The 57,671-nt window shown below is 33.9% G+C and carries 59 protein-coding genes (2 of these 59 only partly in view); 2 read left to right on the plus strand and 57 right to left on the minus strand.

Features of this window, described 5'->3' with window-relative positions:
• The 45 genes from F7O84_RS08785 to mtaB all read right to left on the minus strand — a co-directional run.
• Positions 1-1,613, minus strand: partial view of a chemotaxis protein CheA gene (locus F7O84_RS08785; RefSeq protein WP_151144222.1) — the 5' portion only. The gene continues 508 nt to the left of window position 1, outside the view; 1,613 of the gene's 2,121 nt are visible here — the first part of the coding sequence; its start codon is at positions 1,611-1,613; its stop codon lies beyond the left edge, outside the window.
• Between the two features lies 1 nt (position 1,614).
• Positions 1,615-2,712: a protein-glutamate methylesterase/protein-glutamine glutaminase gene (locus F7O84_RS08790; RefSeq protein WP_151144223.1), complete on the minus strand. Its 1,098-nt coding sequence runs from the start codon at positions 2,710-2,712 to the stop codon at positions 1,615-1,617.
• 5 nt (positions 2,713-2,717) lie between these two features.
• A complete protein-coding gene (locus tag F7O84_RS08795; RefSeq protein ID WP_151144224.1) occupies positions 2,718-3,446 on the minus strand; it encodes a flagellar brake protein in 729 nt (242 codons plus the stop codon).
• Positions 3,447-3,458: 12 nt separating this feature from the next.
• On the minus strand, positions 3,459-4,340 hold the full coding sequence (locus tag F7O84_RS08800; RefSeq protein ID WP_151144225.1) for a MinD/ParA family protein: 882 nt from the start codon (positions 4,338-4,340) through the stop codon (positions 3,459-3,461).
• A gap of 3 nt (positions 4,341-4,343) precedes the next feature.
• Positions 4,344-5,564, minus strand: coding sequence for a flagellar biosynthesis GTPase FlhF (flhF, locus tag F7O84_RS08805; RefSeq protein ID WP_151144226.1), 1,221 nt, complete (start codon positions 5,562-5,564; stop codon positions 4,344-4,346).
• Positions 5,564-7,432: an FHIPEP family type III secretion protein gene (locus F7O84_RS08810; protein WP_151144227.1), complete on the minus strand. Its 1,869-nt coding sequence runs from the start codon at positions 7,430-7,432 to the stop codon at positions 5,564-5,566. The genes flhF and F7O84_RS08810 overlap by 1 nt, the downstream gene beginning before the upstream one ends.
• A 1-nt stretch (position 7,433) precedes the next feature.
• Positions 7,434-8,213, minus strand: coding sequence for a flagellar biosynthetic protein FliR (fliR, locus tag F7O84_RS08815; RefSeq protein WP_151144228.1), 780 nt, complete (start codon positions 8,211-8,213; stop codon positions 7,434-7,436).
• Between the two features lie 4 nt (positions 8,214-8,217).
• On the minus strand, positions 8,218-8,487 hold the full coding sequence (fliQ, locus tag F7O84_RS08820; protein WP_151146606.1) for a flagellar biosynthesis protein FliQ: 270 nt from the start codon (positions 8,485-8,487) through the stop codon (positions 8,218-8,220).
• Positions 8,488-8,510: 23 nt separating this feature from the next.
• Complete coding sequence (fliP, locus tag F7O84_RS08825) at positions 8,511-9,365, minus strand: flagellar type III secretion system pore protein FliP (protein WP_151144229.1); 855 nt, start codon at positions 9,363-9,365, stop codon at positions 8,511-8,513.
• A gap of 13 nt (positions 9,366-9,378) precedes the next feature.
• A complete protein-coding gene (locus F7O84_RS08830) occupies positions 9,379-9,747 on the minus strand; it encodes a flagellar biosynthetic protein FliO (RefSeq protein ID WP_151144230.1) in 369 nt (122 codons plus the stop codon).
• A gap of 83 nt (positions 9,748-9,830) precedes the next feature.
• Positions 9,831-10,193, minus strand: coding sequence for a response regulator (locus F7O84_RS08835; protein WP_099468866.1), 363 nt, complete (start codon positions 10,191-10,193; stop codon positions 9,831-9,833).
• Between the two features lie 58 nt (positions 10,194-10,251).
• Complete coding sequence (gene fliY / locus F7O84_RS08840; protein ID WP_151144231.1) at positions 10,252-11,421, minus strand: flagellar motor switch phosphatase FliY; 1,170 nt, start codon at positions 11,419-11,421, stop codon at positions 10,252-10,254.
• A 4-nt stretch (positions 11,422-11,425) separates the two neighbouring features.
• Positions 11,426-12,406 (minus strand): flagellar motor switch protein FliM, encoded by a 981-nt coding sequence (gene fliM / locus F7O84_RS08845; protein WP_151144232.1) that lies wholly within the window; start codon positions 12,404-12,406, stop codon positions 11,426-11,428.
• A 39-nt stretch (positions 12,407-12,445) separates the two neighbouring features.
• On the minus strand, positions 12,446-12,961 hold the full coding sequence (locus F7O84_RS08850; protein ID WP_151144233.1) for a flagellar basal body-associated FliL family protein: 516 nt from the start codon (positions 12,959-12,961) through the stop codon (positions 12,446-12,448).
• A 12-nt stretch (positions 12,962-12,973) separates the two neighbouring features.
• The gene (locus F7O84_RS08855) at positions 12,974-13,768 is read right to left on the minus strand and encodes an OmpA/MotB family protein (protein ID WP_151144234.1); all 795 of its coding nucleotides are present in this window, start codon (positions 13,766-13,768) and stop codon (positions 12,974-12,976) included.
• Positions 13,768-14,589, minus strand: coding sequence for a motility protein A (locus F7O84_RS08860; RefSeq protein ID WP_151144235.1), 822 nt, complete (start codon positions 14,587-14,589; stop codon positions 13,768-13,770). The genes F7O84_RS08855 and F7O84_RS08860 overlap by 1 nt, the downstream gene beginning before the upstream one ends.
• A 40-nt stretch (positions 14,590-14,629) precedes the next feature.
• Positions 14,630-14,827 carry a flagellar FlbD family protein gene (locus F7O84_RS08865; protein WP_151144236.1) on the minus strand — a complete coding sequence of 66 codons (198 nt, stop codon included), beginning with the start codon at positions 14,825-14,827 and terminating at the stop codon, positions 14,630-14,632.
• Between the two features lie 186 nt (positions 14,828-15,013).
• Complete coding sequence (locus F7O84_RS08870) at positions 15,014-16,420, minus strand: flagellar hook protein FlgE (RefSeq protein WP_151144237.1); 1,407 nt, start codon at positions 16,418-16,420, stop codon at positions 15,014-15,016.
• Positions 16,421-16,508: 88 nt separating this feature from the next.
• On the minus strand, positions 16,509-16,916 hold the full coding sequence (locus F7O84_RS08875) for a TIGR02530 family flagellar biosynthesis protein (RefSeq protein WP_151144238.1): 408 nt from the start codon (positions 16,914-16,916) through the stop codon (positions 16,509-16,511).
• 32 nt (positions 16,917-16,948) lie between these two features.
• Positions 16,949-17,503: a flagellar hook assembly protein FlgD gene (locus tag F7O84_RS08880; RefSeq protein WP_151144239.1), complete on the minus strand. Its 555-nt coding sequence runs from the start codon at positions 17,501-17,503 to the stop codon at positions 16,949-16,951.
• A gap of 14 nt (positions 17,504-17,517) precedes the next feature.
• Positions 17,518-18,987 carry a flagellar hook-length control protein FliK gene (locus tag F7O84_RS08885; RefSeq protein WP_192451703.1) on the minus strand — a complete coding sequence of 490 codons (1,470 nt, stop codon included), beginning with the start codon at positions 18,985-18,987 and terminating at the stop codon, positions 17,518-17,520.
• 45 nt (positions 18,988-19,032) lie between these two features.
• Entirely contained in the window at positions 19,033-19,845 is an 813-nt protein-coding gene (locus F7O84_RS08890) for a MotE family protein (RefSeq protein WP_151144241.1), read from the minus strand.
• Positions 19,846-19,863: 18 nt separating this feature from the next.
• A complete protein-coding gene (fliJ, locus tag F7O84_RS08895) occupies positions 19,864-20,307 on the minus strand; it encodes a flagellar export protein FliJ (RefSeq protein ID WP_151144242.1) in 444 nt (147 codons plus the stop codon).
• Between the two features lie 10 nt (positions 20,308-20,317).
• Positions 20,318-21,622, minus strand: coding sequence for a flagellar protein export ATPase FliI (gene fliI, locus F7O84_RS08900; protein ID WP_334296151.1), 1,305 nt, complete (start codon positions 21,620-21,622; stop codon positions 20,318-20,320).
• A 25-nt stretch (positions 21,623-21,647) separates the two neighbouring features.
• Positions 21,648-22,448 carry a FliH/SctL family protein gene (locus F7O84_RS08905; protein WP_192451704.1) on the minus strand — a complete coding sequence of 267 codons (801 nt, stop codon included), beginning with the start codon at positions 22,446-22,448 and terminating at the stop codon, positions 21,648-21,650.
• A complete protein-coding gene (fliG, locus tag F7O84_RS08910) occupies positions 22,441-23,451 on the minus strand; it encodes a flagellar motor switch protein FliG (protein WP_151144245.1) in 1,011 nt (336 codons plus the stop codon). Before fliG ends, F7O84_RS08905 begins: the two co-directional genes overlap by 8 nt.
• 7 nt (positions 23,452-23,458) lie before the next feature.
• Complete coding sequence (locus tag F7O84_RS08915; protein ID WP_151144246.1) at positions 23,459-25,057, minus strand: flagellar M-ring protein FliF C-terminal domain-containing protein; 1,599 nt, start codon at positions 25,055-25,057, stop codon at positions 23,459-23,461.
• Positions 25,058-25,120: 63 nt separating this feature from the next.
• Positions 25,121-25,435, minus strand: coding sequence for a flagellar hook-basal body complex protein FliE (gene fliE, locus F7O84_RS08920; protein ID WP_151144247.1), 315 nt, complete (start codon positions 25,433-25,435; stop codon positions 25,121-25,123).
• 12 nt (positions 25,436-25,447) lie between these two features.
• Positions 25,448-25,888, minus strand: a complete 441-nt coding sequence (gene flgC, locus F7O84_RS08925; protein WP_151144248.1) for a flagellar basal body rod protein FlgC — start codon at positions 25,886-25,888, stop codon at positions 25,448-25,450.
• A gap of 15 nt (positions 25,889-25,903) precedes the next feature.
• A complete protein-coding gene (gene flgB / locus F7O84_RS08930) occupies positions 25,904-26,293 on the minus strand; it encodes a flagellar basal body rod protein FlgB (RefSeq protein WP_151144249.1) in 390 nt (129 codons plus the stop codon).
• Between the two features lie 400 nt (positions 26,294-26,693).
• Positions 26,694-27,482 (minus strand): GTP-sensing pleiotropic transcriptional regulator CodY, encoded by a 789-nt coding sequence (codY, locus tag F7O84_RS08935; protein ID WP_151144250.1) that lies wholly within the window; start codon positions 27,480-27,482, stop codon positions 26,694-26,696.
• Between the two features lie 141 nt (positions 27,483-27,623).
• Positions 27,624-29,696 carry a type I DNA topoisomerase gene (gene topA / locus F7O84_RS08940; protein WP_151144251.1) on the minus strand — a complete coding sequence of 691 codons (2,073 nt, stop codon included), beginning with the start codon at positions 29,694-29,696 and terminating at the stop codon, positions 27,624-27,626.
• 20 nt (positions 29,697-29,716) lie between these two features.
• A complete protein-coding gene (gene dprA, locus F7O84_RS08945) occupies positions 29,717-30,817 on the minus strand; it encodes a DNA-processing protein DprA (RefSeq protein ID WP_151144252.1) in 1,101 nt (366 codons plus the stop codon).
• 60 nt (positions 30,818-30,877) lie between these two features.
• Positions 30,878-32,398, minus strand: coding sequence for a YifB family Mg chelatase-like AAA ATPase (locus F7O84_RS08950; protein ID WP_243140848.1), 1,521 nt, complete (start codon positions 32,396-32,398; stop codon positions 30,878-30,880).
• 112 nt (positions 32,399-32,510) lie between these two features.
• Complete coding sequence (sigK, locus tag F7O84_RS08955) at positions 32,511-33,149, minus strand: RNA polymerase sporulation sigma factor SigK (protein ID WP_151144254.1); 639 nt, start codon at positions 33,147-33,149, stop codon at positions 32,511-32,513.
• 154 nt (positions 33,150-33,303) lie between these two features.
• The gene (locus tag F7O84_RS08960; RefSeq protein ID WP_151144255.1) at positions 33,304-34,530 is read right to left on the minus strand and encodes a peptidase U32 family protein; all 1,227 of its coding nucleotides are present in this window, start codon (positions 34,528-34,530) and stop codon (positions 33,304-33,306) included.
• A gap of 12 nt (positions 34,531-34,542) precedes the next feature.
• Positions 34,543-35,190, minus strand: a complete 648-nt coding sequence (locus F7O84_RS08965; protein WP_151144256.1) for an O-methyltransferase — start codon at positions 35,188-35,190, stop codon at positions 34,543-34,545.
• Between the two features lie 4 nt (positions 35,191-35,194).
• Complete coding sequence (locus F7O84_RS08970) at positions 35,195-35,581, minus strand: endolytic transglycosylase MltG (protein WP_151144257.1); 387 nt, start codon at positions 35,579-35,581, stop codon at positions 35,195-35,197.
• A gap of 21 nt (positions 35,582-35,602) precedes the next feature.
• Positions 35,603-36,001 carry a YlbF/YmcA family competence regulator gene (locus tag F7O84_RS08975; protein WP_151144258.1) on the minus strand — a complete coding sequence of 133 codons (399 nt, stop codon included), beginning with the start codon at positions 35,999-36,001 and terminating at the stop codon, positions 35,603-35,605.
• Positions 35,947-37,611: a ribonuclease J gene (locus F7O84_RS08980; RefSeq protein WP_151144259.1), complete on the minus strand. Its 1,665-nt coding sequence runs from the start codon at positions 37,609-37,611 to the stop codon at positions 35,947-35,949. The genes F7O84_RS08975 and F7O84_RS08980 overlap by 55 nt, the downstream gene beginning before the upstream one ends.
• 41 nt (positions 37,612-37,652) lie before the next feature.
• Entirely contained in the window at positions 37,653-38,111 is a 459-nt protein-coding gene (locus F7O84_RS08985) for a Fur family transcriptional regulator (protein WP_151144260.1), read from the minus strand.
• 62 nt (positions 38,112-38,173) lie between these two features.
• A complete protein-coding gene (locus F7O84_RS08990; protein ID WP_151144261.1) occupies positions 38,174-38,428 on the minus strand; it encodes a DUF1292 domain-containing protein in 255 nt (84 codons plus the stop codon).
• Between the two features lie 40 nt (positions 38,429-38,468).
• Positions 38,469-38,900, minus strand: coding sequence for a Holliday junction resolvase RuvX (gene ruvX, locus F7O84_RS08995; RefSeq protein ID WP_151144262.1), 432 nt, complete (start codon positions 38,898-38,900; stop codon positions 38,469-38,471).
• Positions 38,901-38,907: 7 nt separating this feature from the next.
• Positions 38,908-39,171 carry an IreB family regulatory phosphoprotein gene (locus F7O84_RS09000; protein WP_151144263.1) on the minus strand — a complete coding sequence of 88 codons (264 nt, stop codon included), beginning with the start codon at positions 39,169-39,171 and terminating at the stop codon, positions 38,908-38,910.
• A gap of 69 nt (positions 39,172-39,240) precedes the next feature.
• Positions 39,241-40,548 carry a tRNA (N(6)-L-threonylcarbamoyladenosine(37)-C(2))-methylthiotransferase MtaB gene (gene mtaB, locus F7O84_RS09005; protein WP_151144264.1) on the minus strand — a complete coding sequence of 436 codons (1,308 nt, stop codon included), beginning with the start codon at positions 40,546-40,548 and terminating at the stop codon, positions 39,241-39,243.
• Between the two features lie 254 nt (positions 40,549-40,802).
• Between mtaB and F7O84_RS09010 the strand changes: the two genes are divergently transcribed.
• Positions 40,803-41,033, plus strand: a complete 231-nt coding sequence (locus F7O84_RS09010; protein ID WP_151144265.1) for an HPr family phosphocarrier protein — start codon at positions 40,803-40,805, stop codon at positions 41,031-41,033.
• A 148-nt stretch (positions 41,034-41,181) separates the two neighbouring features.
• On the opposite strand, the gene thiI is transcribed toward F7O84_RS09010, so the two are convergent.
• The 10 genes from thiI to hrcA form a co-directional block, all read right to left on the minus strand.
• Positions 41,182-42,360: a tRNA uracil 4-sulfurtransferase ThiI gene (gene thiI / locus F7O84_RS09015; RefSeq protein ID WP_151144266.1), complete on the minus strand. Its 1,179-nt coding sequence runs from the start codon at positions 42,358-42,360 to the stop codon at positions 41,182-41,184.
• 14 nt (positions 42,361-42,374) lie between these two features.
• On the minus strand, positions 42,375-43,529 hold the full coding sequence (locus tag F7O84_RS09020) for a cysteine desulfurase family protein (protein ID WP_151144267.1): 1,155 nt from the start codon (positions 43,527-43,529) through the stop codon (positions 42,375-42,377).
• A 14-nt stretch (positions 43,530-43,543) separates the two neighbouring features.
• Positions 43,544-44,296: a 16S rRNA (uracil(1498)-N(3))-methyltransferase gene (locus F7O84_RS09025; protein WP_151144268.1), complete on the minus strand. Its 753-nt coding sequence runs from the start codon at positions 44,294-44,296 to the stop codon at positions 43,544-43,546.
• A gap of 8 nt (positions 44,297-44,304) precedes the next feature.
• Positions 44,305-45,258, minus strand: coding sequence for a 50S ribosomal protein L11 methyltransferase (gene prmA, locus F7O84_RS09030; protein WP_151144269.1), 954 nt, complete (start codon positions 45,256-45,258; stop codon positions 44,305-44,307).
• A gap of 34 nt (positions 45,259-45,292) precedes the next feature.
• A complete protein-coding gene (locus tag F7O84_RS09035) occupies positions 45,293-47,602 on the minus strand; it encodes a cyclic nucleotide-binding domain-containing protein (protein ID WP_151144270.1) in 2,310 nt (769 codons plus the stop codon).
• A 227-nt stretch (positions 47,603-47,829) separates the two neighbouring features.
• Positions 47,830-49,995, minus strand: a complete 2,166-nt coding sequence (gene gnpA, locus F7O84_RS09040; protein ID WP_151144271.1) for a 1,3-beta-galactosyl-N-acetylhexosamine phosphorylase — start codon at positions 49,993-49,995, stop codon at positions 47,830-47,832.
• 268 nt (positions 49,996-50,263) lie between these two features.
• Complete coding sequence (gene dnaJ, locus F7O84_RS09045; protein ID WP_151144272.1) at positions 50,264-51,442, minus strand: molecular chaperone DnaJ; 1,179 nt, start codon at positions 51,440-51,442, stop codon at positions 50,264-50,266.
• A gap of 121 nt (positions 51,443-51,563) precedes the next feature.
• Positions 51,564-53,423, minus strand: a complete 1,860-nt coding sequence (gene dnaK, locus F7O84_RS09050) for a molecular chaperone DnaK (RefSeq protein ID WP_151144273.1) — start codon at positions 53,421-53,423, stop codon at positions 51,564-51,566.
• Between the two features lie 13 nt (positions 53,424-53,436).
• Complete coding sequence (grpE, locus tag F7O84_RS09055) at positions 53,437-54,015, minus strand: nucleotide exchange factor GrpE (RefSeq protein ID WP_420886645.1); 579 nt, start codon at positions 54,013-54,015, stop codon at positions 53,437-53,439.
• 98 nt (positions 54,016-54,113) lie between these two features.
• A complete protein-coding gene (gene hrcA, locus F7O84_RS09060; protein WP_151144274.1) occupies positions 54,114-55,178 on the minus strand; it encodes a heat-inducible transcriptional repressor HrcA in 1,065 nt (354 codons plus the stop codon).
• Positions 55,179-55,502: 324 nt separating this feature from the next.
• Here hrcA and F7O84_RS09065 point away from each other — a divergent pair, with 324 nt between their 5' ends.
• Entirely contained in the window at positions 55,503-56,816 is a 1,314-nt protein-coding gene (locus tag F7O84_RS09065) for an HlyC/CorC family transporter (protein WP_151144275.1), read from the plus strand.
• Positions 56,817-56,863: 47 nt separating this feature from the next.
• Here the strand turns inward: F7O84_RS09065 and F7O84_RS09070 are convergent, their stop codons facing one another.
• Positions 56,864-57,073, minus strand: a complete 210-nt coding sequence (locus F7O84_RS09070) for a hypothetical protein (RefSeq protein WP_151144276.1) — start codon at positions 57,071-57,073, stop codon at positions 56,864-56,866.
• Between the two features lie 46 nt (positions 57,074-57,119).
• Positions 57,120-57,671: the 3' portion of a sigma factor gene (locus F7O84_RS09075; RefSeq protein ID WP_151144277.1), read on the minus strand. The gene runs 270 nt beyond the window's last position; 552 of the gene's 822 nt are visible here — the last part of the coding sequence; the start codon falls outside the window, past its right edge; it ends in the stop codon at positions 57,120-57,122.

Consider the following 57,671-nt stretch of genomic DNA (forward strand, 5'->3'; position numbering starts at 1 on the left):
CCACGTCCTGAAACATCGGAAACTGTTTTTGCAGTAGAAAAACTTGGTAAGAATAGTAAATCAATAATATCTTTATCACTCATAGATTCTGCTTGATCAGCAGTAATCGTGCCTCTTTCAATCGCTTTATTTCTAACCGCGTTTACATCGATACCATTACCATCATCACGTACTTCAATAATAACATTATTACCTTCTTGATAAGCATCAAGGAATATGGAACCTACTTCTGGCTTTCCTCTTTGGATTCTTGCTTCAGTTGGCTCTAGACCATGATCCGCAGAATTACGAAGTAAATGCATTAGTGGATCGCCAATCTCATCGATTACAGTTCGATCAAGTTCGGTATCTTCACCTGTCATATATAGTTCCATCTTCTTATTAAGCTTTTTATTCAAATCACGAATCATACGTGGAAAACGATTTACAACACTTTCAATTGGTACCATTCTCGTCTTCATAACAGACTCATGTAGATTCGTTGTTACTCTCTCTAAATATTCAATCTGTTCATGGAAGCCTTGTGTATTCTCACCTGTTTCGCTTGAACTAACAGATACCAATCCATTCTTTGCAATAATAAGCTCACTTACAAGATTCATCAATACATCAAGTTTTTCAATATCAACTCTTACGGTACGATTTACAACTGGTTTTTGTGCCCCTGCTTTCGCATTATTATTGGTTTGCGCCTTTTGAGATGACTGAGGCGTTTTCATATTTTCAGCTGAAACATTTGACTCTTTCTCACTTGTTTCATATGCTTCTTGTGTCTGCTCACTTGTTTCTGATTGCTTTTTATTCAAATTTTGAATCGATTCATATGTAAACTCTTCTCCTACTACCGCTTCAATTTCTGACACATTTTGAATCACAGACAATACGGTTTTGTAAGATTCTTTTGAAATAATGTACATGCTAAAGTGAAAGTCAAATCTTTCATCTTCAATATCTTGAACACTAGGCATTGATTTAATGGTTTCACCAACATCTTCAATTCCTTTAAATACTAAAAATGCCCTAGCAGCTTTTAAAATACATGTTTCTTGTATATAGACTGTAAATGCAAATACATTCAATCCTTTTTCAAACGCTTCACTAATTACATGTTTTTCTTGTGGCTCTAACGTCAAATCTCGATACAGCGGTTTAAACTTTGAGTTATCTTGTACTTGACTAGGAGCATTATCTTGTTTTACTTCCTCTGCTTTTAACGTTTGAGCACCTGTCCCTGCATTTAATATCGCATTTAGCTGAGTAATAATCGGCTCATTATCGTTAGTTCCTTCTCCCGCTGTTTCTTGAATGGTCTCTAAATAACCTTCTAACGCATCCAAACACTGGAATAGAACATCCACTAGTCCTGCACTTACTTTCATCTTCGCATTACGAATTTCCGAAAATACATTTTCCATATCATGTGTTAAACGTTGCATTCTTTTATAGCCCATGGTACCAGCCATTCCTTTTAAATAATGTGCTGCTCTAAAAATTTCATTAATCGTATTATCATTTTCAGGCTCTTTTTCAAGAATCAATAACTGTTCATTTAAACTTTGCAAATGTTCTTTTGTTTCATCGATAAAAATCTCTAAATATTGACTAACATCCATATTATCGTACTCCTACATTCTTAGTTATGGTCTGAGAAACCTGATCAAGTGGAACCACCTCATCCACTAATCCTGCTTCTGCAATGGTCTTTGGCATTCCATAGACCACACATGTTTTTTCATCTTGTGCAATTACATAGACCGGTTTACTGTTACTTAGTTTTTTAATACCATTTGTTCCATCTGCCCCCATGCCCGTTAATACTACACATACAATCTCGTCATAAGAAGATTCTGTTAACGATTCATAAAGTATGTTCGCACATGGTCTAAGTCCGCCTATCGGTTCTTCCTTTGTAAGCTTTATTTTATGATTGGCACCTTCTTTTACCACTCTCATGTGAAATCCACCAGGTGCAATATATACGCAACCTATAGTAACCACTTCACCCTCCGTGGCTTCTTTTACCTTTACTTTGCTCATTTCATCCAATCTCTGCGCTAAAGAATTTGTAAATCCTGCTGGCATATGTTGTACAATTAATACCGCAGAATTTAAATCCTTCGGAAGTAATGGTATAACAGACTGTAAAGATTTTGGCCCTCCCGTGGAGCATGCTAATGCAACAATTTTATTGGAAGCAGTATTTATTCTTGTTAATGATTTCTTTACATTGCTTTGAACTTGCGTAGTTGGTTCACTTGATTTTAAAGAGCGAAATGATGGTCGAATCACTTCATTCAATTTTTTATCAATGGTGAACATCGCCGCAACTTCCAGCGTATTCATTAACCTTTGTTTAAAGTCATTACCTTTTGCTTCAATAAAATTCTCAGGCTTTGTTACAAAATCAAAAGCACCTAATTCTAATGCAAGAATCGTTTCTTTTGCTCCTTCTTTTGCTAAAGTACTTACCATGATAACCTTGGCTTTGATTCTGTACTTTTGCAATCGTTCTAGTAACTCTAATCCTGTCATTTTAGGCATATTAATATCACATATCACCACGTCGTATTTATGATCCAATAATAACTCAAAAGCCTCTGCTCCATTTTTGGCTATGTCAGCGACTTTAAATCTATTATCTGTATTTATTATATCACATATAATCCTTCTCATAAGTGCAGAGTCATCAACAACCAAAATATTTTTAACCATTTTTATCAACTCTTTCTATTTTTCCGTGATTTTCGTTCCTCTTCAAAAATATATCGTACGATTTCTTCTACTTCATCTTTCCTTAAGCTTATATATTTCCCTCTGTTTTCATATTGTCCACTTCTATTTAATATTTTCTCAGAAGATATAATTTTAATAACTGTTGAATATTGTTTCATTCTATGATTGATCATTAGGTTAAAATTGATAATTATGTAAGAACTTTTTGCAAATTCATCATTTGTTGTAAATCTTAGTCCTCCGCCACTAATGTCAACTATAAATCCTTCCTTCCATTTGATTTTTTCACCCCTTGCTTCTTCAATCACCTCTGGTAAAATCATCTTGCTTTCGGATTCTGTTATTATTGTATATTTCATATCAATGATACAATTAAAACGATAAAATTCTCTTCTCTGATTTTTCTTAATCGGCTGTGTCATTTCGAATATAAAAACAAAAAGATTATTTTCCTTTAATCTTTCTATTACTTTACCTTTTGACTGATATAATCCATTATTGGTATAGAAAAAAATATCAAAAACTCCTTCTAAAGGAAGCAATACGATATTCCCTCCTTCAATAGGCATAGCCAATTTTATTGTATTGTCATTGACTACATCTACGACTTTACTTTTGTAGGTCCTATAATCTTTTTCGATATTATTTTCTACATGTGATCGTTTTATAATTCTTAAATCAACTTTATCGCCTATACTTATAATGTTGGACATATCTAACCACTCCTATCTGCGTATTCTAGATGTCAAAATTTCGTTAAACATACCGGCAATTCCTTTTTTATTGGGATACTCTTTTATATCGTTTGCCAACCTTTTTGAAATCTCTTCATAAGCTTTTGAAGCCTTTGAATTAGGATATAACAAAGAAACTGGCTTTTGTCTTATAATTGCCTTTGAAACGTTATCATCATTCGGCACGACTCCTAACAAATGAATGTTCATATTTAAGAATCTTTTTGCAACTGTATCTAATTTTTGATAACAATTCATACCTTCTTGGTAGGAATTTGCGCGATTAGAAATGACTCTTATCATACAATCATTGGATTGGAAGTTGTGACTACGGTTCAGCACTTTTATCAGAGAATAGGCATCTGTCAGAGAGGTTGGTTCTGGTGTAATAACCAATAATATTTCTTTGCTTATCATTACAAATTCTAATACAGCATCAGAAATACCAGCACCTGTATCAATAATAATATAATCTGCCAGTTCATCTAGTTCAGATAAATTTCGAATGAGTAGTTCAATTTGATTCCTGTTTAAATTAGACAATTCAGTAATTCCTGAACCGCCTGATACAAAACCAATGTCCTCTGGACCAAAAGCAATTATTTCTTTTATGTTCTTACCCTTATAAATTAAATCTCGTAAATTATACTTAGGGACGGTTCCAAACATGATTTCCACATTGGCTACCCCAAAATCTGCATCAAATATAATTACCCGTTTCCCCATTTTTTTTAAATAAATTGCTAGGTTTACAGCAGAGCTACTCTTTCCAACTCCACCTTTACCACTTGTCACAGTTATAACTTTTGATGCATTTTTTCCCCTTTGACTTGACAATTTAACAATATTTCTCAATTGTTGGGCTTGATCCATTGGTTATTGACCTCCCAATAATTGCTTTACCAAACTTTGTGCATCGAATACTTCGATATCATCTGGAACATTTTGCCCAGATGTGATATAAGATAAATCCTTTTGTGAATACATTTTAATATTCAATATATTACCAAGACTAGTTGTCTCATCTAGTTTTGTAAATATTATATTGTAGTCGGTAATTTCATTGTACGTGTCAACTATCTTTATTAAATCTTTATATTTAGTTGCTGCACTGACTACCAAATATACTTCTTTTTCAGCTTTCGAATCAAGACAATGAATGAATTCTGAAATATCATTTGTTTGTTCTTGGTTCTTATGGGAATGTCCCGCTGTATCAACTAAAATAAAATCATAAGTTCGATATTGCTCTACACATTCCTCTAATTCTTGTGAAGAATAGATTACTTGAAATGGTACACCCAGTATGTTAGCATAGGTTCTTAATTGCTCAGCTGCCGCAATTCGATAGGTATCGGCTGTAAGCATCACAACCTTTTTATTTCCATCAACATGAAATTTGGAAGCAATCTTTGCAATGGTAGTTGTCTTTCCCACACCAGTTGGTCCAATAAAAAATACAACTTTTGGCTTCTTTTTTGTTTCACTGATAATTTTTGCCTGGCCAAGTTTTAATATCATTCTTTGATAGATATTCCCTAAAATATGATCGATTGTTAAATCCTTATTCTTAATTAGTTCAATCTCACGAATAAATTGATTGATATATTTTTCATCTACTTCCATATCAAGTAACGTTTTATAGATTAACTGTGCAAATACAGCAGTCTCACTTTTTTCACTTTCAGGATTGTTCACCACCTCTTGTTCCATAGATGGTTTTGAATCTATTTGCTTTTCTAATAAATTTTGTAAATTGGAAAGTTTTTTTTCAATTTCCGATGTATGTTCCAAATCTTTTTTTTCAACTTTTTCTTTCGTATTCAATTCAGAAATATTAATTTTTTCATCTACAATAGAATTAAAACTGCCTTTTAACTCAGCAGCTTTTATTCCTTGTTCCTCTATTTTTTTATTTTCAACTTTTGTTTCTTCTAATGCAACCGTAACCTCCACAGATGTTGGTTTAAATAGCTTAAAAAGACCTTTTTGCTTAATTGTTTTTACGTTTAAAACAACCGCATCTTTACCAAGTTCTTCTTTTGCTTGAAGTACTGCCTCCATTTCAGTTGCACCTTGGAATTTTTTTATAATCACTAAATTGTCACCATCCCTACTGACTGCAATTCTATATTAGACTCTATTTCATTATATGATACTACAACCAAATCCTTAAAGTAATCTTGTGTAAGTTTTTTAAAATACATTCTGACAATAGGAGAGGTTATAATAATAGCACTCTTTCCAAGATTTTGTAGCTTATTTACTTCTTCTTCAACGGAAGCAATAATTGTCTTCGTTTTTTCTGGGTCTAGTGTTAAAAAAGCACCTTGTTCCGTCTGCTTTACCGCTCCCATAATATCCTGTTCTATTTTAGGGTCCAATGTAATAACACTTGTTGCCTCTCCCTGTTCAAAATACTTAGCAGAGATAGATCTCTTTAAGCTTTGGCGCGCATATTCTGTTAGTATATCTGGATCTCTCGTTGTTGCTGCATAATCTGCTAGCGTTTCACAAATCGTAAGCAAATCACGAATTGAAATTCCTTCTCTTAATAAATTTTGCAATACTTTTTGAATTTCACCAATTCCTAACTGTTTTGGAACCAGTTCGTCAATAAGAGTTGTGTTATTCTCTTTAATATTGTTAATAAGATTTGAAACATCTTGTCTTGTAAGAAGCTCATCTATATGATTACGTATTACTTCTGTCAAATGTGTTGCTATAATGGAAGGCGGATCAACAACCGTATATCCCATACTCTCAGCACGTTCTCTTTGATTTTCTGTAATCCATATAGCAGGTAAATGAAAAGATGGTTCAAAGGTTGGAATACCTGTGATTTCTTCCTCTACATATCCTGGATTCATAGCCATATAATGATCAAAAAGGATTTCTCCTTCGCTTACCTGTACACCTTTTATTTTAATGATATACTGATTCGGATTTAATTGAATATTATCTCTAAGACGAATTATTGGCACCACGGTACCAAGCTCTAATGCAATTTGTCTACGTATCATAACAACACGGTCTAACAAATCTCCCCCTTGGTTGACATCTGCTAAAGGAATAATTCCATATCCAAATTCTAACTCAATTGGATCTACATGCAATAAGGATACCACATTTTCAGGTCTTCTAATCTCATCTGCAACTGATTCTCCTGAATCAACTTCTTCTTCGATTGCTTCGATTGCAATACTTTTTGACATAGTAAATCCTGAAAGAATAAAAATCAAACCAAGCGCTGCAAACAGTAGTGTATTTAATGGTGTTACAACACCTAAAAAAATCATTGTTGCACCAACCATTATATAAAGTGCACTTATTTTAATACCTAAATTTAATATAATATCTCCAATATAGGTAAGTGCCAAATTAAGCGGTATATCGTATAACCGGAGAATAATCTCCTGTTTTGATTTCAAAGTCGAATAAGAAACATAACATATTAATATTATTTTAAGAAAACTTTTCACTAATTCAAATAGAGACCTAGCCGAAATAATTTTCTTCATACCACTGATTGGATCAAATTTATTTAATTTGGGCTGTAACGGCTTAGATGTTGGTTTCCACTTTACTTGAACCAAATCGCCTCCCAAACTAATTATAAATCCAACAACAAAAATAGGCGCTAATATTTTCCCCATAATCAAAGCAGTATGATTTAGAATTTGTACAAAAACCTTTATATCTAACGAATTTTCACTGTAATTTATTAATTCAGGTATAGAATTATAAAATGTATGAAACGATCCAAGAAACTGTGATCCGATACTTCCCATCGCTATTTTTAATAATACAAAGAAACCAAGCAAGGAGAAAGCGCTATTGATTTCTTTACTCTTTGCAACTTGACCTTCTTTTCGGGCATCATTTAACTTTTTAGCCGTAGCAGGTTCTGTTTTTTCTCCGCCTTGTCCATCTTTTGCAAAATATTGAAGATTATACTTTATCATATCAATACATTCCTTGTATCATAGATACTATCATTTTTTTCATTTCCGTAAATACGTAATTTGATACATTATTAAACATACCAATCGTAATTAAAATTGTAATTAAACCTGCAAAAATTTTAAGCTGTATTCCTACAACAAACATATTCATCTGAGGTGCAACTTTTGCTAAAACCCCCAGAATAATATTCATAGCCAATATTACCGCAAATATAGGTAGTACAATGCGAAATCCAATAATCAGATAATCTGCCATATATGTTAAAAAACTATTATACAGATGATTCATGTCAAATTGTACATTCCCCAATGGAATTAATTGGTATGCATCTACAACTGCCCTTAGTAAATATCTTGGCATGTCTGAACATACTAAAATAAGCATGAAAAGATAATTATAAAATGTGCCAGTAATTGAAGTCTGGTCTTTGCTAATTGGGTCTAAAACACTAACCATGGCAAATCCAATTTCCATATCAATGATTCTACCAGCAAAAGCTATGATAGAATAACAAATACTAGCCGATAATCCAATCAATAGTCCCGCTATTAATTCCTTAACAACAAGAATAGCATATTCTATAACCGTAGAATATGCCAAAGTCCCTTTGGGCAGCACAGGAAAAATAACTAAGGCTATAAAAAAAGCTAATCCTGCTCTCATTCTTCTAGGTACATTTGTAATGGAGAAAAATGGTGCAACAAAAATAAATGCACTAACTCTTACAAAAATCAATAACAATTGTTCTAAATTCCCTTGTGTAAATTGTATATTAACCATATTACTAACCTACATATAAGCTAAAATTAGACCATAAACGAACCATAAATTCCACTATATTATTTAACATCCATGATCCAAATATCATCATTGCTAAAAAAATACAAAGTACTTTAGGTACAAATGTCAATGTCTGTTCCTGTATCGATGTTGCAGTTTGGATAATACTAATTATAAGTCCCACAACCAATGAGATAAGAAGTAATGGAGCTGATGTTACAATAATTGTGTAAATTGTATCTTTTGCTATATCTATAACAATTTCAGGTGTAATCAATTTTTCTTCGCTCCTTACTATTAATAAAACGTTTTTACCAAGTTACCTATAATCAAATTCCAACCGTCCGCCAAAATAAATAATAAAATTTTAAAAGGCATCGAGATTGTTGTTGGTGGTAACATCATCATACCCATCGACATAAGTGTAGATGCAACAACCATGTCAATGATAATAAATGGTATATAAATTAAAAATCCCATTATAAATGCTGAACGAAGCTCGCTAATAATAAAACTTGGTATCAAAACAGAAATAGGTATTTCTTCTTGTTTTTCAATGTTATTAATTTGAGCGATATCAAGGAATAATTGTATGTCCTTAGTCTGAGTTTGTTTAAACATAAACTCTCTTAATGGTTTTAAGCCAGTTTCTAATGCTTGTTCCTGTGTTATTTGACCTGCATCCAACGGTTTAATAGCCGTATCATTAATTTGAGTAAATATAGGTCCCATGATAAATAATGTTAAGAATAAGGATAATCCAACCAAAACCTGATTCGGAGGAGCTGTCTGGGTATTTAATGCATTCCTCGTAAAGTGTAATACAATTATAATTCTTGTAAAAGAAGTAAGCATTATCAAAATGGAAGGGGCCAAAGAAATTATCGTTAAGAATAAAAGTATTTTTATATTAGCCGATAACCCGCCTTCTCCATTATTATTATAATTGATGTTTAATCCACCAACCGTATTACTTGGACTAAGTGTATCCACATTAGAACTGTTAGTGGTTGTTGTATTACCATCTTGTGTCGTTGTTGTTTGGGAAGTTGCATAAGCAGTGTTTGATGCAAAACTAACCATTAATATAATTCCAAAAAACAATCCTAACAATATACTTATTTTATTTGTTGTTACTTTTTTTATTGTCATTTGATTAACCTGCCTACTTCTTGTGTTTTAAATCTTTCATTCTATTTAATATTTCACCAAACGTCTCTTTCGACACCTCTTCATCCATAGTTAAATTAAGCTGTTGCTCAGTCAACTCTGTTAACATCGAAATATTATCTTTTGCTATAGCAATTACTAAATATTTTTCACCAGTTCTGATAATCTGTATATACTTATTTGTTGTTATTTTAAATGTTTCTATTACTTCAATATTTTTATTGAAGGATTGCTTCTTTTGTATTTTAGAAATCCATTTTGTTGTAAAGTAGGATAGTCCCAAAACAATAAGAAATATGATACTAACGGAAATTAATTGCCATATACTTTCAAACCTGGAACTTTGCGAAACTGCTATATACATATTATTTTTCTTCCTTTTTGCTAATAACAATAGAAAGTTAGCAAAGCTACCTTTCTATTATGTTATACTTTTCTAATCCGAACTTAACCAACTACCTTTTTAACAGCTTCTAGTACTCGATCTGCCTGAAAAGGTTTTACAATAAAGTCCTTTGCACCTGATTGAATTGATTCAATTACCATAGCTTGTTGTCCCATCGCAGAACACATAATAACCAAAGCTTTTGGATCACCTGCAACGATTTTCTTTAAAGCTTGAATTCCATCCATCTCTGGCATTGTAATATCCATTAACACTAAATCAGGTTTCGTCTCGTTATATTTTTCAACTGCTTTAGCTCCATTTTCTGCTTCACCAATTACATTATAACCATTTTTAGTTAAAATGTCCTTTATCATCATTCTCATAAATGCTGCATCATCACAAATCAAAATATTTTTAGCCATATTTTCAACTCCTATTTTCTAAATATTATAATATTGATTTATATTATTTTAAATTTCACTATTTAATAATTTCAGTTATTCTCACACCGAAACTCTCTTCAATTACCACTACTTCACCTTTTGCTACATACTTGCCATTCACTAAAACATCAATTGGCTCACCTGCGATTTTATTTAATTCAATAATTGTACCAGGTGAAAACTCTAAAATCTCTTGAATTGACTTACTGGTTCGTCCTAATTCTACCGTTACCTGCAAAGGCACATCCATAATAAGATCAATATTTTCATTCCCACTTACAAAACCAGTATTTGTAAACGGTTGGAATTGTGCAGGTTGAATATTTTGAGGCGGCGTTTGCATATATGGTTGTTGCATATATGGCTGTTGCTGCATATTTGTCGGTTGCATATATGGCATCTGCATATACGGTTGCTGCATTGATACTCCCATCCCTTCCATAGTCTGCTGTGGCTGTCCAGTCATCTGTTGTTGTGAAACATCTTGTGCTGGCACCTCATTCGTTGACTTTACTTTAACTTCACTTTCACCATGTGTCGCTACAAACTTTTCATAAAGCTCCTTTGCAAATTCCACTGGGTATAGCTGCATGATACTACTATCAACAAGACCTTCGATTTCCATCTTAAATGCAACCTTTATAAAAGTTCCTGTTAAGAAAGAAGCTATTTCACCTTCGTCAACGGTATCATTTAAATCAACTACTGTAGCGACTGGTGGACTAATATCTACTACCTTGTTTAACATGGAAGATAGAGATGTTGCTGAAGAACCCATCATCTGATTCATAGCCTCGCAGATGGCGCTTACATGAAGTTCGCTAATCTCTTCCTCAACATTTGTACCATCTCCCCCCATCATAAGGTCAGTAATAACCTTTACATCTCTCTCTTTTAATATGAGAATGTTGTTCCCATCTAAACCATCTTTATATGATATTTGTATGAAAACACATGGTCTGTCATAATCTTGTGCAATATCGTCCCATGTTGCATATGTAACAACTGGAGTTGTGATTGTAACCTTTGTATTAACAAGTGAAAATAATGTAGTAGCTGCTGTACCCATACTTATATTTGCAATCTCGCCCACAGCATCTTTTTCTGCCTCTGTCAGTAATTCAGCTGAGTCATTTACACTTTTTGCATCATCCATTGTACCATTTAACAATGCATTAATTTCTTCCTGCGATAACATTCCGTCCATAACTTCACTGCTCCTCTCTTATTATTGATGTAACTCTCACCGCGTAGGCATCTCCAGATGAACCAGGCAGGGCAGTAAATTTTTTTATATTCCCCACAAACACATCCAACTCTTGATCAACTTTTGAATCTAACTTTATAATATCTCCAATTTGTAAATTTACAAAATCATTTACTGCAATGGAGCTTGTACCAAGAACAGTACGAACAGGTATATTCGCTCTACTAATTAAACTTTGTATTATCTCCTCGTAGGATTCCTCATCATCCTTTTGCATTGTAGAATACCAGTATTTTGTATTCAGCTTATCCATTACATCTTCTAAAGTAATAAACGGTAAACATATATTCATGAGTCCTTCAACATCGCCTATTTTTATGGACAAGGTGACAATGGCAATCATTTCACTTGGCGAAATCACCTGCGCAAACTGAGGATTGGTTTCTATTCTCTCTAGCCTAGGTTCAATATTGACTACATTTTGCCAAGGCTCTCGTAATAGATTTGTACAAATAATCATAATTCTTTCTAATACAGTTAACTCAATCTCTGAAAAATCCCTATTTTTTTCCAATGGCTTTCCGTATCCACCTAGCATACGGTCTATAATTGAATAGCCTAAATTGGTAGCAAGTTCTAAAATTATGTTCCCAGCCAATGGCGCAAAATTAACAACCCCTAAAATAACAGGATTTGATAATGCATTGGTGAATTCTGAATAGGTAACCGCTTCTGAATTCATTACTTCAACCTGTATATTCTTTCTTAAGTAACCTGGTAAATTGGTTGAAAGCAATCTGCCATAATGCTCAAAAATAATTTCCAATGTTCGCAAATGTTCTTTCGAAAATTTCGACGGTCTGGCAAAGTCATAATTTCTTATTTGTTTTTCAGAGGTTCCGTTAATATCTTCAACATCTAGTTCACCTGAACTCAATGCATTAAGCAAATTATCAATTTCACTTTGAGATAACACCTCTCCCATATTACTCACCTCCTGATAGCACTTTCTTTTAGTCTGATTTTACTGGAAAACAATATCTCTAAAAGCTACTTTTATAATAAAATCCGAATCAAACATTTTAATCATTCTCTGTTTCAATGCTTCTTGCAATGCTTCTCTGTCTGATTGCGCTTCTTCTAATGTGAAGCTAGAAACAACATCATTTATTTCACTTTTAATCAAACTCTCTTTTTCACTTATTTTTTCACCATAAGTTTTATATCCTTCATTTTTTGTATCCATGGAAAGTGTAACAGAAAATACTGCAAAATGGTCTTTTCCATCTCCATCTTTTTTCAAATTAACTGTAAATTTATCCGCAATATCATACGTTGCAATTTGATCAATTGATATATTCTCTTCTCCATCTGCGCTCTTATTCGCCTCTAATTCTAAATCAAGAACACTGCAAATCTGAGTAATCAATGCATTTGTCTTCTTTGCCATAGGCACAATACTAAACATCATAATAGTCGTCAATACCAAATTTACTATTACGAACGCTAAAATCAAAATACTAAAAATATTTTTCTTCATCACTTTACTCCTTTAATAGTCATTGTAAGAATTATATATCTTAACCTCAACTCGTCTATTACGCGCCCGGCCTTCTGTTGTCGAGTTATCTGCAACAGGCACATATTCCCCACGTCCTGAAGACTTTAATCGAATTGGGTTAATTCCTTTATCTATGTAATATTCCAATACAGCTAACGCTCTGGCTGTAGACAACTCATTATTATTCTTGAACTTATAATTAGATATTGGAACATTATCTGTATGTCCTTCTATTTCTACCAAACGCTCGGAGTATTTTTCAATTATGATTCCTATTTTATCCATTAGTGACAAAGAATCTTCTTTTATCTTAGCACTTCCAGAATCAAATAAAAACGCACCATTTAACGTTAGAAGTACATAGTGTGAATTAAAATCAACTTCAACGTATTCACTAATTCCACTATTTTCAATTATTTGCTCAATTTCTTCTGCCATCTTTTCTGATTCATTTAAAGCTTGTGCTTCGTATTCTGACTTCTCATCTAATTCTATATCACCTTCGTCATTTTTACCCATAGATGTAAAGTATTGATCCAAGTCAGTTAACTGACTTATTCCACTTGAAATAAGTACACCTTCACCAATTGCACTCCCTCCACCTGATAGAATGCTAAAACTGCTTGCTAACGAAGCGGCTACTTGCTCATACTTTTCAGCATCTACATTAGACATTGAAAAGAGCAATACAAAGAAACATAGGAGCAAATTCATTAAATCACTAAATGTTGCCGTCCAAGCAGGTGCTCCAGGTGCTGGCGCATCTTCTTGTTTCTTTCTAGCCATTAGTTCTCACCTCCGCCGCTTGTAGCCAATGTCTCCTCACCACTAGCTGCTGAAAACTCAATTCTTTGCTTTGGTGATAAGAATGATTTTAATTTCTCTTCTATTACTCTTGGATTCTCACCTGCCTGAATGGATAAGAGTCCTTCAATAATAACTTCTTTTAACATTATCTCAATACTGTTATTTACTTTCAACTTACTCGCTACTGGAGCACTTATCCAGTTCGCTAATACAGAACCATAAAAAGTAGTAACCAAGGCTGTTGCCATGTTAGGCCCAATAGAGGCTGAATCAGCCAATACTTTAAGCATGTTAATCAAACCAATCAAAGTACCAATCATACCCCATGCAGGACCCATTGCACCTACTGTTTCCCAAAAACTTATTGTTTTTTTATGCCTTGCTTCGATGCAGGATAGTTCTGTTTCTAATATGGCACGAACCAATTCTGGATCAGTACCATCTACTATAAGTAAAATTCCCTTTTTAAGGAATTCATCTTCTAAGTTATTTGCTGCTTCTTCCAATGAAAGTAACCCTTCTTTTCGAGCTACATTCGACAAATCAATAATAGTTCTAATTGTTCCAGCTTCGTCTCCTGTCGGGGACTTAAATACAAGTCTAATGCTAGATAAACCAGCAATAAAATCTTTCATACTAACTGATGCCATTACACAAACAAAGGTTCCGCCTATCGTAATGATAATAGAAGGCAAGTCCCAAAAATTCGGTAGTGCTGCAAATCCCAAATTACCAGTTACAATACCAAATATTATAATAAAAAAACATCCAAACAATCCAATAATTGAAGCTATATCCACGACTGTCACCTACCCCATCTTTCGTTGTGTCAGGAAATTACTAATTATTCAATATTCCCGCAAAAATTTCCTTTTTATATGATATTACTAAATTTTTAATGTCTTGTCTACTTTCTTTTACAACAATCTTCTTGCCTGTCGTAAATGAAATTACTGTATCAGGAGTTTCTTCCACTGATTCTATCAATTCTGCATTTATTGATATTTTCTTATCGTTTAGCTTTGTCACTTCAATCATGGCACTCCTCCTTGAGTTATAAATCTTCCTATTCCATTTATAATTAACTTTGTTACAATAATCAATGCTTTTTGTCTAATTTATAAAACTTTTACTTTTAACAAAAATTTAATGTTTTCCAAAATACTCTATTGGTCATATATAAATATATTTCCAAAAGAGTATTTTGGAATATGTTACTTAAAACTAACCTCTCTTAAGATTAACTAATTCTTCAATCATAGTATCTGAAACAGTTATAATCCTTGAATTCGCCTGGAAACCTCTTTGTGTTGTAATCATTTCTGTAAACTCTGAGGATAAATCAACGTTTGACATTTCTAACACACCAGTAGCCATACTTCCATTGTTTGCGGTAATATCTATACCGATTCCATCAAAATCTCCTGAGTTTAAGGTTGCTGAATATAAGTTTTGACCTTCTTTTGACAAACCAGAAGGATTCGAAAACTCTGCAACTGCTATTTGTCCTAATAACTTATCATCACCATTGCTATAGCTACCATAGATTTTTCCATCATTACTAATAGAAATACCAATCATTTTTCCAAGCAATCTTCCTGTACCATCTTTGTTCGCATCACCTTTGAGTATGTTCGCTGACATAACACCTTTATTGCCCTTCATCTGGCTGCCTGAAAAATCAACTGTGATGTTAGAAAATTTCTGCTGATCAGGGCCTGTACCAAATGATAGCATTGAAGTAGTAGCACCCGCAGTACCATCAATCGCACTTAATGTTCCATCCGCTTGATTGTAAGTAACTAAAATCGCGTTGTTTACAGTTACGGGATTGCCATCTGCATCAGTAAAATTCAACGTACTACCAAATGTTGCACCTGAAGATGCTAAAACCGAAGCATTTTCACCATCTAGAATATCATCTAAGCTCATGTAAAAGCTTCCCTCTGGTAATAGATTTCCACCCGCATCGGTTAGTCCTTCTGCGTTATGTAGAGTAAAGTTTGCTTTATAAGCATATCCTAGTGCATCATAAAATTCTAAATTACTTACATAACCTTTAGCAGAATTGACATCTGAATTTTCTTTATCCACTACTCCACTGAAATTAGCCTTCGTTGTTGCTTCAGGAGCAGATGTAAGATTCGCAGTAGCCATTAGCTTAAGAGGTGAAACAGTCCCTTTTACAATCTCTCCATCTACTACTTGCCAACCCATAACATTATATCCCGTGGTTGACATTACTAAGTTTCCAGCTGAATCAATGGTAAAGTTACCAGCTTTTGTAAAATAATTCTGGGTACCATTATTTACAACAAAGAAGCTATCCCCTGTAATTCTAATATCAAACGGATTGTTTGTTGTTTGTGTTGCACCCGAAGTGGTAATCGTAGTGCTGATAGCTCCAGTGGTAACACCAAGACCAATTTGTTTAGCATTTACTCCACCTGCTCCTGTGTTTGGATTCGGTCCAGAAGCAAAAGAAATCGTTTGATACATAACATCTTGAAATGTTACGTTTTGTGACTTATAACCTACTGTGTTAACATTGGCAATATTATTACCAATTACATCCATCTTTGTCTGGTGTGTTTTAAGACCTGATACACCAGAATATAATGATCTCATCATAATGAAATGACCTCCTATTATTTATACGATTAAAGCAGTGTGTCTCCTCTATCTATCAAAGACACTAAGCCTCCTTATAAGGTCCAGCTTATATAATGACTGCTCCGTCAATATTTGTGTATACATTTTCCCCAGTATCGCTTTGTTCCATCGCCGTGATTACTGTATTGTTCTTTACATTTACTATAAATGCAAGGTTATCAACAATCACCAGTGATTCATTGATTCCCTTCTCATTGGCCTGTTTTGTACCACTTAGCAGTCTTGTCATTTGTTCATCAGAAATATCGATATTTCTTGATGCAAGTCTATCATTTGCATGCTTAGAAAATTTTAATTCTGATGTCTTTTCTGCCTCATCCAGTTGTTTTTGCTTTAAAATTTTATCAAAGGATGAAGTAGTTCCTGCTATGTCTGATTTCGTAACAGTATTTCTGTTCAGGTACTTCCCTGTAACCTGCTCAATGGAAGTGAATTGACTATTATTCAGCTTCATAATTACCTCCATTTATAAAACATTAGATATTTCTAAGCAGTTGTATCATCTTTCGATTTATCGTCTGTTTTTGTATCATCTGTTTTTGTATCATCTGTTTTTGTATCATCAGTACCAGTTGTGGAATCTTCAATACTCTTTAAATATTCCTTAAAATATTCTTCATCAAGAACAGTATCCAAATCACTCAGTGAATAATAATTACTGTTGATATATAAATAAGGCTTACCGTTTGACATCATTACAGCATCTACATAGCCTACTGTAGAGTAGGTATCTCCTGTTGACTTGGATGTCGTCTTCATAATTACAGGCTTTCCTACTAAGCTAGAAGCTTGACTTTGTTCATAGGAACTTTGTAGATTTTGAGTTGCCTCAAGTTGTGAAAATGTAGCCAACTGAGCGATATACTCTGTATTTGAAGTAGGTTCTAAAGGATCTTGATACTTCATCTGGGCAACCAATAACTGTAAAAATGCTTGTTTATCTAAAGAAGAATTGCTATTTGTCTTTTTTGAACTGTCTGATAAGGACGAACTACTTGTATCCACTAGCTTTCCATCCTTAATCGGCTGTACTAAAGCCATTTTCTCACCTCCGTTTAAACTGTATAATTCAATGAATTACCGTCACCAATCATCATATTCGCTATTAATGTCTCTTCCTCTGACAAGTCTTCCAATGTCTCTGGATCATTAAAATTAATGAGTCGTCTTGTCTTTTTTTGTTGTTGCTCATATTGTTCTTGATTGGTATTACTACTTCCTTGTTCAAGATTTCTCTCAAACTCATGACTTTCAACTGTAACCTCTACTGCTTCAACTTTCAGCCCTTGATTATTCATATTTTCTCTTAACTGAAGTATCTGGCTTTCAATCACTTCTTTTACAACCGTATTTTGTGTTGTAATCTGTGCTGTTATCATTCCATCTTTGGACGCTAACTGAATTGTGAGCTTACCAAGATTTTCTGGATTTAACTGAAACTCCATCTTCGTGTTATCTAAAGTAGTAGAAACTCTAAAATGATTTTGAATCTGCCTTAAAATACTTTCTGTATCAACAGCAGTTTTCTCATTTATTACAACCTCTTCTGTAAGATTGTCTATTACAGCCTCTTGTCTTGGCGCAAACTTTTGTAAGTTGCTTGCTGTATTACTTTCTTCTTCAAACAAATCAGATAAATCATCTGACTGTTCATTTTGTTGTTGGTTCTTATCCTCTTTAGACTGCGTTGTAAAAGAATCAATATTTGATTTCTCATCAGAAAAATTATTCGATACATTTGCTATCGACTTTTCCTGACTCACCGATGAATCTTTTGAATCAGTGATATTTGTTATAATTGTTTCTTTTACAGACTCTACTTGCTGTGTTTGGTCAAACGATTGAGTATGCATTGTATCATCTACATGCACATCCATTGTGGTATCGTTTGCTGACAAGTTCAATTGCTTTAATTTCTGTTGTAATATTGCAAGTTCTTCTTCTGTCAATCCCATATCAGATAAGATAGTCTCTTTCATCCCATCCATCATTGTTAAAACATCATTAAACTTTTGATATAACGTTTCATCTGTAATCAAAACAGATATGTCTGTATTACCAGTTATCGTCATAAGAAGTTGTGCCAGGTTGTTTTTATCCAAACAATCCAAATAGTTCATTCCAAGTAATTCCATCGCTGACTCTAGGTCTTCTTCTGAAATATCAAGCGCACTTAAAAGAGCATCTTTTATTTTCTTGGAATATTCTTTTATTTGGCTATCTAGCTGTGCATCATCCAACTTTGATGAATCAACATTTTTAACGTCTTTATCTTTACTAGTCTTAGAATCGTCAGTAATACTCTTTTTTAATTTTTCTTCTACCACTTGTTCAAAAGTTTGCTTCTTTGAAGTGACATCCGATGATTTTTGATTGGATTCGTTTGTAAGATTCTTAAAATCAGTTTCTGATAGGCTATTCATAATATTACTAAAGCTACTGTTCTTTACATAATCTGATTTTAAACCTTTTTCACTTGAAACAGTATTTAAAAGATTGACGTTTTCTACTGAAGTTGCTTTCATATGCCTCCTCCTTTCTTTTGTATTTTCAATCGATATAAACATCGATTATTTATTCTCAGGTGCCATTATTTTGGTAACCTTAGCTGCGATAGCAGGGTCCATTGCACCAAGAATACCTCCTCTTGCATCCGCCTTCATGTTGCTTAAAATTTCCGCAACCAAATCCAAATTATTTGTCATAGTTTCAAATATTCCAGCTGCTTGAGCAGGCTTCATTTCACTATAGGCTTTTGCATAATCTTTCACTTCATCTGAATATTCAATTTGCTGTACTACTTGCTTATATAACAATTCCGCATTATCCGGGGATATGCTTTCATAATATGCTTTGTACTCGGCAACACCTGGAGCATTGTCATTAAATACAATCTCTTCATCAAACTTTGCTTTAAGCTGTTGGTACTGCGTTTGCTGCTGCTCGAAGGTCTTCAAACGATTTATTTCTTCGTTAAGCTGTGATACCGTTTCATCATTTGCTGCAATTTGATCTTGTGCAGTTTTTAGTTGTAACTCTAAGCTCTTAATCTGTTCTACTGCTTCTGCTAATGTTTCAAATGGATAATCTCCATCCATGGCAGTATCTAGTGTTTTTGTATCTGGTAATATAGCACTTACCACAGGAACATCTTTTAGCAAAGGATATAATACCGTAGAGCCAAATCCTCCAAGATCCCATTTAATAAAAAGTGCAAAAATTCCTAACCATACCGCTATAATAAATAATGTTACTATCGCAACTGTAACCTTTCCTCCAGATGTTTCTTCTTTGTCTATCTCTGAAAGCCCCTGTTGTTTGGCGCGTTTCTTTGCATCTTTTCTTTCTTTTCTGCTAAGTTTTTCTCTTTTTTCCTTTGCCACGTTTCTACACCTACCAATCTATCTAGCCTTACTATAAGTATAACTTACCAGTTCGTCTATTTCTTTGCCCTCTTGAACACCTAGTTCCTTTTTAAAATCTTCAAATGCATTTTCTTTTAATTTTTCATGAATTTTTCTATCATTCATAACTTCATAAAGACGAATTCTTGCTTGCTCCAAATTTCTCTCAGCCAATGTCACTTGCAATATTTGTGCCTTTACATCTATCTTTGCTTTCTCAATCGCAGATTTACACACTTTTATTTCTAAAATATCAAGTCTATCACTCATCAGTTTTTTAAGTTCTGACTCATAAGCACGTTGTCTTGCTACAAGTCTTTGAAGTATTTGTTTTTCTTCATTTAACTTAGCCGCTGCATTTGCATAATTCGTCTTAGCCTGGCTTTCTAGTTTGTATTTTATTTCTAAAATGTTTTCCATCTTATAAATGAATTTAGCCATATATTCACCACTATTCCTTGAAAATGTTATTTAACAGGGTAATAATTTCTTCAAAATCATATTTCTCATCGACGTTTTGCCTTAAAAAAGTATTTACGATATCAATTTTTTCAATTGCATAATCGATATTTTTATTTGATCCATTTTTATAAGCACCGATATTAATTAAATCTTCTGCCTCATTATAAGTGGCTAATACATTTTTTAATTTACCAGCGACCTCTTTATGTTCCTTCTCTGCAATTTGAGACATAACACGTGATATACTTTGTAATACATCTATTGCAGGATAATGATTTTTATGTCCTAATTTTCTCGATAGCATAATATGTCCATCCAAAATACTACGAGCAGTATCTGTAATTGGTTCATTAAAATCATCACCATCTACTAACACGGTATACAAACCTGTAATGGAGCCGACATCTGAATTACCCGCCCTCTCAAGAAGTTTAGGCATTTCAGCGTACACACTAGGGGGATATCCCCTTGTTACTGGTGGTTCACCAGAAGCCAAACCAATTTCTCTTTGTGCCATTGAAAATCGTGTTAAGGAATCCATCATAAGCAAGACATCTTTTCCTTGATCCCTAAAATACTCTGCAATGGCTGTTGCTGTTTTAGCAGCTTTATTTCGAATCAAGGCTGGCTTATCGGACGTAGCCACGACCACAACAGAGCGTTTTAATCCTTCTTCACCTAAATCTCTTTCGATAAATTCTCTTACTTCTCGACCACGTTCACCAATTAGTGCAATTACATTAATGTCCGCTTTGGTATTTCTTGCAAACATACCAAGGAGTGTACTTTTCCCAACTCCACTTCCTGCAAAAATTCCAATTCTTTGACCTTTTCCAACTGTAATCAAACCATCAACAGCTTTTACTCCAAGCGGCAAAATCTCATCGATAATTTTACGATTCATTGGATCTGGCGGCATTGCTTCTACTGGATATGTCTGATTGCATTCAATCACAGAGGCATCAATTGGTCTTCCAAGACCATCCAAAGTCTTCCCAAGCAATTCTTCCCCTACTGGTACTGCCAGTGGATGTCCAAGGTTTTCTACCATGCAACCAAGTCCAATTCCTTCTACATTTTCATATGGCATGAGCAATATCTTCTTATCCTTAAATCCTACCACTTCTGCTAATATGTACTTTTCTTGGTCCGAATCAGCTACAATCTTGCACAAATCATTTAGTTTTGCATCTGGTCCAACTGATTCAATGGTCAAGCCGACAATTTTAACTACTCGACCAAGCTTTTTGTAAAAGGTTTTATCTTTTAAATTGTAATATTTTTTCAAATTAATTGACGCCAATATCCTGCCCTACCTTTTAGCTTAGTGATAAAATTCTTAGTGTCTTTGACAAATTATCTAATTGTACATCTAAACTACAGTCAAATACTCCGCCGTCTGTTTCAATTAAGCATTGGTTTTTGGTCAAGCTTATTTCTTCCATGATATTTATCTGAATATTTTTAGTTACTGTTTTACTTAACACTTCTTTGTACTTTAAAAGAAATGGATAATCTTCTTTTGATACTTTGATTATAATATCATTGCTACTCTCAATCTGGCCAAGCGCAATTTTTAGTAAATGAACAATTAAATTACGATTGTCTTCAAATTTTATTTTAAATACATTTTGAACAACAGTAATAATTGCATCTACAAGAAGTGGTTCCATTTTTTCCAATTGAGATTGATACTCCGCAAGCATTTTATTTTGTTGCATCATAAGTTGTTCTTCTTGCTTTTTTACTTGCGTAATTGCTTGCTGATATCCTTCATCATAGCCCGCTTTATTAGCACTCTCAAACGCTTCCTGCTTTATCAGTTCTGCTTGTTGATTCGCTTCTTCTATTAACTTGCTTGCTTCTAACTTTGCATTTTCAATTATCTCTTCTGGAGATAGTACTATCTCTTCTTGCTCTTGTATTTCTTCCGTAATCGATACTTCTCTTGCAAACAAACCGGCTTGAAACCCATTTATGTCTACACCTTCATCTGGCTGTTTTTTGTTATTTGCAACACTTTGAAGTTTACTTAATTTTTCTGCAATCAGCTCGTTGTAATCAATTACTTTTTTATCCGAATCACATTGCACCATATGATATTTAAACAAATTAGACAACTATCTCGTCACCTCCGCCTCGCGAAATAACAATTTCTGCGGAATCTTCCAGTTTTCTAATAATATTAACAATCTTTTGCTGTGCCTCTTCAACATCTTTCATACGTACAGGTCCCATGAACTCCATATCTTCCTTTATCATCGCCGCTAAACGTTTTGATAAGTTGTTAAAGATAGCATTTTGCACTTCCTCATTTGCTCCTTTTAGTGCAACTGCGAGATCATTGTTATCTACATCACGAAGAACTCTTTGGATGGCTCTATCATCAAGCGAAAGAATATCTTCAAATACAAACATCTTCTTCCTGATTTCATCTGCTAATTCAGGCTCATCTATCTCAAGGGTTTCCATAATATGTTTTTCAGTTCCTCTATCAACCGTATTTAAAATCTCTACGATTGCATCCACACCACCAACAATTGTATAATCTTGATTTACTAAAGAAGCTAATTTTCTTTCCAACACTCGTTCTACTTCTTTGATTACATCTGGTGATGTGCGGTCCATTTGTGCAATACGTTTTGCTACATCTGCCTGCTTATCAGGGGCCAAAGACCCGATAACTGCCGAAGCTTGACCAGAAGATAGATACGATAAGATCAAGGCAATTGTTTGAGGATGTTCATCTTGTATAAAGTTAAGTAACTGCGACGCATCCGCTCTCTTTACAAACTCAAATGGTCTAACCTGTAAGGATGCAGTAAGTTTACTAATAACGTCAACTGCCTTTTCTGTTCCAAGAGCTTTTTCAAGAAGTTCTTTTGCATATCCAATACCACCTTCAGCAATGTATTGTTGTGCAAGACATATCTCGTAAAATTCATCAATTACTCTTTCCTTTATAGCAGGTGATATACTTCTTGTATTTGCTATCTCTAAAGTTAATTCTTCTATTTCATCATCTTTTAGATGTTTAAAAATCAATGATGATTTTTCTGGTCCAAGAGCAATCAAAAGTATTGCCGCCTTTTCCAATCCACTTAAATCTTCAGTTTTAGACATACTTTTTTCACTCCCAATCTTCATTCAACCAATTTCTTAATAGCTGAGCCACTGCAGCCGGATTTTCATCTACAAATTTTTCTATTAACTTTCTCGCATCTGATTTTTCATTAAAGTCAATATCATCAAGCGGTGAACTTTCTTTTGTAGATGCAAGTAATGCCTCCACGGATAGTTCAGGCTCTGTTTCAAGTACCTCAATTGGCCTTGTACTTTTGAATATAACAAATCCAAGCAAGCCAAGGATTAATACAATCATAGCAATCATTAAATAATCTGACCAAGATCTTGCACTTGAGTCAGAAGCTTGGAAGAATGGCACATCATAAGCAACAATAGATATATTTGCTTCCGCAATCCCTGTCGCTCTTGAAACCATGGTGTAAAAATCATCATCCACAGTTGTTTTTGTCTTCACATCATTTGCCGCCATAAATTCAGCAAAGGTCATTCCATTTAATTGTCCTCTAGCTCTTAAATCATCTTCGTTATAAACAATGTAGTTCGTTGCTACGATTGAGATAGAGGAAGAATTATAATTAACACTTCCAGGTGCAAACTGCGTGTCTGTAATTTTTTCATTTGGTGTATAATCTCTTGATGTTTGAGAGGTGGTGCTAGAAGATGTTGCATTATCTTCTATTACATATGTAGTATTACTATTGGAATCCGTACCAGGAACACCTGAAGATCCACCTTTCGTCTCATTTTCATATACTTCTTCATGGCTTAACAAGCCTTGCTCCTGACCATCTGCTGGTGAGTACGTATGCTCGGTCTGATTCACAACATCAAAACTAATGTCTAAATTAGGAGCAACTTCAATATTGTCATACACATTTGTTCCAAGCATGACATCTTTCACCTGTTTTTTAACAATAGCTTCTGCTTGGTTCTTGACAGCAAATTGATTGCTAGCATTACCAACTGTGCTTGTATTATCTTCTCCCGAATATAAGAGATTGCCATTCGAATCTATTATTACAACACTATCTGTTGTTTTGTTACCGACAGCAGTTGCTACATATTTAGCCATTACAGTCGGTGCCCCGTCAGCAAGAGAACCACTTAAAGTAAGAAGTACACTTGCATATGTATCAAGTTCCTGTGATATAATCGTTCCATCTTCATCCGGGATTGATAAACTAACAGATGCATCTTTTACCCCATCCATGGTCATTAGTGTTTCTTCTAGTTTTGATTCAAGATATAATTTGTATTTCTTTTGTTTGTCGGCTTCTGTCGTACTAAACCCGCCACTTAAAGCAGCATCAATACTATAACCATCTGCCGGTATACTGTTTTCGCCTAAGGCTATTGTAGCATTCGCAATGTCCTTTTTATTTACAGAAACAACTAGTCCATCATCTGACACATTTAATGCAATACCACTTGATTCTAGTATTTTCTTTACTTCTGATGTCTCTTTTGTTGATTTACATGTTATCAATGTAACCATTTTTGGTCTTGAAAGCACAACTCCTAAAATTATTAATGTAAATATTATAATTGCACTGACGCTAACAATTGTAGCCTTCTGTTTAGCAGTATACTTATTCCAAAATGCCAATACTCTGCTCGGTATACTCTTCAGTCTTTCTTCCATTAGTTATCTCCTAACCCTTTTTATAGAAATTATAGCTTACAAAGGTTCCCTCTTTTGTATTTCTTATATTTGAATATTCATTATCTCTTTGTATGCTTCAAGAAATTTATCTCTAACAGCTACCGTATACTGAATTGCCGTTGTGGCTTTCTCTTGTGCAATTGATAAATCATGTGTGTTATCACTATAACCTAGAGCTACGTTTAATTCCTCTTTCTTATAGTCTAGTTGCAAACGGTTTGTCTCGTTTATCATATCAACTGCTGACTGCAAAAATGTTCCAAAGCTTTTGTCCTTTGTATCTAACGTAGCACTACCGAGTGCAGCATTTTTAATATATTCTGAATTAACGCTATTTAAAGCTGTTATATTGTTCATGTTCTAGCCTCCCTATTTTCCAATTTCAAGTCCTTTTAACGCGATATTTTTACTTGTATTAAAAGCAGTGATATTTGCCTCATATGCCCTACTTGCATCAATCATATTTGTCATTTCTGTAATGGTATTTACATTTGGATATGACACGTATCCGTCTTCATCTGCGTCTGGATGAGCTGGATCATATTTTTTGATAAAATCCGTTGAAGTATCTTCTACGATAGAACTCACTTTCACTCCACTTCCTGTGTAGCTACTGTGAGCATTAGACAAAATATTCGCAAAAGCTGTATTGCTCTTAGGAGCAAAAGTAACAACCTTTCTACGATATGGTGTACCATCTCCGGTTCTTGTCGTACTTGAATTTGCAATATTTTGAGATATAACATCCAGCCTAAGTCTTTCAGCTGTCATACCAGATGCATTAATATCAAATGAACTAAAAATAGACATCTTATTTCCCCCTTATTATTTCATTACTGCTTGTAGTAGTTTAAATTCATGATTAATACTATCCGTTAGCATATTATATTTAATGTAATTAGCCGCTAATTCAACATTTTCTGTTTCTACATCGACGTTATTACCATCTAACCTATATGAATAACCAACTGAATCTGTATATACCTGAGTGTTTAAACGTTTTAAGGATACCTTCGACACCTTATTATCTAAAGTGATATTTTTCGCTCCCCTAAGTTCCATCTCTAAAACGTCTTCAAATTTGACATCCTGTCTTTTATAATTTGGCGTTGTTGCGTTGGCGATATTATTAGATATTACATCATTCCTTATCCATGAAGCATCCGCCGCTTTATCTAATATATTAATATAATTAAATGCGTCTGACCCAATCATATTTTCACTCCTCCTATATTTATTATTACATACGAATCACAATCTTACTTCATTATAAAATATCCTACAAATTTTACAAGACATAAATGCAATTTTTTTTATTTTTTTCGAATTTTTTAGCCATTTTCCGCCATGTTTTGTGACTTAAGTACCAAAATTTTTGTAGTTTTTTCTGATTTATTAACGAAGCATTAACACATATAAAATTTCTATAAAGTAAATAATTAAGAAATATCAGTACTGTGGTACTAAAAAAAATAAATTTGCAAATCAAAGCATAAAACTAGCCCTAAAATTAATATTATACTTCCTAAAGCTACAATATTAATATTAGAGCCCTATTTGACAAAATACGAGGTATAGGCTTCATACTCTCCTATACCTCTATAAAGCAAAAACACTATGCTTTTTGCATCTTACTTTTCTTAATTTCATCTAATTCTTCAAATATCACATCATTTAATACTTTAATATACGTTCCCTTCATACCAGAAGATCTGGATTCAATCACACCAGCGCTTTCAAACTTACGAAGAGCATTTACAATTACAGACCTTGTAATTCCTACTCGATCAGCAATTTTACTTGCAACTAAAATTCCTTCTTTTCCATCTAGTTCATCAAAGATATGAGTGATTGCTTCTAATTCTGAAAAAGAAAGTGTGCTGATTGCAGATTTAACAATTTGAACTTTTCTTGTCTCCTCTGCGTTTTCTTCATTTACTGATCTCATCATTTCAAGGCCTACAACCGTTGTTCCATATTCACTTAAAATAATATCATCAATCTCATAACTTGCATCACTTTTATATATGAATAACGTTCCTAGACGTTCTCCTGCAATATCAATTGGAGTAATGATTGCCTCGTATTTTCTCACATCATCAAAAACAAAACCTAACGTCTCTAAATTCACATTTTCTTTTGTTGATAAGATTCCAAGTAGCCTTTCATTCAAAAGCGGATCAATATATCCACCAACTTCATCTTCAATCAATTCTTTGATTTCATCTACACCTTCACAAATGCTAATCCCTAATACTTTACCTTTTTTACTAATTACAAGAATATTTGATTTTAATATGTCTGTCAAAACATTACAAATATCATTAAATACAACTTTTGAAGTACTGTTATTGTGTAAAAGTTTGTTTATTTTCCTAGTTTTATCTAACAATTGTACACTCACTTCATTTTGCCTCCTTTGCCTTATCCTTTTAGCATCGAAATAATTATATATCTTATTTAATTGTTATAAATTTTTCTTCAATTTTTATTTATTTTTTATTTTATCACACACATTATACAAAAGCAATCCTCATTGTGAAAGTTATGCGTCTTTTTTATCTTGTACGTATCCACACTGCTCATCGATACAAACTAATTTAGAACCTTTTTCGACTAGTAATCCGCCACATTGCTTGCAAGGAACTTTGGAAGGTTTTTGCCAAGACATAAAATCACAATTCGGATTATCCTCGCATCCGTAATACTTTCTGCCCTTTTTGGTCTTTCTTAACACAATATCTTTTTTACATTTTGGACACTCTACACCAATTTTTTCTAAATAAGGTTTCGTATTTCTACAATCTGGAAAACCTGGACAAGCTAAAAATCTTCCGTGAGGACCATATTTAATTACCATATTTCTGCCACATTCTTCACAGACTACATCCGTAACTTCATCTTCGATTTTATATTCTCCTAATTGTAATAGTGCATTTTGTACTGCCTCTTCTAAATCAGGATAGAAGTTACTAATTACCGTTTTCCAATTCACATTACCTTCTTCAACCTTGTCTAATAACATTTCAAGATTCGCAGTAAAATTAACATCTACAATGCTTGGGAAGGCAGTTTTCATAATAGAATTTACGACTTCTCCAAGCTCTGTCACATAAAGATTTTTATTTTCTTTTGCAACATAACGCCTTGCTATAATCGTTGTAATCGTAGGAGAATAAGTACTTGGTCTACCAATGCCCAACTCTTCTAACGTTTTAACCAATGTAGCCTCTGTATAATGTGCTGGCGGTTGTGTAAAGTGCTGTTTGGTATCAAATTCTTTTAACGACAAGGAAGTATTCTCATCTACATTACCTAGCAATGTATTTGTTTCTTCTTTCTCATCCTCCTCTTGAATATAAACGGACATAAAGCCATCAAAAGCAATTTTAGATGTTGAAACTACAAAAATATAACTATTTCCTTGAATTTTAATGGTTATTGTCTCATATTTTGCTGCCTGCATTCTGCTTGCTGCAAATCTTTTCCAAATGAGCTGATATAATCTGTATTGATCTCTTGACAAAGATTCTTTAATATCAATCGGTAGTCTTGAAATATCGGTAGGTCGTATGGCCTCATGTGCATCTTGTATCTTTTTGCCTTTATTTGTTTTTTTCTCTTCATCCGCTACATATTCTAAGCCGTAATTATCTTTAATATATTCTCTTGCTGCCAAATCCGCTTCTTCCGCTATTCTGGTAGAATCTGTACGTAAGTATGTAATAATACCAACGGTACCACTGCCCTTGATATCCACCCCTTCATATAGCTGTTGTGCCAAGCGCATCGTCTTTTGTGTTGAAAAATTAAGTTTTTTGGATGCTTCTTGTTGTAAAGTACTGGTTGTAAAAGGCAGTGGAGCTTTTTTTATTCTTTCTCCCTTTTTAATGCTTGCAATTTTAAATTCTGCATTCTCAAGTTTTTTTAGGATTTCATCCATTTCTTCTTTTGAATTAATATTAATTTTTCCATTACTATCTCCATGGAATTTAGCAATTAGAGGTTTTTTCTCACTTTCTAATTGAAAAGCTGCCTCTAATGACCAATACTCTTCTGGAATGAAAGCATTGATTTCCTCTTCTCTGTCACAAATAATACGCAATGCAACCGATTGTACTCTACCTGCACTTAACCCTCTTTTAACTTTTGCCCAAAGAAGCGGACTAATCTTATATCCCACAATTCGATCAAGCATTCTTCTTGCCTGTTGCGCATTTACCAAATCCATATCGATATCACGCGCCTCTTTAATTGAGGTCTTAACCGCATTCTGAGTAATTTCGTTAAAACTGATTCGATACATTTTTTCTTCTGTTAATTTTAACGCTTTTGACAAATGCCAAGAGATAGCTTCCCCTTCACGGTCAGGGTCCGTTGCCAGGTATACTTTATCTGCCTTTTTAGCCTCCTTCCTTAAATTTGCTAATATATCACCTTTTCCACGTATTGTGATGTATTTAGGTTCATAATCATGTTCAACATCAATTCCTAATTGACTCTTTGGTAAATCTCTAACGTGTCCATTTGATGCTGCAACTTGATAATTAGCTCCCAGAAATTTTTTTATTGTTTTAACCTTTGCAGGTGATTCTACGATAACCAAATATTTAGCCATAATATACTTCCTCCATTAGTCTACTTATGGTTTTTTACATCTATTCTTACATAATAATTCTTTGAAGTTTCTTTTATTAACCCTTTTATCTCTAAGTCTACTAATGTCATCAAAATTTCTTTATACGTTAAATCAATATTACTCAAAATCTCATCTAGACTTTTGGGTTGTAAATCTAGACAACTATACAACATATTTTCTTTTCTTTCAAGTAAATTATTACTTTTTTTCAATAACTTTTTATTTTTTTCATATTTTATCCCCAATTCATTCAGAATTTCTGAAGGTGAATTCGCAATTGCCGCGCCTTGACTAATCAACTGATTACAGCCTGAACTAAGACTATCTGTCACTCTTCCTGGTATCGCAAAAACGTCTTTTCCTTGTTCAAGTGCACAATCAGCAGTAATCAAAGAACCACTCTTTATTCTTGCTTCTACTACTAATATTATGTCAGCTAATCCACTTATAATTCTATTTCTTTCTGGAAAAAACATGGGACGTGGTTGCATGTCAACTTGGTATTCAGAAATAATTCCTCCTGAATTTGCAATATCACAATATAATTGATAGTTTTCTTTGGGATAGCAAACGTTGACTCCACATCCCAAAACAGCTATTGTTTCTCCTCCTGATTCCAGCGCACCCTTGTGCGCATAACTATCAATTCCTCTTGCTAGTCCACTGATAATGGTTACTCCATTTTCCGCTAACTCTCTTGCATAATATAGTGCCATTTCCTTTCCATAATTGCTACAATTTCTTGCCCCTACAATAGCAACACTTGGTCTTTTTTCATTTAATTTTCCTTTTTTAAATAGAAACCATGGAGCATCTGCAATATTTTTTAATTTTTCTGGATAGCAGGGATTTTTATAACTGATAAACTCGATGTTTTGTTCTTTCAAATAACAAAAGCGTTCCATTATACGCTTATCGTTTTTATTGTCTATGATAGCTTTTTTCTCATTCTCTGTTAGAATGTTAATTTTGTTAATTTCCTCATTACTAAGCTCAAATAGTTTATTTGCTGATTGATAGATATCTAACAATTTTTTAATTTTTCTTCGATAAATTCCTGATATGCAACTTAATCGATATAGACTTTCTTCTTCCGTCATTTTCTACTCTTTACCTCTTTCTTTGTCTTCATACAATATAAACAACCATACTTTTTATAACTATCTTTTCCAGTATTTTTTATCCAGTGTTTTATAGCAGATTGCTTCACTGATGTGTGGAATCTCGATTTCTTTTGCTCCTTCTAAATCTGCAATTGTTCTAGCTACTTTTAATATTCTATGATAAACACGAGCACTTAAATCCATCTTTGCAAAAATATTCTCCGCATATTTTTGAACTTCTTTTGTCAATTTACAATACTTTGCGATTTGATTTCCATTTAAATTAGAATTAAAATAAATTTCCGTTCCTTCGTAACGCTTAGCTTGTCTTTTATGAGCTAGTACTACTCTATCTTGGATATCTTTTGAACTTTCATTTTCGCTTTTGGCTGATAATTCATCATATTTCATTTGAGGAAGTTCAATGCAAATGTCAATTCGATCTAAAAGAGGTCCACTAATTCTTCCTAAGTATCTTAGGACTTGTGTTTCGGAACAACAACATTTATTCAAATCAGGATAGTAGCCACACGCGCATGGGTTCATTGCTCCTACAAGCATGAAGTTAGATGGAAATTGATAGCTTTGTGTCGCTTTTGAAATGTTGACTACCCGATCTTCTAAGGGTTGTCTTATACTCTCTAATACGGATTTATTAAACTCTGGAAGTTCATCTAAAAAAAGTACACCTCTATGGGAAAGGCTTACTTCTCCAGGCCTTATGAAAGTACCTCCTCCGATTAATGATGTTTTTGTAATGGTGTGATGTGGGTTTCGAAATGGTCGATTGGATACGAGTGGATAATCCTGATTTAAATTACCAGAGATACTAAGAATTTTAGTGATTTCAATACTTTCCTCCAAAGAAATAGGAGGGAGGATAGTTGGTATTCTTTTTGCAAGCATGGTCTTTCCAGACCCTGGCGGTCCAATTAATAAAATATTATGCATTCCTGCAGATGCTATTTCACTTGCTCTTTTGGCAAGTACTTGTCCATTTACATCTTTAAAGTCAAGTGGACTAGAATTTTTTTGATTTGAAAAAATTTCTTCTATATTAATAGATTCCTTTTTAATTTCTTTTTGATTTTTCATGTATTGTATAAATTCTTCTAGTGTTTCAACTCCAATCACCTCAATATTTTGCATAACAGATGCTTCTTTTGCATTTGCTTTTGGAACAATAAATTTCTTACATGCATATTGCTTGGCTGCAAATGCCATTGGCAAAATTCCTTTTACTGGCTTTATCTCGCCACTTAGGCTTAATTCTCCAACAATTAAAACATCTTCTAAGTTCTTACAATCGATTAACTCAAGGGATGCTAACAACGCTGCAGCTATCGGCAAATCAAAAAGAGAGCCCGACTTTCTTAAATCAGCAGGGGATAGGTTAACAGTTATTCTTTTAGGCGGCAAAGTAATTCCTGTGTTACGAATCGCCGCCCTCACCCTTTCTTTTGCTTCTCTTACTTCACTTGAAAGATATCCTACCATTTCAAATGTTGGCATTCCATTGCTTACATCTGCCTCAACATAGACTAGTTTACTGTCCATACCAATAACACATGATGACATAACAGTGCTAAACATGTCGTATACTCCTCCTCATTTAATTGTATCTTGGATTTTAAGTGACGATACGTCACCTCTGCAAATAAAACCAGACAGGTTTTAGATTATATATGCATCATAGCATATAATTGTATTTTTCAAAAGCTTTTTTTATTTGATTGAGTGCATTTTTTTCGATTCGAGACACATAGGATCTTGATATTCCTAGATACTTTGCAATTTCATGCTGGGTATATTCCTTATTATTATAAAGTCCATACCTTAGTTCAATTACTATTTTTTCTCTTGGTTTTAAACAGCTTTCAATCACTTTATATAAAATTTCAATATCCTGTTTTAGGTCTACTTCATCATATATACTCACTGAGTTTACTTCGACAACGTCTAAAAGATTAATTTCATCTCCTTCTTTGCTGGTACCAATTGGTTCATATAATGAAACATCTTTTGCCGTCTTCTTCTTTGTTCTTAAAAGCATTAATAGCTCATTGTCAATGCAACGTGCAGCATATGTGGCAAGTCTGTTGCCTTTCGTATTATCAAAGGTAGAAACCGCCTTAATAAGCCCTATCGTACCAATTGAAATCATATCTTCAATGTCTTCTTCCATAAAGCTATATTTTTTGACAATATGTGCAACTAATCTTAAATTTCTTTCAATAAGAATATTTCTTGCCTCTATGTCCCCTTCCTTAACTCTCTCCAAATAATGTTTTTCTTCATCTGCACCTAATGGCATGGGAAAGGTTCTCAATTGAAGCACCTCAAGCAATATTTATTATATTCTATGTTTCAGCCATATACTTTGTGCCTTTCCACAAAAAAGAAGAATAAGTCCTACTAGAAGAAAACTAAGCCTTCCTTCTTTTTGCAGAACTTATTCTTATGATAATGATTATGTCATCCTATTAATCTTCTTTTACACGTAAAATGTCAAACTCTTCTAATTCAACTCCAAGGTCAATAAACAATACTTGTTTTGGATGTGGAGCATTCTCCATTTCCTGTCCTTCTTCGTCTGTTATTCGTTTCACAACTACTTCGATATTCTCACCATTTGGCTTCATAACTTCAATAGACTGTCCGACATGAAACTTATTTCTTTGTTCAATTCGATACAATCCCTCTTCGTTTTTTTCTCCTACAATACCAAGGTAGGTATATTCTCTTACATAGACATTGCTATCATATATTTGTGTTTCTTCCGTTGGCTTGCCAAAGAAAAATCCTGTCGTAAATTTACGATAGGTACATTTACCAATCTCTTCTTTATACCATGATAAATTTTGCCTATATTTTTCTTCTGACTCTAAGTAATCATCAATTGCCTTTCGATAAGTTCTTGCAACTGTTGCTACATAAAGGGCAGTTTTCATTCTACCTTCAATTTTAAGGCTATCAATTCCTGCCTGTAATACTTCTGGTATATACTCAATCATGCATAAATCTTTTGAGTTAAAAATATAAGTCCCATTATCATTTTCATACACCGGAAAATATTCTCCTGGTCTTTTTTCTTCTACAACCGAATATTTCCATCTACATGGATGGGTGCAAGCACCTTGATTGGCATCCCTTCCAGTAAAGAAATTACTGAGTAAACATCTACCAGAATATGAGATACACATCGCACCATGAATAAAGCTTTCTATTTCCATATCATCTGGAACATTTTTTCGTATTTCTTTGATTTCTTCCAACGATAATTCTCTGGCACTTACAACACGCTTTGCACCGAGTTTATACCAAAAATTATACGTTCCATAGTTTGTATTATTCGCTTGAGTACTGATATGGATTTCCATATTAGGAATTACTTCCTTAGCGATTGAAAAAATTCCTGGATCAGAAATAATCACTGCATCGGGTCCCATTAATTCTAATTCCTTAAAATATTCCCCTACACCTTCCAAATCAGTATTGTGCCCTATTATATTAGCTGTTACATAAACTTTCACACCATGTGCGTGTGCAAACTCTATCCCAGCTTTCATATCTTCCTTTGAGAAGTTCTTTGCCTTTGCTCTTAATCCAAAAGCTTCTCCTCCAATATATACTGCATCCGCGCCAAACTTAACCGCTATCTTTAATACTTCTAAGCTACTGGCCGGAACTAATAATTCTGGATGTTTCATCTTTTATTCCTACTACTTTCTTTGTAATACACTCATTGTTACGCCATCTCCAATTGGTAGTATGGTTGTTGTAAACTCATCTGTATGCGTGAGTTCATATAGATATTCCCGCATTCGTGAATGTATCGTTCTCTTTCTTCTTGTTACCGCAAAACGTGATTCAATAATATCTCCATCTTGCAACACGTTATCAGATACTAAAACTCCACCATTTACCAAAAGTCTTTTAACTTCTGGCAAAAAGTTAATATATTGAGCCTTGGCAGCATCCATAAAAATCATATCATACTGCCCGCTTAAATTTGTCATAATCTCTAATGCATCGCCTTCTAATAATGTAATCTTATCTTGCATGCCAGCTCTTTTAAAGTTTTCAATTGCAATAGGTATGCGTTTTTCATATTTTTCTATCGTTGTAATTTTACATTCATTGTCTGTATATTCACCCATTAGAATGGTTGAAAAACCAATTGCAGTCCCCACTTCTAATATATTCTTGGGCTGTCTCATTGCTAGCAAAACCTTTAAAAAACTTTGCATTTCTTTTCGAATAATTGGAACATAAGTTTTTAATGCTTCATCTTCAATCGCATCAAGCAATGGGGTGTTACCAGAATCCAATGAATTAATATATGCTTTCATTCTCTCATCTACTATCACACGATTATTCCTCTTTTTCACTTTCCTGCGAATCTGCTGTAATGGTCTGAATCATTTCTTCTGCTGTCATGGATGTATTAAGTGTGTATCTTCCTGATTTTACTTTGCCGTTTACTGACATCAACTTCATTTGTACGTAAAACACCTTGGCATCTCGAACCAATCCTTTCTCCTCTAGGAATTTCCCCAGTTCATACGCAGAAAGTTTTGAATCGATTGTCACACTTACGTCCCTTCCAGGCTCTGCGGTAATTGGTTGTTCTGCAAAAACTGAAAACCCAAATGAATAAGCCTTCATTCCACCATTATAAATCACTATAATAATTAGCGCTAAAAATATAACTTCTACAGAAACGCTAATAATTGTTGTTACGAATTTTTTAGCACTCATCCCACACCGCCTTGTCCTTAGCTAAAACTCAAGTTCTAAATCCACAAGATTTACTATTGCCATATTAATTTCTTGTATCATCTTACACAATCGAAGTTCAGCAGTTAAAAAAGCCATAACCTTCGGATCTTTTTTTAAGTCTTTATACTGCTGTTCCATTTTGTCAAGTTCAGCAAAATAATCTTCTACCTCAACATTATCTTGCAGTTTGAAGTTTTGTATCCGATATTCATTTAACCTTTTACAAAGCTCTAAATTCCCTTTTATGGCATCTTTTGCTTCGTTATACGCTCTATATTCATCGCTACTTTGAATTGCCTCTGTTAAACGTTTCGTGCACTGCAAAACATGACTCATTACATCACCTATACTTCCATGATAATCGGTAATATCATTGGATTTCTTTTTGTTTTTTTCCACAGATAGTCACTTAATGAATCTTTTACTGTATTCTTAATTTTTCCCCAATCGGAAATGTTTTTGTTCAAACAGCTATCTAAAGCATCACTCACTACTTGTCTTGCTTCATCCATTAGTCCTTCCGATTCTCTAACATATACAAATCCCCTCGAAACAATATCTGGCCCAGCAAGTACTTGGTTACTATATTTTTCTAAAGTCAATACTACAATCAATATACCATCTTCTGCAAGATGTTGTCTATCCCTTAGTACAATATTACCGACATCACCAACACCAAGTCCATCGACTAAAATCGTCCCAGTTGGTACCTTCCCTGTCACTTCGGCTGTTTCTTCACCAAGCTCTAATACATCACCCGACTGCATGATAAATATATTCTCTTTTGGGATTCCAATACTCTTTGCAACCTCAGCATGTGCCTTTAAATGTCTGAATTCACCATGTACAGGTATTGCATATTTTGGACGAACTAATGAATAAATTAATTTAATTTCTTCTTGGCAAGCATGTCCAGATACGTGAGTATCTTGAAAAATTACATTTGCACCTGTTCTAGATAGTTCGTTAATCACCTTTGATACTGCTTTTTCATTTCCCGGAATTGGGTTGGAACTAAATATTACTGTATCACCAGGCTTTATTGTCACTTTCTTATGAATATGTGCAGCCATCCTTGATAATGCCGCCATTGATTCGCCCTGACTTCCAGTTGTAATTAGCACAGTTTGCTCGTCTGGATAATTTTTCAACTGTTCAATATCGATTAGCGTTTTATCTGGTATATTAATATATCCAAGTTCTGAAGCAATTCCGATAATGCTAACCATACTTCTGCCTTCAACAACAACCTTTCGGCCAAATTTATAAGCAGAGTTAATGATTTGTTGTACCCTATCTACATTAGATGCAAAGGTAGCAACAATGATTCTTGAATTTTTATTTTCCGCAAAAATATTATCAAAGGTTTTACCCACTGACTTTTCTGACATGGTAAATCCTGGTCTTTCTGCATTCGTGCTATCACACATAAGAGCGAGAACACCCTTTTTGCCAATTTCTCCAAATCTTTGTAAATCAATGGTGTCTCCAAAAACTGGCGTATAATCAACCTTAAAGTCACCCGTATGAACTACAGTACCAGCAGGAGAATAAATGGCAAGAGCCGAAGCATCCGCTATACTATGATTTGTTTTAATAAATTCAATACGAAAAGCACCAAGGTTGATAGATTGTCCATGTTTTATTACTTTTCTTCTTGTAGACTTTACAAGATTGTGTTCTTTTAATTTGTTTTCAATGATTCCCATTGTTAATTTTGTTGTATAAATAGGGATATTGATTTCCTTTAGCACATAAGGAAGTGCACCGATATGATCCTCGTGCCCATGGGTAATGATAAACCCTTTTACTTTGTCAATATTATCTTTTAAAAATGTTACATCTGGTATTACCAGATCAATTCCTAGCATGTCATCTTCTGGAAATGACAATCCGCAGTCCACAACAATAATACTGTCTTCAAACTGAAAGGCAGTAATGTTCATTCCTATTTGCTCTAATCCGCCTAAAGGAATGATTTTCAATTTTGAGTTGTTAATGTTTTTCAATAAAAATTACCTCCATGTATATAAATTTCCGCACATTATTCCTAATCTTTTTCCTTCGCAGAACAATCTTTGCAAAGTCCATAAAGCTTTACTTCATGATCTAGTACTTTAAATGAAATATGATCCATGATTCTTTTTTCCAGTTCATCCAGTAAATCATCTTCAAAAGAAAGTACTTTACTGCATTTGACACATATCAAATGATGATGATGGTGTTTTTTTGAATTTTCATCATGATTACTAATTTCATAACGAACAAAACCGTCATCCAAATTAATACGATCAATTAAGTCAAGCTCTAATAGAAGCTGTATTGTTCTATATACTGTGGCTAAACCTATTTCAGGAAAATCCACTTTTATTAATTCGTATATCTCTTCTGCTGTTAAATGTATGTCAGGCGAATTGGATAAAACTTCAAGAACCCTAACTCTTTGAGTTGTCACTTTTAAGCCTTTTTGCCTAAGTAATTCCTTGAATTCATCCTTATCAACTGACATTAATTTCACCTCTCATAACTAGAATAAAATGCTATTATTAATCAGCCATTGGCTGTGTTTACCTATTTTTGTATCTCTATATCATCTAATATTTCCGAAAAAATATTAGAAACATATTCTAATTCTTCTTCCTCTTCTACCATTTCATAGATAGCTTCTTCATCTTCTACATCAGACAAATCTTTCAAAATAAAGGCATCTGCATCACCTTCTTCTTCTTCTGTTACCAAAATATAATTTATTCCATTGATTTTGGTCTCTTCTATCACATAAAAATCTACAGCATCATCATCGAACTGAAATTTTATTTTTTCCATCATTTCCTCCATTGCCTACAGCATTTTACACTGTAACAAACTACTTATTTTGATTCGATAAAAAATCCAAATATCCTTGCAAAATGAAGACCGCAGCAAGTTTATCCACATACAGCTTACGATCTTCTCTTCTAATCTGTCCCTCTATCATGGTTCTATCTGCTTCCACTGTTGTTAATCGTTCATCCCACATCGTGACAGGTAAATTCATTCTTCTCTCAAGCATCTCCTTGAATTCTAAGGATTTTATCCCTCGATCACCAACAGAGTTATCCATATTTTTAGGAAATCCTAGCACAATTTCCTCGACCTCGTATTCTTCAATTAACTGTTCAAGACGTGCTAATGTCTGTCTTAATTTATTCTCAGATTTTCTACGTACAATCTCAATCCCTTGAGCTGTATAACCCAATGAATCACTGATTGCAACGCCAACTGTTTTGGAACCATAATCCAAACCCATTATTCGCATATTTCACCTATTCCCACTTATTTGTCTTAATATATTCCTTTAAAACTTCTTCTACAAGTTCATCACGTTCTACTTTCATAATCAAACTTCTTGCATTACGATGACTTGTAATATAAGTTGGGTCTCCTGACATAATATATCCGACAATCTGATTAACAGGGTTATATCCTTTCTCAGTTAAAGCCTGATATACTACATTAAGAACTTCCTTTACTTGTACTACAGGTTCGGCCTGTACTTTGAAATATTGTGTATTATTTTTATCCTGCATACTACCACGCCCTTAATTAGTCTATATTCTTATTCTAATATAAATCAATCTAAAATTCAATGAGTTTATTTATCTTTTCATTTCAGCCAATATCATGTTTTGTCCATATCGTTTTGTACCAATGCAAGAAATAATTTTATTTTCAAGATTTTCTTCACTGTTTATCAACGTTTTCACATATTCCTTACTATGTCCTACAAAGTATTTTACTCCATCAATTTGCGTTTCTTCTTCGATTAACACTTCCAATTCTTTTCCAATTTGGCTATTCAAATAATCCTCTGATTGTTTTTTTGTAATTGCAAGCAATGTTGCACTGCGATTATTTTTGATGTGTTCCTCTACTTGCTCTTCCATTTCAGCCGCTTTGGTTCCTTGTCTTTTGGAATATTTAAAAACATGCATTTCAAAGAAATTCACTTTTTCAACATATTCTTTTGTAATATTAAATTCTTCTTCTGTTTCTCCTGGAAATCCAACGATAACGTCCGTTGTAATTGCAGGATTGTTGAAATATTTGCGTAAAAGCATGCATTTTTCATAATATTCTTGCGCACTATATCTGCGATTCATCCTTTTTAATGTCTTATCGCATCCACTTTGTAACGACAGATGAAAATGCGGGCACATGTTTTTTAGATTAGAAAGCGTTGAGGCAAACTCTTCTGTTATGATTCTTGGTTCTAAGGAACCAAGTCGTATTCTTTCAATTCCCTGAACCTTACTAACTGCAACGACTAAAGACAACAAATCCTCTTCTTCTAAATCTACACCGTAGGAGCTTAAGTGAATTCCAGTCAACACTACTTCTTTAAATCCTTTCGCAGAAAGCTTTTCAACCTCACTTATCACTTGCGTTATCTTTCTACTTCTCACTCTTCCTCTCGCATATGGTATGATACAGTAGCTACAAAACTGATTACAGCCATCTTGCACCTTTATAATAGCTCTCGTATGTTCCAAAGAGCTTTCAAGCTCTAATTCTTCATACTCTGTGGTATGATTGATATCAATAACATGAGAGAGCTCTTGCTCACTTTCATACTCATTTAGAATGCGTATGATGTCTTTCTTTTTATTGTTTCCTACAATGATATCTACACAATCATCTAGTTCTATTTGTTCCTTTGACGCTTGTGCATAACATCCTGTAGCTACCACAATCGCCTCTGGATTCATTTTCTTTGCTTTATGAAGCATTTGTCTTGATTTTCGATCTGCTATATTAGTAACCGTACAGGTATTAATAATATAAACATCCGCTTTATCTGTAAAGCCAACAATCTCATATCCGCTTTGCTCTAGCATTTGTTGCATTGCTTCTGTTTCATAAGCATTTACTTTGCAACCAAGATTGTGTAAAGCCGCTTTTTTCATAGTTTTTCTCCTATTCTATCATGTTATACAAAATTGCTTTTGTCCCATTGTATGCTTTGTCCAACATATGTGTTTTATTTGTAAATTGTACGTAAACTTTATTTATTTTTTATCCTGTTTGCACATATTATCAAAATATTTTTGTTCAAAACATTAAAATTCCGTCAAATCTGATATTTCTGTTAATTGCATCTTGACTTTTAATTTCCATAAATGTAAGATAAATATATCAAAACACAAGGGAGGTTTTAAAGATGAAAACAGTTCAAATTTCTTTAAATTCTATCGATAAAGTTAAATCATTTGTTAATGAAATTACTAAATTTGATTATGATTTTGACTTAGTTTCAGGAAGATATGTTATTGACGCAAAATCTATTATGGGAATTTTCAGTTTGGATTTGTCTAAGCCAATCGATTTAAATATCCATGCTGAAGACGAAATCGAATCAATCTTAGCAGCACTTAATCCTTACTTAATCTAATTCGTAAGGCTTATTATCAAAAATATTATAGAAATGATTATCTTTCTATTTATAAATTGAAACCAAAGCAGTTGCCACATCATTGAGAAATTGGCAGCTGTTTTTTACATATCAAAAATCGCAAGCAATTTTTGATATGTAACGCCTTTTATTCACATATAATAACTTCTTCTGTTTTTAAAGCAGTCTCAACCAATTCGTCAATCTTTTCTTCAAGATTTCTTTCCGAACGTTTTATAATATTAACATTTGGCTTAGTCACTGGATGTTTTGCAACAAAGATAGTACAACAGTCTTCAAATGGAAGAATGGAAGTTTCATACGTGTTGATTTTTAAGGAAATGTCAACAATATCTTGTTTATCAAAACTAATAAGCGGTCTGATAACAGGCATGGTACATACTTCATTTGTTGCAGCGAGACTTTGCATTGTCTGACTGGCTACTTGTCCAATACTTTCTCCTGTAATTAACCCTAAAGACCCTGTTTCTTTTGCAATATGCTCGGCAATCCTCATCATATATCTTCTCATTATAATAGTTAACTCATCATGTGGACACTTTTCATAAATATACAATTGAATGTCGGTAAAATTAATAATGTGTAGATGAATTGGTCCTGAGTATACCGATACTAGTTTCGCCAAATCTACTACCTTTTGCTTTGCTCTTTCACTCGTATATGGTGGTGCATGAAAATATACCGCATCAATTTTTACACCTCTTCTTGCAACCATGTATCCTGCAACAGGGCTGTCAATTCCTCCAGACAATAAAAGCATGGCCTTTCCATTCGTACCAACTGGCATTCCACCAGCTCCTGGAATGACAGTAGAATAAATATAAATCTTCTCACGTATTTCTACATTAAGTAGTACTTGAGGATTATGAACATCTACTTTCACATTAGGAAAAGCTTGTAAGATTTTTTCACCAAGACTATAGTTTATTTGCATGGAGTCCATTGGATAATTTTTTCTAGCACGTCGTGCATTTACTTTAAATGTTTGATCAAGCGTTGGATGGGCTTTTTTAAAATATGCTACAACATCTTTTGCTAATTGTTCAAAACCTTCATCCTCAACATGAACAACTGGACATATACCAACGATACCAAACACCTTTTTGAGTGCATCCACGGTTTCCTCATAATCATATTCACTTAATACTTCTACATAGATTCTACCTTGTTGCTTTGATACCTCAAACTCACCATCCACTTTCCTTAGTGCATGCTTGATTTGTTTTACTAATGCGTCTTCAAACAAATATTTATTTTTTCCTTTAATTCCGATTTCTCCATACTTAATTAAAAATGATTTAAACATCTATTTCCTCCAAATCAGTGCCGTTTATATATTCTTAGTTTTGGTAATATTTCTTTCAACGCATCCAAACAATAACTTAGCTCTTCCTTTGTTGTTTCAAAAGAAAAACTAAATCGGATTGTAGAATCTAAAAGTTCTTTTTCTACTCCAATCGCTTTTAAAGTGGGACTAACCGTAGGCTTATTGGAAGCACACGCTGAACCAGCCGAAACATAGATTTCTTTACTCTCAAGCGCATGAAGTAAAACCTCACTTCTTACATGTAAAAAACTAGCACTAACGATATGAGGAGCACTGTCTAATCCTGTCTTTCCATTTAAATAAACACCTTCAAGTTTAGAAATCTCTTCTACAAAATAACTTTTCAAACGATATAAATTGTCTATTTTTTCTTCAAAATTCTCATATGTTTTTAATACTGCCATACCAATTCCTGCTATCCCAGGAACATTCTCTGTTCCTGAGCGCATTCCTTTTTGCTGGCCACCACCAAAAGCAATTGGTTTTATTTTCACTTTTTCACTGATATAACAAAATCCAACTCCCTTTGGTCCATTTATCTTATGACCACTAGCCGATAACAAATCAATGTTTAGTCTTTTCGGATATATTTTATATTTTCCAAAACCTTGTATCGCATCTACATGAAAAAGTGTATTTGGATTTTTTTCTTTAATCATTTGCGCTATTTTATCAATTGGTTGAACGGATCCGATTTCATTGTTTACATACATAATAGAGACTAAAATGGTATCGTCACAAATTGCTTTGTCAAGTTCCTCCAATGAAACAATTCCAGCTTCGTCCACAGGAAGATAGGTTACACGAAATCCTTGTTCTTCTAAGTATTTCATCGTATTTATAACAGACGGATGTTCTATTATAGTAGTAATCAAATGTTTTCCTGTACGAATATTTGCCATGGCACTTCCTATGATTGCCAAGTTATTGGATTCTGTACCCCCAGAAGTAAAAAATAATTCCTTTTCATTAACCTTTAAAGTAGAAGCAATTATTTCTTTTGACTGCTTTAAATACTTCTCAGCTTCCACTCCCTTAATATGCATCGAGGAAGGATTTGCGTAATCTTTTGTCATAGCATTAATTACAATATCCTTTACTTCTTCAAAACATTTTGTTGTTGCTGAATTATCTAAATAACATTCCACTGTTAATATCCATCCTATTCATCGGTTTCTTTACCCTCTAATTGAAACATAATAACAGACAGCGCTGTAAGTCCTGCTGTCTCTGTTCTAAGTATTCGTTTTCCTAATGTAATCGTCTTCATATTATGTTTACGTGCACTTGCAATTTCATTTTCATCAAAACCCCCTTCAGGGCCTATAAAAACTCCAATCGAAGTATTTGCTTTGAGGGAAGCAATCACTTGCTTTGTCTCTTTCATTTTGTCTGCATGTTCATACGGTATTAAATTATACTCAAAATTCTTTGCATAATCAAGTGCTTCTTGAAAGGACATTACATGTTTTACATTTGGAACAACACTTCTTTTCGATTGTTTTGCTGCACTTTCTGCAATTGCCTGCCACCGTTTGACCTTATTTGATTGTTTTTTCTCATCTAATTTTACAACAGAGTGTTTCATGGATACCGGAATAATTTCGAATACTCCTAATTCTACTGCTTTTTGAATAATAAGTTCCATCTTATCCGCTTTAGGTAGTCCTTGAAATAAATAAATCTTAGAGGGAAGCTCTCCCCCCTCTTCATCAATAGACAAAACAGTGGCAATAATTTCTTCATTTGTAATCTTACTTAGCTCACATAAGTAATCTTTATTGATTCCATTACTAATAAGAAGCTTCTCTCCTATCTTCATACGAAGTACATTCTTGATATGATTGACATCAGCCCCTGTAATGGTAATATAGTTTTCTTTAATTTGATTGTCGTTTACAAAAAAATGATGCATATTTCTCCCTATAGTTTCTTAGCTGTAACAGATACCCATTCACCTTGATGTGTTATCTCAACAATCTCAAAACCATTGTCTTTCACCGCTGCTACAACGTCTTCTTCTTTTTTATCAATAATACCAGAGGTAATATAGTAGCCATTTGGTTTTAAATTTTTCTTAATAACAGGCGTTAAAGGTATCAAAACATCTGCCAAAATATTAGCAACAACAATATCATAGGCTTCACATCCTACTTCCTGTTGTAAATTAATATCCTCTAATAAATTACCTGCCTCTACATGAAATTTATCCTCTGGAATTTGATTTACTTTCGCATTCTCGATTGATGCATTGATTGCATTCGGATCAATATCAATGCCTCTTGCGTATGTTGCCCCAAGTTTGATGGAAACGATGGAAAGAATACCACTTCCGCAACCTACGTCAAATACTTTTGTTGTACTTGTAATATATTTTTTAAGCTGCCTGATACATAATTGCGTTGTTTCGTGCATTCCTGTTCCAAATGCAGTCCCTGGATCAATTTGAATCATTAGTTTGTCATGATCTTCTGGCTTTACTTCTTCCCACGATGGTTTGATTAAAATATCGTCTACACTAAACTGCTTAAAATACTGTTTCCAATTATTAATCCAATCTTTATCTTCTGTTTGTGATTCCATTATCGTGCACTCACCAACCTCCATATAGCTTCTTAATTCATTTAACTCATGCTTTACATTTTGAAGCGTCTCTTTTGCATCTACTTCGCTATCAATATAAAAGCTGATATAAGCTACGTTATCATCTGGTCCCATGTCTGGCAAAATATCGACAAACATTTGCTTTTTATCTGCTTCAGATAATGGTATTTTGTCTTCAATCTCCACACCTTCAATACCAAGATCCATCAGCGTACTACTAATGATGTCTTCCGCATCTGTAATTGTTTTGATTGTATATTTATTCCACTTCACTCGTACACCTCTTTATTATTCGAGAATTCTCTCTTTATTGGTTATGGAATGCTAAATTATCTTCTAATTCTTTGGTAACAGTACCACCATTTCTTCGAATAGAAGCATATGCATTTTCTAATTTCTTAATTTTAGCAGCTTGTAATGTTTCATAGCGGTCAAGCAATTCTGAAAAAGCTGGAAAATTACTCAATTCAGTTCGAATTGGTTTTGAAAAAGGACAATAGGTTAGTAAGATTGCTCTGGCAATTTTATTCAATCTTGACGAACCTTTCGATTCATATCGAATCCATTGAATATAATCTTGCACAAATACCTCTCTATAATTATTTCGAACTCGAGTAATTTCATTTCGCAACTTTTCTTTTGCCTGTGGTGACAAATCACGATTCTTTTTATAAAACTGTATATAATCATAATACTCAGAGGTTAAGGATTTTTCTGTTATATCACTCCAGTATACCCCCTGAACATTTCTACAAATCTCCCATCGATATCGTCCAGCCACGCTAATCAACATATCTTCTGCTTGTTCTTTACTAAGTATTGGCATAACAAATCGAGCAGGTGTATCTTTTCTAAGTCCTGACGTTTCTTGCCACATACTACTTTTTGAACCAACATTTGGCATTAATATTGTAATTGGAAGTATTTTTTTCTCAATATATTCCTTCGCAATCCCTTTACTAGAATCATGGTATAACACAGTCCGATAAAACAAAGAAAAGTCAATTTTTTGCAACTCTTCATACGCCTTTATAATATCAGATTTCTTTTGTATTAATTTATCTATTGTTCCTATTATGAAATCTTTATGCAAAATCGGACAAAAAGTTAATACTTTTCCACTGGTAATCTTATTCGCAGCTCGAAACATATTTTCTATTTCAAACGTAACTTTTCCTTTTTGATCCTTTAAATATTCTCTTTCTTCTGCTTCGGAAACATGTTGTGTTTTTTTCTTTTCGCGAAGCATGCCTTGGTAATCTAAATCAAATTCATTTTTAGAAGGTTCTGCTTTTCCATAATAGATTTCCTGCAACCATTCCTTCATCGTATAAATTGGATATTCGCTTACTTCTTGCTCTTGTTTTAAATAAAACAATTGTAGTAACTGGCTTTCTGTAATGAATTTCTCGTCCACATAGCCATAATTTAAGAACAAATCAATGACTGGCTCAGCCATTTTGGTTTCTTCAGCCTTAAAGAAAATCAATTCATATAATTCATAAAAAATCTTAGTAATTGCCTTACGCAGCTTATCCACTTCATCTGTTGTGGCTGATTTGTCTGGAAGCGAATTGTATACTGTCAAATATTGTTTAAACTTGTCCGCCTTATCTTGGCTAATACCAGAATATTCTAATATTGTAGCAAGTGAGTCCTTAGCAAGTACTTTGGCTCCTTTTATTTGTTCAATCGTGTATTGTTTGGTCAAATCGTTTTGTTCATCATCCAAATCTGCCCCAACCTTTATCTTCGTCTTAAAATGACTAATCAAGACTGGTAATACTGCTTGTTCAATCACTTTTTCTTTGGTGACAAAAGTTGTTATATTTTTAATTCTAGACCAAACAAATGAAATGTCTCCATTTGACTCGTTAATCATAAATGCAAGTTCTGCAAGTCGCATAAATAGATTGTCCTCATCCTTTGCAAATAATGCATGTTTGACTTGATTAACATATTCAATAATAGGTTCATAAGCATCCGAAATCTCTAATATATTTTCATGAAAGCGTTTTACTTCCGTCATCATTACATATTCACTTGCAGAGTAGAACTTCTTTTTTAACTCAAGAGGAATCAAGTCTAAATTGATAAAATAATCTAAATCAGCCGTTACAATCGCATTATCTTCTTCAAACTCCTCTAAATTTTCAATGCGTTTAATTTGTGCTGGTTCTTTATGATAATTCTTACAAATCTGCTTGTACTCTTCATATTCATTTCTTATAAATTGAGAAATTTCTTCACTCAAACCTTTTAATTTCTCAAATTCTCCTGTAATGCTGATCATTTGTTTTGCCAATGAACTTATTATAATTCCAGCATACGTTTTATCAGCGGCAAATACCTTTCCTAAATCTTGTAGCGTTTCCAACTGAAAATAGCATATTAAAGTTTCCTCATTGGCAGTATAATTATATAGATATTTGCCGATTCCAAGATCTAATACCCCTAGTACATTTCCTGCCATAATTGTATTTTCACCATATTTACCAGTCGCTTTTACACTACCCGTTAAAATAATACAAATCTCATTTATGGTAGCCCCTTCTTGGTAAATAACTGCTCCTGCTTCTAATCGTCGAGTCATCATGGACTGTTCTAATCTCCCCATCTTTTGTCATCCTTTCCGTATACGTACATCCTTGTAGTCTAAATGTCATTTTGAGTATTTTCTTTTGTAAAACGAATTTATATATTTTTAAATATACCATATTATTCTTATTCAATAATAAGCCCATATCAAAACATGATATGGGCTTATTATAGCATTTATCCGCTCGATAGACAATAGTTCTAATTGTCCACTCATTTAAGATATGTTACTCTAATGCTTTTACTTTAGATTGTAACCATTTTTGTATCATATGCATCAATGTCTAATTCGATTGGTCCGTTTTCTGTTTGAATGACTGGATGTTGTGATACATCACTATTATTAATAATTACCAATCGCTTGCTTGCTGGATAAAAAGCACACTCTGTCATAGGGCTATCCGTCAAGTAGTTTTGTTCTAGCTTTTCTTTACATGCAAACAAAATAATATGATACAACATTCTGGTATTGGTCAAACTCGTTTCAAAAGATGTTAAATAAATACCTCTACCGCTTCCAAAGTCATATGAGGTTAGAGTCGGTACTCCATTTTCTTCTGCCAATACTTTCGCCTTACCATCTGTAAGGTAAATATTGTCTTTTCCTTTCATAGTAGTTTCGTTAGGTAAAAGGCCCTCTACTTTACTTACTTCAAAACTCCATTTACCATGACAAACCCTTGCACCATTATCTTTATCCACACCAAGAACATGCGACATTCGAAAGAAATTATCATATCCTTCGACTGCTGAGGGTTCATTCACTCCGATAAAGGCCCCTCCAGCATGTACCCATTTTGTAAGTATCTCCACCACTTCATTATCGTTCCACTTATCAGCACCACTCCATGCTGAACCAGCGAAACCAGCATTAATTACAACATCTACATCCTCTAAAACACCATTTTTAATATCTTCAAAACTAATATAAGACACATCAAATGGACTTCCTGATAAGCTTTCATTGATGTGAATCAAATCATGCATATAGGTTTCATGAAAATGACCTGATAGCGTCCAAGAACGAAGACTTCCCCAAGCAGTCAATACAGCTACTCTTGGTTTTAATACATAAGGCTTTCCTGCCTGATGAAATTCTTTTATGGTTCTAAATTCATCTGCCACTTTTTCTATATAATCGCAAAAATCCGGATATGGCTCCACCAGATGCAAATAACCACCTAACCCAATACGATCCACTGGCTCTCGAAGCAAAGCTCTTCTTATACTATTCCAGAACTTTTTCGCATCCAAGGTTGGATCTCCGCCTTCCATGAAGGTTGGCGCTCCACCAAGGCCTACTGGGAACAAATATGGGTGCAATCGCAGTTCATGAGTTGGTGCATCAACACCTGCACAAAGTCTTGCTTCATAACCTGAAAATACGCATTTGATAATTCCATCAAACCCAAACTCTTTAAATCGTTTGCTATAAGGCTCAACGCCAACCCAACTATCATCATAAAATACATAGGCTTGCTTTCCATATTGATGAACCATGTCAACTAATTTCTTACCAAACTCGATTACAAAATCATGAATAAACTCCATCCAATCAAGCTTATGTTGATCAGCTGGCATATGTGTTACATTTAACTTTCCTTTATTCACAAAATCCTCTGCTGTTAGGGAATATCCATATTTCACAGCAAATTCATCAAGTGCAAGTGGACTTACTGTAAAATCATAAGAACCCCAATCAGAGAATAAATGACGATTTCTTTCATCACTTCCCCATATCCATACAAAGTTATAGAACATAGAGGTAAAACGAACCACTGTAGTATCTTCATGTGTCTTACACCAGTTTTCCATCCATGCAAGCATATATTCCTGTGTCTTTGGATGTCTTGGATCTATCTGCATAAGATGCTCTTTGTCCCAATTATTCGTGGTGTGATTGTACATGGAAATCTCTTCCCAAATTCGATAAGCTAAAAAGCTGACACTATATTTATGCCATGGAGTGATACCTTCTACAACAACACTACCACTTTCTTCCTCAAACTTCCATTGATCCGTTGAAATCAATTCATTGCTTGTACGGTCATAAACCTGCCAATATTTTAAAGAATCCTTGGATCCGTTAATCTTAAATTGCTCTTCAAAGAAGTCCTCCATCAAATGAAACGTTAGCTTCGTATCTGTGGCTACCTTAGGATTAGTCATCAAAAATGTCTGCTGTAACTTATCCAAATTTTGTTTTGCCCACTCATTGTGATCTCTTATAATACATATCGTTGAATAAATGCCATATCCCGCATTTAGTATCTCATCGGATAATACTGTTCCATCACTGTCACGAATTACGTCTGCTCCCCATTTTTCTGCCATCTTAAGGGTTAATTCTTCATAACCTGACTCACCTGGTAAAGTGAAGCTACCTGTACGTTTCACATTTGTTTCACTCATTTTGTCATACCTTCCTTTTACTAAAATATTTTATCAAAGACTAAAGTGCTATAAATATTATCTCTATTATTCGTTCTAATGTCAAACCCTTTTTTTGTTTTTTGTTGAATTATTTTTGTTTCCTTTTATTATACCCCAAACCTTCAAAAGTATTGTGTCTGCTTTGCATACATTTTACCCATTAAGTTGCGATGCAATTTTCTATAAAATGAAACGAAACTGTCATTTAGCCATTGGCAAAATAACAGTTTCGTTATATTTATATCCTTTAATCTTCAAAGCTTTCTTTTAATTTATCCATAAAGCCTTTTTTCTTCTTTTCTGTAGTTCCTGTACTGCCATTTAGTGAATTATCTCCAGCAGCATCAAATTTGCGAAGTAATTCTTTTTGCTCTTCTGAAAGTTTATTTGGTACCTGTACTACGAGTGTTACATAGTGATCTCCACGCATCGCTTTATTTCGAAGAGATGGTACCCCTTTTCCTTTTAAACGAACCTTGGTATCTGTTTGTGTTCCTGCTTTTACTTCATAGAGAACATCTCCATCAACCGTATTTATTTTAACTTCACCACCAAGTGCTGCCTGTGCAAAAGAAATTGGAGCGGTGGAGAAGATATTATAATCTTGACGTTGGAAAATCGGATGTCTTGCAACTACGATTTCCACAAGTAAATCACCTCTTGAGCCGCCGTTTATTCCTGGCTCACCCTTTTCACGTATACGAATACTTTGACCATTATCAATACCAGCAGGTACACTTACTTCTATTGTCTTTTTCGCTGATATATATCCGCTTCCATGACAATCACTACATTTGTCTTTAATTACCTGACCACTTCCATTACAGTCTGGACAAGTGGAAACATTTCTTACTGTTCCAAATAAGGATTGAGACGTATAAACAATCTGCCCCTTTCCGTTACATTTTGAACAAGTCTGTGGACTTGTTCCCGGTTTTGCACCTGTTCCATTACAGGTTTGACAATTTTCTTTTAGATTTACGGTGACCGTTTTATCACATCCAAAGACTGCTTCTTCAAAAGTAATATTCAGTCTGGTTTTTACATTAGCCCCCTTCATTGGGCCATTATTGGCTCTACGGCTTCTTGTGCCTCCACCGAAAATATCTCCAAATATATCTCCAAAAATATCTCCCATGTCACCACTGAAATCAAAGCCACCAAAGCCTCCGAAGCCGCCTGCTCCGCCAGCACCTCCATCAAATGCTGCATGACCAAAATTATCATACTGCTGACGTTTTTCTGGATCACTTAAAACACCGTATGCTTCCGATGCTTCTTTGAATTTACGTTCTGCTTCTTTATCCCCTGGATTCATATCCGGATGATATTGCTTTGCCAGCTTTCTATATGCTTTTTTTAATGTGGCATCATCAGCACCTTTATCAACGCCAAGAACCTCATAATAATCTCTCTTGTCTGCCATATTAACCTCCATCATTTACCTATGTAATAGGCATACCATTAACTATACACTATTAGGGACACATTGTAAAGAATATGTCCCTAACAGCTTAGTCTATAGCACGGTTGAAACCGTCTGGTTCTTAAACTTCTTTATAGTCTCCATCTATTACATCATCATCTGCCTGATAGGATTCCTGACTTGCGCCACCCATATCTGGGCCTGCTCCTTGTGCTCCTTGTGCTTGCTCATATACTTTTGCAAATAATTTTTGAGCACTTTCCATTAACTTTTCTTTTGCTACTTTGATTTCTTCTACCTGTGCGTCCGTCATATTGTCTAGACTTGTTTTTTCAATTAATTCTTTTAACGCTGCAAGATCAGCCTCAACAGCAGTCTTGTCATTTCCGTCTAGTTTGTCTCCTACTTCTTCCAATGCCTTTTCTGTCTGGAATACCATGGAATCCGCATCATTTCTTGTATCAATTGCTTCTTTACGTTTTTTATCCTGTGCTTCAAATTCTGCTGCTTCTTTTACTGCTTTTTCAATATCACTATCAGACATATTAGAGCCTGCTGTAATTGTAATATGCTGTTCTTTTCCAGTACCTAAATCTTTTGCAGAAACATTAACGATACCATTTGCATCTATATCAAATGTAACTTCAATCTGTGGAACACCTCTTCTTGCTGGTGGAATACCATCCAAACGGAACTGTCCAAGAGATTTGTTATCTTTTGCAAACTGTCTTTCACCCTGTACTACATTGATATCAACTGCGGTTTGGTTATCTGCAGCTGTTGAGAAAATCTGGCTTTTCTTTGTTGGTATTGTTGTATTTCTTTCGATTAACTTAGTTGCAATACCACCCATAGTTTCAATAGAAAGTGAAAGTGGTGTTACGTCAAGAAGTAAGATTTCTCCTGCACCTGCATCCCCTGCTAATTTACCACCTTGAATGGAAGCTCCTAACGCTACACACTCGTCTGGATTTAAAGCCTTAGAAGGCTCATGTCCTGTCAATTGTTTTACTTTATCTTGAACCGCTGGTACACGAGTAGAACCACCAACTAATAATACTTTAGAAAGTTCAGAAGCAGATAATCCTGCATCACTTAAAGCAGTTTGAACAGGTTTTGCTGTTCTTTCAACTAAATCATGAGTTAACTCATCAAACTTAGCTCTTGTTAAGTTCATATCAAAATGTTTTGGACCTTCTGCTGTTGCAGTAATGAAAGGTAAATTAATGTTAGTTGTAGTAGCAGAAGATAATTCCTTCTTTGCTTTTTCAGCTGCTTCTTTTAATCTTTGAAGCGCCATTTTATCAGTAGATAAATCTACACCTTCTGTCTTTTTAAATTCAGCTAACATATAATCTGTAATCTTTTGATCAAAGTCATCGCCACCTAATTTGTTGTCACCTGAGGTTGCTAATACTTCAATAACGCCATCACCAATTTCAATAATGGAAACGTCAAATGTACCACCACCTAAATCGTACACCATAACTTTTTGTTCTTTTTCATTGTCAAGACCATATGCAAGAGCTGCTGCTGTAGGCTCATTGATGATACGTTTCACATCAAGTCCTGCAATCTTACCTGCATCTTTTGTTGCCTGTCTTTGTGCATCATTAAAATACGCTGGTACGGTGATAACAGCTTCTGTAACTTTTTCTCCTAAGTAATTCTCAGCATCTGCTTTTAACTTTTGAAGTACCATAGCAGAGATTTCTTGTGGTGAATATTTTTTATCATCAATTGCTACTCTATAGTCAGTACCCATATGTCTTTTAATAGAAGAGATTGTTTTATCTGCATTGGTTACAGCCTGACGTTTTGCTGGTTCACCTACTAATCTTTCACCAGTCTTTGAAAATGCTACTACAGATGGAGTGGTTCTAAATCCCTCTGCATTTGCGATTACAGTTGGTTTTCCACCTTCCATAACAGCTACACATGAATTTGTTGTTCCTAAGTCAATTCCTATTATTTTTCCCATGATTTATTTCCTCCTAATTTACTACTTTTACCATACTATATCTAACAACTGTTTCTCTATATGTGTATCCTTTTTGGAACTCTTCGGATACTATATTTTCACCTAATTCCTCATTCTCTTCATGCATTACTGCGTTATGAAGATTAGGGTCGAATTCTTTGCCTAGTGCCTCAATTTGCTTAACGCCACATTCTTCCAAAGAGCTAAGTAATTGTTTATACACCATATTCATACCTTCTACAAATGGCGAACTCTTATCTTCTTCTGATACGGCATTTAAACCTCTCTCAAAGTTATCAACCGTTGGAAGGATTTTTTCTATAATTGATTTTGCACCAACTTCGAACATCTGCTCTTTTTCTTTATCAGTACGTTTTCTAAAGTTTTCAAACTCTGCCATCGTACGCTTTAGACGATCTGTCAATTCTTCGATTTGCTCATCTTTTTTATCTTTTTTTTCTTTTTTCTTGCCAAAAAAACCTTTTTTACCAGATTCTTGGTCCTCGGTCTGCGCTGTTGCTTCTTCTACGCTTTCCTCTTCCTTTGTTTCTTCATTCAATTCTTTTTCATCGGATTCTTGTATATTATCCATGGATTCTTCTATTACTTCCTCTGTATTTACAGCTTCTTCCTCCATGTTTACTTTATCCATCTGCTTATCGTTATCGTTCAAACCTATCTACCGCCTTTCTAAGTCTTCTTAAATATTCCATCTAGTTGTTTCATTAACGTCTTAAGGGTATCTAATACTTTTTCATAATCCATTCGTTTTGGTCCAATGATACCAATTGTACCTTTTACCCCTTCTTCTAATTCATAAGTCGCAGTAACTACGCTACAATCTTTCATTGTCTGAATGGGTGATTCATTACCTATATAAACCTGAATACCGTTTTCCTTTTCCTCTGTCAAGGTTTCTGTTACAAGATTCACTAGCTGCTGTTTTTCTTCTAGTGCAGATATTAATTTGCTTGCTTTTTCTGTATCACTTAATTCAGGATATTTAAAAATATTAGTCGCTCCACTTGTGTATATCTCTAGGTCTTCATCGGATTTGATTGCTTCTGCAACTGCATCTAAAACGCTATTGACGATATCACTATGGATACCAGCTTTCTCTTTCATCTGTGAAATCACACTTAGATTAATTTCATCTATAGACAGTCCATTTAAGTTAGAATTAAGAAGTATATTAAGCTTTAGTAATGTTTCATTATCTAATGGTTCGCAAGAATCAATGATTTTATTCTTTATAATGTTGCCTTCTACGACTACGACTGCCAAGATATGTTCTTCATCTACCTGAGAAAGTTGAATGAATTTTAACTTGTTTTTTTGATACCTTGGTGCTGAAATCATGGTAGCGTAATTGGTATTGGCTGCTAGTAGCTTTACAACCTGTTTTAAGATAAGTTCCATCTTATCGGCTTTTTCCACCATTAGCTCTTTCATCTCAGCAACTTCTCTGTCCTTTGCCTGCATGATCTGGTCTACATATAATCGGTATCCCTTATCTGTTGGGATTCGCCCTGCCGAAGTATGAGGTTGAACGATATATCCAAGCTCTTCTAAATCAGACATTTCATTTCTTATGGTTGCAGAACTTAAATTCAAATCGGAATACTTTGAAATGGTTCTTGAACCAACTGGCTCTCCTGTATCTAGATAATTTTTAATAATTGCATGCAAAATCTTAGCTTTACGATCATCTAACTCCAACCTGTTCACTCCCTTCTGGCAAAACTCTTTTTTCATTTTTCATTTGTTAGCACTCATTCATGTAGAGTGCTAACATCTATGTACCTAACATATCACCTGCACTTTATTTTGTCAATAGTATTTTGTAAATTTATACAATTGTATTATTACTAATTTTCTACTTTTTATAATGCAGTAGTAAATTATATATATAGGCAATCAGCACGTTCATTCTTTACTTTATTTTCTCAAACCTTGACAATGATATATAATTTATTGTATATTTTTATTTATATAATCAAATAGTATGAAACAATATTTAATTATTATAATTTGTTTAAATTAAATTTGACTATTATCAATTTAAAGGAGTTGGTTTTTTTGGATTCTGGCGAGGCCACACAGTTAGTTATTTTGTTATTACTTTTATTATTGTCAGCTTTTTTCTCTTCTGCTGAGACTGCTTTCACTACAGTTAATAAGATTCGAATCAGAACTCTTGCAGAAGATGGGAATAAACGGGCAAGCACTGTATTAAAAGTAATTGATGACTCTGGCAAAATGCTCAGTGCAATATTAATAGGTAATAATATAGTAAATTTATCTGCGTCTTCTCTTGCTACTACTCTCGCAATTAGTGTTTGGGGTAATACAGGAGTGGGTATCGCAACTGGTATTCTTACTTTACTAATACTTGTATTTGGTGAGATTACACCTAAAACATTATCTACTTTACATGCACAAAAGATTGCTTTGTCTTATGCAAATGTAATTTATTATTTTATGGTTCTTTTAACACCTGTTATTTTTATCGTAAACAAACTGTCGTTAACGGTATTAAAGTTATTTCGGGTAGATTCTACTGGTAAAAACGATATTATTACAGAGGACGAGCTTCGTACTATCGTAGATGTTAGTCATGAAGATGGTATATTAGAGCAAGAAGAACGTAAAATGATTTATAACGTTGTAGATTTTGGAGATTCTTTGGCTAAAGATATTATGGTTCCAAGAATTGATATGACTTTTTTAGATGTAACCTGTACTTATCAGGAATTAATAGAAATATATAAAGAAGTTAAATTCACACGACTTCCTGTATATGAAGACACAACTGATAACGTAATTGGTATTATTAATGTAAAAGATTTGCTTTTATATAATCCAAAAAATACGTTTCATATTCGAGACTTTTTGCGTGAACCATATTTTACATATGAATACAAGAAGACTTCTGAATTAATGATTGAAATGAGACAAAGTTCCATTAACTTTGCGATTGTTCTTGATGAGTATGGTGCAACTGCTGGTTTGATTACCCTAGAAGATTTGCTTGAAGAAATTGTAGGGGAAATTAGAGATGAGTATGATACAGACGAAGAAGATTTAGTCATGCAAATAAATGAAAGAGAGTATATGATTGAAGGTTCCATGAAGCTTGATGATATCAATGATATATTAAATCTTAACATTACTTCTAAGGATTATGATTCCATAGGTGGTATTATTATAGAACTACTTGATCATCTTCCTGAAGCTGGTGAAGAGGTTACTACCGCAGATGGTATTCGTCTAGTTGCTGAAAGAGTTGATAAGAAACGAATCGAGAAGGTTCATATGTATCTTCCAGATCAATTATTATCGATGGTAGAAATCAATCCAAGTGATCATGATTCTTCTTTTATAGCAGAGTAAGCTAAAAAGAATGATCAAATATTTAAAATATTTGACCATTCTTTTTTTTATTTTTTCTTAACAAATGTGATACATGTCAAAATGATAATAGCTGTTAATAATCCCAAAACAATCCAACTCATGATTAACCCCCCCATTCCTCCAAGAACAAGATCGGGACTAAGATTATGCTCATCTACAAACACTGCCGTATTCCAAAATAACTTCATAGATATAAGTAAGCATACAATCTGTAATATTATGTTAATTACCGACATTATTTTTATTTTCAAACTATCCTCCTTAAACATATCAATTACTCTTTTACATCTTTTTTTCTTTATTCTCTTCTACTATAATTTCATCGTCTGACACTCTTATAATGTCTTCTACCTCTTCTTTTGACATCTCAAGATATTTAGCTAGTTCTTCTATACTTACGGTTCTTCCCATCTCTTCTTCTAGATTTTTCACGCCTTCATTTAAGAAATTCACTTTACTTACAATTTGATCCTGAGATGATTTTGTAAAGCTAACTTCGTCGATTGCTTCTTCTAACGCTGCAATAATTCCCTGTTTTATCGTTGCTTCTATAGTCTTAAAATCTGTATCTTGATCTATTTGATCCAAAGTGAGCATAAGTCCTATGTTCCCTTCCTGAATCAAATCACTTAATGCAACTCCTTTATTTACATACTGCTTAGCAATTTCAACAACCTTTGGTAAGTATAACTCAATCAATTTACTTTTTGCCATTGGATCATTTTCTAGCAATCCACGTAAAAGCTTGTGTTTTTCCTCCTCATCATCATTGCCAAGCTCCTCTATCTCCTCCAGATACATAGAAAGATACTTATCCTCTTCTACAGGTATATT

Origin of the sequence: Candidatus Galacturonatibacter soehngenii (genome assembly GCF_008830185.1) — a bacterium.
GTDB classification, from domain to species: domain Bacteria; phylum Bacillota; class Clostridia; order Lachnospirales; family Lachnospiraceae; genus Lachnotalea; species Lachnotalea soehngenii.

Excerpts from the sequence above, each read along its gene's own strand:
- F7O84_RS08790 (WP_151144223.1), bottom strand. The coding sequence starts at position 2,712 with ATGGTTAAAAATATTTTGGTTGTTGATGACTCTGCACTTATGAGAAGG.
- F7O84_RS08795 (WP_151144224.1), bottom strand. The coding sequence starts at position 3,446 with ATGTCCAACATTATAAGTATAGGCGATAAAGTTGATTTAAGAATTATA.
- F7O84_RS08800 (WP_151144225.1), bottom strand. The coding sequence starts at position 4,340 with ATGGATCAAGCCCAACAATTGAGAAATATTGTTAAATTGTCAAGTCAA.
- F7O84_RS08810 (WP_151144227.1), bottom strand. The coding sequence starts at position 7,432 with ATGATAAAGTATAATCTTCAATATTTTGCAAAAGATGGACAAGGCGGA.
- fliR (WP_151144228.1), bottom strand. The coding sequence starts at position 8,213 with ATGGTTAATATACAATTTACACAAGGGAATTTAGAACAATTGTTATTG.
- fliP (WP_151144229.1), bottom strand. The coding sequence starts at position 9,365 with ATGACAATAAAAAAAGTAACAACAAATAAAATAAGTATATTGTTAGGA.
- F7O84_RS08830 (WP_151144230.1), bottom strand. The coding sequence starts at position 9,747 with ATGTATATAGCAGTTTCGCAAAGTTCCAGGTTTGAAAGTATATGGCAA.
- F7O84_RS08835 (WP_099468866.1), bottom strand. The coding sequence starts at position 10,193 with ATGGCTAAAAATATTTTGATTTGTGATGATGCAGCATTTATGAGAATG.
- fliY (WP_151144231.1), bottom strand. The coding sequence starts at position 11,421 with ATGGACGGAATGTTATCGCAGGAAGAAATTAATGCATTGTTAAATGGT.
- fliM (WP_151144232.1), bottom strand. The coding sequence starts at position 12,406 with ATGGGAGAGGTGTTATCTCAAAGTGAAATTGATAATTTGCTTAATGCA.
- F7O84_RS08850 (WP_151144233.1), bottom strand. The coding sequence starts at position 12,961 with ATGAAGAAAAATATTTTTAGTATTTTGATTTTAGCGTTCGTAATAGTA.
- F7O84_RS08855 (WP_151144234.1), bottom strand. The coding sequence starts at position 13,768 with ATGGCTAGAAAGAAACAAGAAGATGCGCCAGCACCTGGAGCACCTGCT.
- F7O84_RS08865 (WP_151144236.1), bottom strand. The coding sequence starts at position 14,827 with ATGATTGAAGTGACAAAGCTAAACGATAAGAAAATATCAATAAATGCA.
- F7O84_RS08870 (WP_151144237.1), bottom strand. The coding sequence starts at position 16,420 with ATGATGAGATCATTATATTCTGGTGTATCAGGTCTTAAAACACACCAG.
- F7O84_RS08875 (WP_151144238.1), bottom strand. The coding sequence starts at position 16,916 with ATGAAGCTGAATAATAGTCAATTCACTTCCATTGAGCAGGTTACAGGG.
- F7O84_RS08880 (WP_151144239.1), bottom strand. The coding sequence starts at position 17,503 with ATGGCTTTAGTACAGCCGATTAAGGATGGAAAGCTAGTGGATACAAGT.
- F7O84_RS08885 (WP_192451703.1), bottom strand. The coding sequence starts at position 18,987 with ATGAAAGCAACTTCAGTAGAAAACGTCAATCTTTTAAATACTGTTTCA.
- fliJ (WP_151144242.1), bottom strand. The coding sequence starts at position 20,307 with ATGGCTAAATTCATTTATAAGATGGAAAACATTTTAGAAATAAAATAC.
- fliG (WP_151144245.1), bottom strand. The coding sequence starts at position 23,451 with ATGTCTAAAACTGAAGATTTAAGTGGATTGGAAAAGGCGGCAATACTT.
- F7O84_RS08915 (WP_151144246.1), bottom strand. The coding sequence starts at position 25,057 with ATGGAAGAAAGACTGAAGAGTATACCGAGCAGAGTATTGGCATTTTGG.
- fliE (WP_151144247.1), bottom strand. The coding sequence starts at position 25,435 with ATGAACAATATAACAGCTTTAAATAGCGTTAATTCAGAATATATTAAA.
- flgC (WP_151144248.1), bottom strand. The coding sequence starts at position 25,888 with ATGTCTATTTTTAGTTCATTTGATATTAATGCATCTGGTATGACAGCT.
- flgB (WP_151144249.1), bottom strand. The coding sequence starts at position 26,293 with ATGATTGGGTCAGACGCATTTAATTATATTAATATATTAGATAAAGCG.
- topA (WP_151144251.1), bottom strand. The coding sequence starts at position 29,696 with ATGGCTAAATATTTGGTTATCGTAGAATCACCTGCAAAGGTTAAAACA.
- dprA (WP_151144252.1), bottom strand. The coding sequence starts at position 30,817 with ATGACGGAAGAAGAAAGTCTATATCGATTAAGTTGCATATCAGGAATT.
- F7O84_RS08950 (WP_243140848.1), bottom strand. The coding sequence starts at position 32,398 with ATGTCATCATGTGTTATTGGTATGGACAGTAAACTAGTCTATGTTGAG.
- F7O84_RS08960 (WP_151144255.1), bottom strand. The coding sequence starts at position 34,530 with ATGAAACATCCAGAATTATTAGTTCCGGCCAGTAGCTTAGAAGTATTA.
- F7O84_RS08970 (WP_151144257.1), bottom strand. The coding sequence starts at position 35,581 with ATGAGTGCTAAAAAATTCGTAACAACAATTATTAGCGTTTCTGTAGAA.
- F7O84_RS08985 (WP_151144260.1), bottom strand. The coding sequence starts at position 38,111 with ATGTCAGTTGATAAGGATGAATTCAAGGAATTACTTAGGCAAAAAGGC.
- F7O84_RS08990 (WP_151144261.1), bottom strand. The coding sequence starts at position 38,428 with ATGGAAAAAATAAAATTTCAGTTCGATGATGATGCTGTAGATTTTTAT.
- ruvX (WP_151144262.1), bottom strand. The coding sequence starts at position 38,900 with ATGCGAATAATGGGTTTGGATTATGGTTCCAAAACAGTTGGCGTTGCA.
- F7O84_RS09000 (WP_151144263.1), bottom strand. The coding sequence starts at position 39,171 with ATGCAGGATAAAAATAATACACAATATTTCAAAGTACAGGCCGAACCT.
- mtaB (WP_151144264.1), bottom strand. The coding sequence starts at position 40,548 with ATGAAAAAAGCGGCTTTACACAATCTTGGTTGCAAAGTAAATGCTTAT.
- F7O84_RS09010 (WP_151144265.1), top strand. The coding sequence starts at position 40,803 with ATGAAAACAGTTCAAATTTCTTTAAATTCTATCGATAAAGTTAAATCA.
- thiI (WP_151144266.1), bottom strand. The coding sequence starts at position 42,360 with ATGTTTAAATCATTTTTAATTAAGTATGGAGAAATCGGAATTAAAGGA.
- F7O84_RS09025 (WP_151144268.1), bottom strand. The coding sequence starts at position 44,296 with ATGCATCATTTTTTTGTAAACGACAATCAAATTAAAGAAAACTATATT.
- F7O84_RS09035 (WP_151144270.1), bottom strand. The coding sequence starts at position 47,602 with ATGGGGAGATTAGAACAGTCCATGATGACTCGACGATTAGAAGCAGGA.
- gnpA (WP_151144271.1), bottom strand. The coding sequence starts at position 49,995 with ATGAGTGAAACAAATGTGAAACGTACAGGTAGCTTCACTTTACCAGGT.
- dnaJ (WP_151144272.1), bottom strand. The coding sequence starts at position 51,442 with ATGGCAGACAAGAGAGATTATTATGAGGTTCTTGGCGTTGATAAAGGT.
- dnaK (WP_151144273.1), bottom strand. The coding sequence starts at position 53,423 with ATGGGAAAAATAATAGGAATTGACTTAGGAACAACAAATTCATGTGTA.
- grpE (WP_420886645.1), bottom strand. The coding sequence starts at position 54,015 with ATGGATAATATACAAGAATCCGATGAAAAAGAATTGAATGAAGAAACA.
- hrcA (WP_151144274.1), bottom strand. The coding sequence starts at position 55,178 with ATGAAAAAAGAGTTTTGCCAGAAGGGAGTGAACAGGTTGGAGTTAGAT.
- F7O84_RS09070 (WP_151144276.1), bottom strand. The coding sequence starts at position 57,073 with ATGTCGGTAATTAACATAATATTACAGATTGTATGCTTACTTATATCT.